General features: G+C 54.3%; 45 protein-coding genes and 1 tRNA gene (2 of these 46 cut by a window edge). 29 read left to right on the forward strand and 17 right to left on the reverse strand.

Translation table 11 applies throughout. The features are described 5' to 3' along the window. Both fdxH and fdnG read right to left on the reverse strand, forming a co-directional pair. Nucleotides 1-68, reverse strand: the 5' end (the start) of a protein-coding gene (fdxH, locus tag K6958_RS00555; protein WP_249892863.1) for a formate dehydrogenase subunit beta. It extends 832 nt beyond the left edge of the window; only the first 68 of its 900 coding nucleotides appear in the window; the start codon lies at nucleotides 66-68; its stop codon lies off the left edge, out of view. 12 nt (nucleotides 69-80) lie between these two features. Further along, nucleotides 81-3,131 carry a formate dehydrogenase-N subunit alpha gene (gene fdnG / locus K6958_RS00560; RefSeq protein ID WP_249892864.1) on the reverse strand — a complete coding sequence of 1,017 codons (3,051 nt, stop codon included), beginning with the start codon at nucleotides 3,129-3,131 and terminating at the stop codon, nucleotides 81-83. 417 nt (nucleotides 3,132-3,548) lie between these two features. On the opposite strand from fdnG, the gene fdhD reads away from it, so the two are divergent. The 4 genes from fdhD (at nucleotide 3,549) to K6958_RS00580 (ending at nucleotide 8,202) form a co-directional block, all read left to right on the forward strand. Then, nucleotides 3,549-4,352 (forward strand): formate dehydrogenase accessory sulfurtransferase FdhD, encoded by an 804-nt coding sequence (gene fdhD, locus K6958_RS00565; RefSeq protein ID WP_434085230.1) that lies wholly within the window; start codon nucleotides 3,549-3,551, stop codon nucleotides 4,350-4,352. 278 nt (nucleotides 4,353-4,630) lie between these two features. Continuing rightward, nucleotides 4,631-5,635 carry a hypothetical protein gene (locus K6958_RS00570; RefSeq protein WP_249892866.1) on the forward strand — a complete coding sequence of 335 codons (1,005 nt, stop codon included), beginning with the start codon at nucleotides 4,631-4,633 and terminating at the stop codon, nucleotides 5,633-5,635. 758 nt (nucleotides 5,636-6,393) lie between these two features. Then, nucleotides 6,394-7,011, forward strand: coding sequence for a superoxide dismutase [Mn] (gene sodA / locus K6958_RS00575; protein WP_085068927.1), 618 nt, complete (start codon nucleotides 6,394-6,396; stop codon nucleotides 7,009-7,011). A gap of 237 nt (nucleotides 7,012-7,248) precedes the next feature. After that, nucleotides 7,249-8,202, forward strand: coding sequence for a VirK/YbjX family protein (locus tag K6958_RS00580; protein ID WP_249892867.1), 954 nt, complete (start codon nucleotides 7,249-7,251; stop codon nucleotides 8,200-8,202). 18 nt (nucleotides 8,203-8,220) lie between these two features. On the opposite strand, the gene K6958_RS00585 is transcribed toward K6958_RS00580, so the two are convergent. From K6958_RS00585 to K6958_RS00605, 5 genes are all read right to left on the reverse strand, one after another. Beyond that, entirely contained in the window at nucleotides 8,221-8,583 is a 363-nt protein-coding gene (locus tag K6958_RS00585) for a YibL family ribosome-associated protein (protein WP_249892868.1), read from the reverse strand. A 61-nt stretch (nucleotides 8,584-8,644) separates the two neighbouring features. Beyond that, nucleotides 8,645-9,190 carry a mannitol operon repressor MtlR gene (gene mtlR / locus K6958_RS00590; RefSeq protein ID WP_434085182.1) on the reverse strand — a complete coding sequence of 182 codons (546 nt, stop codon included), beginning with the start codon at nucleotides 9,188-9,190 and terminating at the stop codon, nucleotides 8,645-8,647. 68 nt (nucleotides 9,191-9,258) lie between these two features. Further along, nucleotides 9,259-10,407 (reverse strand): mannitol-1-phosphate 5-dehydrogenase, encoded by a 1,149-nt coding sequence (gene mtlD / locus K6958_RS00595; protein ID WP_249892869.1) that lies wholly within the window; start codon nucleotides 10,405-10,407, stop codon nucleotides 9,259-9,261. Between the two features lie 68 nt (nucleotides 10,408-10,475). After that, entirely contained in the window at nucleotides 10,476-12,395 is a 1,920-nt protein-coding gene (locus K6958_RS00600; RefSeq protein WP_249892870.1) for a PTS mannitol transporter subunit IICBA, read from the reverse strand. Between the two features lie 479 nt (nucleotides 12,396-12,874). Continuing rightward, nucleotides 12,875-13,591 (reverse strand): DUF3053 domain-containing protein, encoded by a 717-nt coding sequence (locus K6958_RS00605; RefSeq protein ID WP_249892871.1) that lies wholly within the window; start codon nucleotides 13,589-13,591, stop codon nucleotides 12,875-12,877. A 416-nt stretch (nucleotides 13,592-14,007) separates the two neighbouring features. Here K6958_RS00605 and K6958_RS00610 point away from each other — a divergent pair, with 416 nt between their 5' ends. After that, entirely contained in the window at nucleotides 14,008-14,304 is a 297-nt protein-coding gene (locus K6958_RS00610; RefSeq protein ID WP_249892872.1) for an HTH-type transcriptional regulator, read from the forward strand. A 49-nt stretch (nucleotides 14,305-14,353) separates the two neighbouring features. Here K6958_RS00610 and K6958_RS00615 read toward each other — a convergent pair whose 3' ends face one another. The 3 genes from K6958_RS00615 to K6958_RS00625 all read right to left on the reverse strand — a co-directional run bounded on the left by K6958_RS00615 (nucleotide 14,354) and on the right by K6958_RS00625 (nucleotide 21,307). Next, complete coding sequence (locus K6958_RS00615) at nucleotides 14,354-17,584, reverse strand: hypothetical protein (protein WP_249892873.1); 3,231 nt, start codon at nucleotides 17,582-17,584, stop codon at nucleotides 14,354-14,356. A 300-nt stretch (nucleotides 17,585-17,884) separates the two neighbouring features. After that, nucleotides 17,885-20,443 carry a hypothetical protein gene (locus K6958_RS00620; protein WP_249892874.1) on the reverse strand — a complete coding sequence of 853 codons (2,559 nt, stop codon included), beginning with the start codon at nucleotides 20,441-20,443 and terminating at the stop codon, nucleotides 17,885-17,887. Between the two features lie 279 nt (nucleotides 20,444-20,722). Then, a complete protein-coding gene (locus tag K6958_RS00625; RefSeq protein WP_249892875.1) occupies nucleotides 20,723-21,307 on the reverse strand; it encodes an HD domain-containing protein in 585 nt (194 codons plus the stop codon). Between the two features lie 68 nt (nucleotides 21,308-21,375). Between K6958_RS00625 and K6958_RS00630 the strand changes: the two genes are divergently transcribed. From K6958_RS00630 to K6958_RS00685, 12 genes are all read left to right on the forward strand, one after another. After that, nucleotides 21,376-21,834 carry a MarR family winged helix-turn-helix transcriptional regulator gene (locus tag K6958_RS00630; protein WP_249892876.1) on the forward strand — a complete coding sequence of 153 codons (459 nt, stop codon included), beginning with the start codon at nucleotides 21,376-21,378 and terminating at the stop codon, nucleotides 21,832-21,834. A gap of 115 nt (nucleotides 21,835-21,949) precedes the next feature. Then, nucleotides 21,950-22,378, forward strand: coding sequence for an organic hydroperoxide resistance protein (locus K6958_RS00635; RefSeq protein WP_249892877.1), 429 nt, complete (start codon nucleotides 21,950-21,952; stop codon nucleotides 22,376-22,378). Nucleotides 22,379-22,667: 289 nt separating this feature from the next. After that, nucleotides 22,668-24,359: a kdo(2)-lipid A phosphoethanolamine 7''-transferase gene (eptB, locus tag K6958_RS00640; protein ID WP_249892878.1), complete on the forward strand. Its 1,692-nt coding sequence runs from the start codon at nucleotides 22,668-22,670 to the stop codon at nucleotides 24,357-24,359. 107 nt (nucleotides 24,360-24,466) lie between these two features. Continuing rightward, nucleotides 24,467-24,543 (forward strand) — tRNA-Pro (locus K6958_RS00645). 219 nt (nucleotides 24,544-24,762) lie between these two features. Continuing rightward, a complete protein-coding gene (locus tag K6958_RS00650) occupies nucleotides 24,763-25,425 on the forward strand; it encodes a DUF8812 domain-containing protein (RefSeq protein WP_249892879.1) in 663 nt (220 codons plus the stop codon). A 7-nt stretch (nucleotides 25,426-25,432) separates the two neighbouring features. Then, nucleotides 25,433-25,855 carry a lysozyme inhibitor LprI family protein gene (locus K6958_RS00655; protein ID WP_249892880.1) on the forward strand — a complete coding sequence of 141 codons (423 nt, stop codon included), beginning with the start codon at nucleotides 25,433-25,435 and terminating at the stop codon, nucleotides 25,853-25,855. Between the two features lie 645 nt (nucleotides 25,856-26,500). Next, complete coding sequence (dppA, locus tag K6958_RS00660; RefSeq protein ID WP_249892881.1) at nucleotides 26,501-28,111, forward strand: dipeptide ABC transporter periplasmic-binding protein DppA; 1,611 nt, start codon at nucleotides 26,501-26,503, stop codon at nucleotides 28,109-28,111. A gap of 233 nt (nucleotides 28,112-28,344) precedes the next feature. Further along, entirely contained in the window at nucleotides 28,345-29,364 is a 1,020-nt protein-coding gene (dppB, locus tag K6958_RS00665; RefSeq protein WP_249892882.1) for a dipeptide ABC transporter permease DppB, read from the forward strand. Nucleotides 29,365-29,373: 9 nt separating this feature from the next. Continuing rightward, nucleotides 29,374-30,276: a dipeptide ABC transporter permease DppC gene (dppC, locus tag K6958_RS00670; RefSeq protein ID WP_249892883.1), complete on the forward strand. Its 903-nt coding sequence runs from the start codon at nucleotides 29,374-29,376 to the stop codon at nucleotides 30,274-30,276. A 12-nt stretch (nucleotides 30,277-30,288) separates the two neighbouring features. After that, on the forward strand, nucleotides 30,289-31,275 hold the full coding sequence (gene dppD, locus K6958_RS00675) for a dipeptide ABC transporter ATP-binding protein (protein ID WP_249892884.1): 987 nt from the start codon (nucleotides 30,289-30,291) through the stop codon (nucleotides 31,273-31,275). Beyond that, nucleotides 31,265-32,269, forward strand: coding sequence for a dipeptide ABC transporter ATP-binding subunit DppF (gene dppF, locus K6958_RS00680; RefSeq protein WP_249892885.1), 1,005 nt, complete (start codon nucleotides 31,265-31,267; stop codon nucleotides 32,267-32,269). Before dppD ends, dppF begins: the two co-directional genes overlap by 11 nt. Before the next feature lie 438 nt (nucleotides 32,270-32,707). Then, complete coding sequence (locus K6958_RS00685) at nucleotides 32,708-33,751, forward strand: methyl-accepting chemotaxis protein (RefSeq protein ID WP_249892886.1); 1,044 nt, start codon at nucleotides 32,708-32,710, stop codon at nucleotides 33,749-33,751. 145 nt (nucleotides 33,752-33,896) lie between these two features. Here the strand turns inward: K6958_RS00685 and bcsG are convergent, their stop codons facing one another. Genes bcsG through bcsE form a run of 3 tightly spaced genes read right to left on the reverse strand, consistent with a single transcriptional unit; the run spans nucleotide 33,897 to nucleotide 37,293 of the window. After that, entirely contained in the window at nucleotides 33,897-35,558 is a 1,662-nt protein-coding gene (bcsG, locus tag K6958_RS00690; protein ID WP_249892887.1) for a cellulose biosynthesis protein BcsG, read from the reverse strand. Beyond that, entirely contained in the window at nucleotides 35,558-35,746 is a 189-nt protein-coding gene (gene bcsF, locus K6958_RS00695) for a cellulose biosynthesis protein BcsF (RefSeq protein ID WP_249892888.1), read from the reverse strand. Before bcsF ends, bcsG begins: the two co-directional genes overlap by 1 nt. Further along, the gene (gene bcsE, locus K6958_RS00700; protein WP_249892889.1) at nucleotides 35,743-37,293 is read right to left on the reverse strand and encodes a cellulose biosynthesis protein BcsE; all 1,551 of its coding nucleotides are present in this window, start codon (nucleotides 37,291-37,293) and stop codon (nucleotides 35,743-35,745) included. Before bcsE ends, bcsF begins: the two co-directional genes overlap by 4 nt. A 174-nt stretch (nucleotides 37,294-37,467) precedes the next feature. Here bcsE and bcsR point away from each other — a divergent pair, with 174 nt between their 5' ends. The 9 genes from bcsR to K6958_RS00745 all read left to right on the forward strand — a co-directional run bounded on the left by bcsR (nucleotide 37,468) and on the right by K6958_RS00745 (nucleotide 53,609). After that, nucleotides 37,468-37,671, forward strand: coding sequence for a cellulose biosynthesis protein BcsR (bcsR, locus tag K6958_RS00705; RefSeq protein ID WP_434085183.1), 204 nt, complete (start codon nucleotides 37,468-37,470; stop codon nucleotides 37,669-37,671). Further along, nucleotides 37,659-38,390: a cellulose biosynthesis protein BcsQ gene (gene bcsQ, locus K6958_RS00710; RefSeq protein WP_249892890.1), complete on the forward strand. Its 732-nt coding sequence runs from the start codon at nucleotides 37,659-37,661 to the stop codon at nucleotides 38,388-38,390. The genes bcsR and bcsQ overlap by 13 nt, the downstream gene beginning before the upstream one ends. Then, nucleotides 38,387-40,993: a UDP-forming cellulose synthase catalytic subunit gene (gene bcsA, locus K6958_RS00715; RefSeq protein WP_249892891.1), complete on the forward strand. Its 2,607-nt coding sequence runs from the start codon at nucleotides 38,387-38,389 to the stop codon at nucleotides 40,991-40,993. Before bcsQ ends, bcsA begins: the two co-directional genes overlap by 4 nt. A 19-nt stretch (nucleotides 40,994-41,012) precedes the next feature. Next, nucleotides 41,013-43,388 (forward strand): cellulose biosynthesis cyclic di-GMP-binding regulatory protein BcsB, encoded by a 2,376-nt coding sequence (bcsB, locus tag K6958_RS00720; protein ID WP_249892892.1) that lies wholly within the window; start codon nucleotides 41,013-41,015, stop codon nucleotides 43,386-43,388. 35 nt (nucleotides 43,389-43,423) lie between these two features. After that, nucleotides 43,424-44,503, forward strand: a complete 1,080-nt coding sequence (bcsZ, locus tag K6958_RS00725) for a cellulose synthase complex periplasmic endoglucanase BcsZ (protein ID WP_249894755.1) — start codon at nucleotides 43,424-43,426, stop codon at nucleotides 44,501-44,503. Then, nucleotides 44,485-47,979, forward strand: coding sequence for a cellulose synthase complex outer membrane protein BcsC (gene bcsC / locus K6958_RS00730; RefSeq protein ID WP_249892893.1), 3,495 nt, complete (start codon nucleotides 44,485-44,487; stop codon nucleotides 47,977-47,979). The genes bcsZ and bcsC overlap by 19 nt, the downstream gene beginning before the upstream one ends. A 131-nt stretch (nucleotides 47,980-48,110) precedes the next feature. Next, on the forward strand, nucleotides 48,111-50,120 hold the full coding sequence (gene hmsP, locus K6958_RS00735; protein WP_249892894.1) for a biofilm formation regulator HmsP: 2,010 nt from the start codon (nucleotides 48,111-48,113) through the stop codon (nucleotides 50,118-50,120). 283 nt (nucleotides 50,121-50,403) lie between these two features. Then, on the forward strand, nucleotides 50,404-51,690 hold the full coding sequence (locus tag K6958_RS00740) for a dicarboxylate/amino acid:cation symporter (protein ID WP_249892895.1): 1,287 nt from the start codon (nucleotides 50,404-50,406) through the stop codon (nucleotides 51,688-51,690). A 428-nt stretch (nucleotides 51,691-52,118) separates the two neighbouring features. Further along, nucleotides 52,119-53,609: a M16 family metallopeptidase gene (locus K6958_RS00745; protein ID WP_249892896.1), complete on the forward strand. Its 1,491-nt coding sequence runs from the start codon at nucleotides 52,119-52,121 to the stop codon at nucleotides 53,607-53,609. Between the two features lie 53 nt (nucleotides 53,610-53,662). Here K6958_RS00745 and K6958_RS00750 read toward each other — a convergent pair whose 3' ends face one another. After that, a complete protein-coding gene (locus tag K6958_RS00750; protein WP_249892897.1) occupies nucleotides 53,663-54,553 on the reverse strand; it encodes an alpha/beta hydrolase in 891 nt (296 codons plus the stop codon). A 399-nt stretch (nucleotides 54,554-54,952) separates the two neighbouring features. On the opposite strand from K6958_RS00750, the gene K6958_RS00755 reads away from it, so the two are divergent. Continuing rightward, entirely contained in the window at nucleotides 54,953-55,402 is a 450-nt protein-coding gene (locus K6958_RS00755; protein WP_249892898.1) for a DUF2778 domain-containing protein, read from the forward strand. Then, nucleotides 55,402-55,644 (forward strand): hypothetical protein, encoded by a 243-nt coding sequence (locus K6958_RS00760; RefSeq protein WP_249892899.1) that lies wholly within the window; start codon nucleotides 55,402-55,404, stop codon nucleotides 55,642-55,644. Before K6958_RS00755 ends, K6958_RS00760 begins: the two co-directional genes overlap by 1 nt. A gap of 94 nt (nucleotides 55,645-55,738) precedes the next feature. On the opposite strand, the gene K6958_RS00765 is transcribed toward K6958_RS00760, so the two are convergent. The 3 genes from K6958_RS00765 to K6958_RS00775 form a co-directional block, all read right to left on the reverse strand. Next, the gene (locus K6958_RS00765; protein ID WP_249892900.1) at nucleotides 55,739-56,380 is read right to left on the reverse strand and encodes a glutathione S-transferase family protein; all 642 of its coding nucleotides are present in this window, start codon (nucleotides 56,378-56,380) and stop codon (nucleotides 55,739-55,741) included. Between the two features lie 48 nt (nucleotides 56,381-56,428). Then, nucleotides 56,429-57,361, reverse strand: a complete 933-nt coding sequence (kdgK, locus tag K6958_RS00770; protein ID WP_249892901.1) for a 2-dehydro-3-deoxygluconokinase — start codon at nucleotides 57,359-57,361, stop codon at nucleotides 56,429-56,431. An 84-nt stretch (nucleotides 57,362-57,445) separates the two neighbouring features. After that, nucleotides 57,446-57,649 carry a hypothetical protein gene (locus tag K6958_RS00775; protein ID WP_249892902.1) on the reverse strand — a complete coding sequence of 68 codons (204 nt, stop codon included), beginning with the start codon at nucleotides 57,647-57,649 and terminating at the stop codon, nucleotides 57,446-57,448. On the opposite strand from K6958_RS00775, the gene pdeH reads away from it, so the two are divergent. Beyond that, a protein-coding gene (gene pdeH, locus K6958_RS00780) for a cyclic-guanylate-specific phosphodiesterase (protein ID WP_249892903.1) crosses the window boundary here: on the forward strand, nucleotides 57,626-57,671 show its beginning. The gene runs 734 nt beyond the window's last position; only the first 46 of its 780 coding nucleotides appear in the window; it begins with the start codon at nucleotides 57,626-57,628; the stop codon falls past the right edge of the window. The two genes, K6958_RS00775 and pdeH, sit on opposite strands and share 24 nt — an antisense overlap.

Genomic DNA, 57,671 nt, shown 5'->3' on the forward strand with positions numbered 1-57,671 from the left:
ACCTGCGGCGGCGGCGTTAAACCATTGGTCGCGGAGCGGCGAATAATGTCTTGCGATTGATAAGCCATAATCGTTCTCCGTTACACCTTTTCCACGTTAACCAGAAAGCCTTTGTATTCAGGCGTCTGTGAATTGGCATCGCCAACTGAAGGGGTTAGCGTATTGGCCAGGAAGCCTTTTTTGGTGGCGCCCTCAAAGCCCCAGTGGCAGGGAATGCCTACGGTATCAACCTGCTTATCGTTAATCGTCAGGCGGCGCAGACGTTTTGTGACCACCGCTTTGGCTTTGATATAGCCACGCTGTGAACTGATTTTGATCTCATCGCCTGCCTTAATACCTTTGTCAGCCGCCAGCTCAACGCCAATTTCGACAAACTGTTCAGGCTGAGCGATAGCGTTCAGCAGCGCATGCTTGGTCCAGTGACGGAATAACTCGGTAATCGAATAGGTGGTGGCCACATAAGGGAATTTATCGGCCTTGCCCAGCGTCGCGGCGTCATGCGGGAAAATTCGCACTACCGGACTATGGATCTGGGCTGGATGCAGCGGATTGGTGCCGGTGGGACTTTCCATTGGTTCATAGTGCTCAGGGAAAGGACCATCGGCCAGCTTATCCAGTGCAAACAGATGCCCCATGCCGTCCGGCAGCATAATAAAAGGCCCAACCTGCTTTTCCGGCGCCGCGGTTAGTGGATAGTCGGGCACGTCATAGCCCTGCCAACGCTGACCATTCCACTCAATCAGCTTACGTTCAGGGTCCCAGGCTTTACCTTGTGGATCGGCCGAGGCGCGGTTATACAGGATGCGACGGTTAGCGGGCCATGCCCATGCCCAACCGGATATTGCGCCCAGCCCGGAAGGATCGGCATTATCACGCCGCGCCATCTGGTTGCCTTCCGGCGTCCAGCTACCGGCATAGATCCAGCAGGCGCTGGCGGTAGTGCCGTCATTGCGCAGTTCGGCGAAGGAATTAAGCTGCTGCCCCTTTTTCAACAACAGCTTGCCGCGGTCATCATAGATATCGGCCAGCGCCTGGCCGTTGCTTTCGCGCGCCACCTCTTCCGGCTCTGGATTAGAAGGATCGGTATAGTTCCAGTTCATCGCCAGTAACGGTTCCGGCGCGGTGCCGCCTTCCTTACGGTAAAGCTCACGCAGGCGCAGGAAAATATTGCCGAGGATTTTGCCGTCGTGCAGCGCTTCAGCCGGCGGTTCGGCGGCCGCCCAGTGCCACTGTAGCCAACGGGAAGAGTTCGCTACCGAGCCGTTCTCCTCCGCAAAGCAGGATGAGGGCAGGCGAAACACTTCGGTCTGGATTTTGGCCGGATCGACATCGTTAAATTCACCGTGGTGCTGCCAAAAACTGGCCGTTTCGGTGCTGAGCGGATCGATCACCACCATATATTTCAGGTGGGAGAGAGCACGGAACGCTTTGTTTTTATTCGGAAAAGCCGCCAGCGGATTAAAGCCCTGGATGATGTAGCCGTTAATTTTTCCCTGTTCCATCATCTCTGCCTGCGCCATGCAGTCATAGCTTTTGTCCCACTTGGGCAGCCAGTCGTAGCCCCATTGGTTCTCCGCCGTGGCGTTATCGCCGTAAAAGCTTTTCATCAGACTGACAAAAAACTTATCGGTGTTCTGCCAGTAGTTGACCTGTCCGGGCAGCGGGGAAACGGGCGTCGCCTGCTGTAAATATTGCTCCAGCGTGGTTTGCTTTTCTGAAGGCAGCGGCAGGTAGCCCGGCAGGCTTTGCGCCAGCAGGCCGAGATCGGTATAGCCCTGTACGTTTGAGTGGCCACGCAGCGCGTTAATACCGCCGCCAGGCATGCCGATGTTGCCCAACAGCAGCTGAACAATCGCTGCGGTACGAATGATTTGCGCGCCGTTGGTATGATGCGTCCAGCCCAGTGCGTAAAGGAAGGTCGCGGTGCGGTTGGGAACACTGGTGTTGGCCAGCGTCTGGCAAATGGTCACGAACGCATCCTGCGATGTGCCGCACAGGCGGCTGACCATTTTCGGCGTATAGCGGCTGGCATGCTTTTTCAGCAGGTTTAGCACACAGCGCGGATGGGTTAGCGTATTGTCGCGTTTGGCCTCGCCGTTTTCGTCCAGTTCATAATGCCAGCTGGTTTTATCATACTGCCGCGTCGCGTCATCGTAGCCGCTGAACAGCCCCTCTTTGAAGCGGTAGCCCTCGCTGACGATCAGCGAAGCATTGGTATAGGCTTTTACATATTCGTGTTGAATATGGTCATGCTGCAGCAAATAGTTCACCACGCCCATCAGAAAGGCGACGTCGCTGCCGGCGCGTAGCGGGGCATAAATATCCGCCACCGCAGCCGAACGGTTAAAGCGCGGATCGACCACGATAACTTTGGCTTTATTATGGGTCTTGGCTTCAATAACCCATTTAAATCCTACCGGATGCGCTTCCGCCGGATTACCGCCCATAATCATAACGACATTGGCGTTTTTGATATCATTCCAGTTATTGGTCATCGCGCCGCGGCCAAAGCTGGGCGCCAGCGCCGCCACCGTAGGACCGTGACAAAGCCGCGCCTGGTTTTCCAGCGGGAGGATGCCTAACGCGCGCGCAAATTTATGATCAAGCAGGCCGGTTTCGTTACTGGCGGCGGAAGAGCAGAGCATGCCGGTGGTTGTCCAACGGTTTACCGTGGTGCCTTGCGCATTCTTTTGCTGGAAATGCGCATCGCGATCGGCTTTCATTAGCCGGGCGATACGATCGAATGCCTCTTCCCAGCTGATACGCTGCCATTTATCGCTACCGGGCGCACGGTATTCCGGATATTTCAGCCGCTTTTCACTGTGGATATAATCCAGAACGCCGGCCCCTTTCGGGCAAAGCGAGCCGCGGCTGACCGGATGATCGGGATCGCCTTCTATATGATAAATAGAGGATACGGCATTTTTGGCGCCGTCGCCCCGACTGTAAATCAGCATGCCGCAGCCGACGGAGCAATAAGTACAGTTATTTCGGGTTTCCTTTGCCCGAAGTAATTTATATTCTCTAATGTTTGCAAGGGCAGCAGAGGGCGTAAAGCCTAATAATGTTAGAGTAGTCCCTGCCATGCCACCCGCACAGATTTTAAAAAAACTGCGTCTGTTAATATGCATAGTATTATTTTTTGCTCAAAACATTGCCAGAAGGACAAAAAATAACACTCTTCGGAGTAATTTTTTTGACAACCATCAATAAGTAATTATTTTGTTATGATTTTTAACTGCTTAATTATAAAGAGGTATATGCATTAAATTGATTGATTTAAGGGTTCGATTAAATAAATGAATGCAAAGTTGAAATTTCTTAATTTTTTATTGATGGTGCCGGTTTGAATATTTCATTTACTACACGGCATTTCACCGGCCCGCATTTTATGTACAGCGATTTTTTTGCCATGTGCAGGCGGCAGGTTCAGAATTGCGTGACAAATCCCACACGCAGTGCGGCCTAAGGTTACCACTTAACTTGTGTGGCTGTTACAACCAGGTAGACGTAAATTGAAAGCTGAAGATCAACAAACTGCCGGAACGATAGCGCCTCGCGCCGGCATAAGCGAAGTACAGGTATGGCAGCGCGATGCGCTGACGGCGTCACGCAGCGACTGGCTGGCCGATGAGGTGCCGGTGGCGCTGGTATATAACGGTATTTCTCATGTGGTGATGATGAGTACGCCAAAAGACCTTGAGGCGTTTGCGCTCGGCTTTTCATTATCCGAAGGGATTATCGCCGCGCCGGAAGATATTTACGGCATGGACGTGGTGCCCGGCTGTAACGGGATCGAGGTGCAGATAGAGCTTTCCAGTCGCCGTTTTATGGCGTTGAAGGCACAGCGTCGGGCGATGGCCGGACGCACCGGCTGTGGCGTATGTGGCGTAGAGCAGCTTAATGAGATCGGTAAACCGATCCAGCCGCTGCCGTTTACACAGACATTTGATTTGCGCCTGTTGGATAATGCCCTGCGCCAGCTGAAAGATTATCAACCGGTCGGACAGCTGACCGGCTGTACCCATGCGGCGGCGTGGATAGTGGAGGCGGGCGAGCTGGTGGGCGGCTGTGAGGATGTGGGCCGTCACGTCGCACTGGATAAGCTGCTGGGCTATCGCAGCCGTCGGGGCTGGAAAAGCGGCGCAGCGCTGGTTTCCAGCCGCGCCAGTTATGAAATGGTGCAGAAGTCAGCCATGTGCGGCGTGGAAATTCTATTTGCCGTTTCCGCCGCCACCAAACTGGCGGTGGAAGTGGCGGAACGCAGTAATCTGACGCTGGTTGGTTTCAGTAAGCCAGGCCGTGCCACGGTCTATACGCATCCTCAACGGCTGACCTGGTCGCAGGATTAACATCACCCATTTATTGCCCCAAAGAAATTAAGATAAAGCTGCCTGTAATAGTCAGGGCGGCTTTATTTCCCATGCGCCGTTAATATAAAGGACCATTTAACGCGCTTGTTTTACGCGATAACTTAATTGCTGTTTTAGATTTATTATTGATAGCGCTAAAATCCCGGCTGAATATTTGAGTGAAATCGCATAAAAATTAAAATAGCGTTGATAGCGATGGTTTTCGCTGCGTATTATAACGATTACGGAACTTGCATAACATTCATGGAAAGAAAATTATGGCACGTTATACCGCTCCAGGATATTGCGTTGTAGAACAGGCTGGCTCGCTGGATTTTCAGGCCCGACAGCTATTTCGAGACACACGTACCCCTTCAGCTCATCTATTTATGAAACTTAACGCAGATACTCAGTGGCTAAAGCCCGGACAGATACTTATTGTTTCCGATGCCGAGGCGCCTTTAACCAGGCAGATGCTGCAGACCCTGCGTGAGGCAAAACAGGATACGAATGCGGCTTTCGTCGGTGTCAGTGCCGAGGAAGCGAGGTTCCTGCAAAAGCACTATGGCACCATCGCTGGCTTGACGCAGGCGGGAGAAAAGATTTTTGGCGCGGTCGGGGATACAGGTGAGAAATATTTCTCTGCTATTGAGCGGACGCTGAAAAAAATTGAAGCCAGCTATCAAAATCAGTTCCGCACCCAGGGCACACTTATCGGCCAGCAGTTTTTTATTGAACGTAACCGGCTACTGGAGGAACTAAAAGCACTGGTCAATAAACCCTTATTGAAATCGGTTGCCCATCACGCCATAAAATTTGAACCCTATGACGATATGCGGAAAGCATTGAAGCTTTCCAGCCGTTCGATTGTTCATGAGTGGTCTACGGTTGGTATGAGCGGCATTCCCGGTTATTCTACTTTTGTCGGCAATGCGGCTAAGGCTACCCGGTATTTAAGAGTCGGTGGTTATATCGGTGTCGGTTTTTCTTTTACCGGCGTGACCAATAATATTGTTAATGCCTGTACTACCGGAAGGGAGCAGGATTGTGGCAAGTTTGCTTTTAAGGAGTATGTGAAATTTGGCATTGGTACGAGTTTGAGCCTGGGAGGTGGGGCTGCGGGATCTACTCTGGGAATTGGCGCATGCGCAGCTATAGGGCTCGTTACAGCCGGAGCGGGTGGAGTAGTCTGTGCGGTTGTCGGCTCGTTAGCTGGGGGATACGTAGGGGGCCAATTTGGCGAGCTTGCTGGTGAAAAATTATTTGAAATAACAGGTAATTAAAATGGTCGTTTTTTTAGGATATCTTTCTCTGACATTATGCGTTATTGGCTGCATATTAATGTTATTCAGCTTTATTATCTATGCTATTAACCGAAAAAAATATTATAATTTGTTGGAGTTATACAGAAGCAGTGATTTAGATTTCCCTATGCCTTACTCATTTCAGTCAATGATGGGGTTTTTCGGTGCCTACCCAGTCTCGCAATTTTTTCTGAAATTAAAAAAACAAAGCAAGATCTATTTTTTGGAAGAAAATAGTAATGCCTATGCTTTTTTCAAAAAGCACCACAATGACGATTTAAAATGGCTGAGCTGGTTCTGTATATTATGGAAAACGGCGATGTTTCTTGTTGTCACGCCATGCCTTTTCGCTCTTCTTATAGCTTAAAAATGGTTTGGAAGTAGTAAACGCATAAGCCGCTACATGTGTACTTTAGTGCTTTCTGGCGGGTTGGTTCCCATCTGAGGCTATGGCTGCATTTCTTTATGGAAATTCTGATATTGTTGTTTAGTCAGGAGTTCACTACAGGCTACCCCACCCGCCAGATCAGGGCTTTAGTCGCCTTACCGCCCTTCCGATACGCTTTCCCCTCCCTCAGTAAGCCGCGCAGCAGTTAGCAGGATCTGTTATAACCTTATAAAGAGAGGGGCATTGATAATCCTTTTCCCGATCATTAATTTAACTATAATGATCCGACTGCTTACGCGGTGCTTACAACTAAAAAGTGCCGCTCCTACAATAAATGGAGATGATGAACATGAGTTATTCACTGCCATCCTTGCCTTACGCATACGACGCACTGGAACCGCATTTCGACAAGCAGACGATGGAAATCCATCACACTAAACATCACCAGACCTACGTTAACAACGCTAACGCGGCGCTGGAAGGCACCGAATTTGCTGATCTGCCGGTTGATGAGCTGATCACTAAACTGGATCAGGTTCCGGCAGAGAAAAAAACCGTACTGCGCAATAACGCGGGCGGCCACTACAACCACAGCCTGTTCTGGAAAGGTCTGAAAACTGGCACCACCCTGCAGGGTGAACTGAAAGCCGCGATCGAAAAAGATTTTGGCAGCGTTGAGAAATTCCAGGAAGAGTTTGAAAAAGCAGCAGCAACCCGCTTTGGCTCCGGCTGGGCGTGGCTGGTGAAAAAAGGCGACAAACTGGCGGTGGTTTCTACTGCTAACCAGGACAGCCCGCTGATGGGCGAAGCGATTTCCGGCGCTTCCGGCTACCCGATCCTGGGCCTGGACGTATGGGAACACGCTTACTACCTGAAATATCAGAACAAACGTCCTGACTACATCAAGGCGTTCTGGAACGTGGTTAACTGGGACGAAGCTGCAGCGCGTTTTGCTAACGCAAAATAAGACCGGTTGAAACCGAATTCAGCTCAGGCTGAAATCAGCTAATGAACCGGTGGGCAGCGGCCCACCGGTTTTTATTTTAAATAGGGTTTCATTGAACTGCCGTTTAATAGTTTTATGCTTTTACCGCGTTTAATAAATAAAATATGTTTACTGTAAATCTATTAGCGTAATATTAACCTCCTGTTTATCTTTGCCATCGTAATATCGCCAGATGATTCATTCATCCTGATAAATATTATGTCAACGATTACTGAAAGCCCGGCACCCGAGGTGTCGACGGGCTCGCTATTTTTTCAGTTAAGCAGCGGTAAATTTAAGCCAAATAAACTCTGGCAATGCCGACGTTTTCGGCTGAAGTTCCTGCTGCGCTCGCTGCTTTATCCGATAACCACCTTTTCTTATATGGAGAAGATGGCTGAGCTGCCGGCTATGCGTCAGGCTCTGCTTATTCAGGGGCTGCTGCCAGCGAAGATTCATCGCCCTTATCTCTGTTCCCGCTTTAGCGTTAAACAACGCGCGCAGGCGCTACTGGCGCATTACAGCACTGTGCAACAGCTGCCGCATACGCTCTATCAGCTGTTCCTGTCGCCGGTTGATCACAACGTAGCGCACCTGCAGGGTAAAAATAATGAGCGGTTTGATATTGTTTGCAGTAGCGGACGTTACGATCGTGAAGGCGAAATAACGCTGGTGCTGTTGTATAACGCAGTGACCCTGGCCTCGCTCTCTTTCTCTTTTATTAGGCAGGATGGCCAGCAGGCTATTTTAATTGGCGGTTTACAGGGACCGCGTAAAACGGTAAATGCCGATATGATCCGCGAAGCAACCAAAGCCAGCCACGGCCTGTTCCCTAAGCGTGTATTAATGGAAACGCTGTTTTATCTTGCTGCGCGCTGTCAGGTCAAACAGATCCAGGCGGTAGGCGACGATACGCACGTTTTTCGTAGTCTGCGCTATCGACACAGTAAAAGAGAGGTGTTTCACGCCAGCTACAGCGAATTCTGGCTGTCGTTAAGTGGGGAAGCGTTACCGAATGGCCTGTATCAGCTGCCGCTGGCGATGCCGCGTAAACCGCTGGAAGAGATCGTCAGCAAAAAACGCGCGGAATACCGTCGGCGTTATGAATTTATGGATATGCTGGAACAGCAGCTGGCGGAGGTGGTGGCGGGTAATGCATCAGGCCGGGCTTAATCTGCCCGGCCCTCAGGCTCAGAAAGCTTTAGGCGCGAAACCGGTCATCTCTTTCAGGCCCATCTCTTTACCCAGCGCGGTCATGGGGTGCACCACGACCAGGCCGCGCACGCTTTTTTTCAGCGCGCCCATATTCGCCTGCTCTTTTTTGGTGATAGCCCGGCTGAAAGGCAATTTTTGCAGCTTCTGTGCTTCTTTGCTTAGCTTCTGGTCACGCACGTCACGCAGACGTTCGATCTCTTTAACCAGCGCCTCTTTTTCTTTCAGCAGCGCGCCGAGTTTCTCCGCATCGCCCGATTCCAGTAACATCGGCTCTTTACGATTGAGCGCATCCAGCAGATCGCTGAGGCGCTTGATTTCGGCTTTTTCCTGCTCTTTCATGACGATTACCTGTACTGATGAATAACCGATAGGATACACGAAAAGCGTGCGGGGCGCGGGGCTACTTTTTAAAGGCCTGCTTCATACCAATGCGGGAAATCAGCTCGGTCAGCGAGAGCACCATCGTTGAGCGCAGCACCTGCTGATAACGCTGCTGCTGCATGGCGCGTAGCTGTTCATCATCATCAGAGAAATCGGGGCGGGGCGGCCAGGCGCTGACGCAGTGCAGCTCGCTGAACGGCCCCAGAATCTCGTCGTCGCTAAAACGGTATTCGCTGTGGTCATGGTTCAGCTCTTCACGCAGCGCCATCAACAGCTCGCAGTCTTCATATTCGTGGCGGCTAATCACGCCAAGGCCGTAAATCAGCTTTAGCCTTACTGACATTTCACCCAGCGGGCCGTTGCCCAATAGCAGCGGCTCAACGGCATACTTCACCGCATAATCATCCTTGCGAAACACCTGAAGCACCAGCAGGTTAACCGCTTCGGTCAACAGCTCGACGGCGGCAATCAGGAAGCTTCTTACCGAGCGTCCGGCGTTCAGGCGCTCCAGCACCCGATTTTCAAAAGCCTGCTTCTCTTCCATTGTTGCCTGTACATTTATCATTCTGCGCACGGGCACAGCCTGGCTATGCCCTTGTTGCTCGCCGTTAAACCGCATCGGCAGCGTGCGCATTATGGCATTGCAGCATAGGCCTTAACCACAGCGGCAACGACTTCGCTATGGGCATCAAGACCAGAAACCTGTGCCAGCGCGGCCTGCGGCCCCACTGAGTTCAACAGCACTTCCAGCTCCTGCGCCTGCGGATCCTGCGCGCTGCGATAATGCATGGCGGCAGCGATGCCTTTCACCAGGTTATCGTGCGGCAGCTGATACTCCAGCGTGCCCAGCGTCGGCTTGATCAGACGGTCTCCGGCGCTGAGCTTGCGCAGCGGCTGACGACCGACGCGCTCGACGTCATCTTTCAGGTAAGGGTTTTCAAAACGGCCCAGAATCTTTTCGATATAGGCAGCATGTTTGTCCGGGTCAAAGCTGTAACGCTTGATCAGCACCGCACCGCTCTCCTGCATGGCGCCTTTTACCACTGCGCGTACCGCCGGATCGAGGATGGCGTCGCGAATGGTTTGATGGCCGGCCAGCTGGCCCAGATAGGCGGTGATGGCGTGGCCGGTGTTCAGGGTAAAGAGTTTACGCTCCACGAACGCCATCAGGTTATCGGTAAGCTCCATGCCCGGGATCGTCGGTAGCTCGCCTTTGAACTGGGTTTTATCCACAATCCATTCGCTAAAGGTCTCAACGGTTACCTCCAGCGGATCGCTGCTGCCCGCTTCGCTCGGCGGCACGATACGGTCCACGGCGGAATCGACAAAGCCGACGTGCTCTTCCACCCAGGCGTGGAGAGGTTCCGGCAGGGCGGCCAGCACATGCTGTTTCAGCTGGCTGGTGCCGCGCACCATGTTTTCGCAGGCGATAATATTTAACGGGCGGGAATTAGCGCTATCACTGCGTTTGGCCAGGCCGCGCGCGATGCTGCCAGCGATGCGCTCCAGAATCTGCGGACCAACCGCCGTGGTAACGATATCAACCTCAGTAATCAGAGCGATCACCTCATCGCTGGTGCTGTTCACCGCGCTAACGCCGGTGACTGTTTCCACCTGCGCCTGTTCGCCGACGACATGCACCGGATACTGATGACGTGCATTCAGCGCGTCCAGTACCGCCTGATTTACATCGGCGAAGGTCAGTTCAATACCGGCGTCCGCCAGCAATTTGCCGATAAAACCACGACCAATATTACCGGCACCGAAATGTAATGCTTTCATCGTTGCTAAACCTTTAAAAAAGAATCAAGTAAGGGGCCGTTAACTGGCCCCTCAACGTAAGTGATAGATCAGGCGGGCTGACCGGTCAGCAGATCCAGCACTTCCTGCACGCTGGTGGTGTTGGCCAGACGTTCAATCACGCTTTCATCATCCAGCGCGTTGGTCAGGCTGGTAATCACCTGGATATGCTCGTTGTTACGGGCGGCGATACCGATCACCAGACGGGCGATATCATCTTCTTCTTCGCCAAAGCGTACGCCCTGCGGATACTGGCAGAACACCACGCCGGTTTTCAGCACGCGATCTTTCGCTTCCACCGTTCCGTGCGGCACCGCAATGGATTCGCCCAGATAGGTTGGCGTCAGTTTCTCACGTTCCAGCATCGCGTCGACATATTCTGGCTCAACATAACCGCCTTTCACCAACTGCTCGCCGGCAAAGCGGATCGCCTCTTCTTTGTTGGCAGCCTGCTGGCCAAGGAAAACATTGCTGGCGCCCAGCTTAAACAGATGCTCGTTGCTGCTGTCGTAGCTGTCGCTCAGGGCGGCGCTGACCTTTTCACGATGGCTGGCGCTGCGCTGCGCCTCTGCCAGGCGGGTGGTTAAATCGCTGTACAGACCGCTGTCGAGAAAGTTATTCAGCGAAATATGCTGCGCGTGCGGCGCCTGGCGCATAGCGCGTTCAGTCAGGTCGCGGTGAGTAATCACCAGGTCCACATCGCCCGGCAGGGCATTGATGGCGGTATTGGTGACGGAAATTTGCGTCAGCCCGGCATCCTGCACTTTCTTACGCAGCACGCCTGCGCCCATGGCGCTGGAGCCCATACCGGCGTCGCAGGCAACGATGATTTTACGTACGTGGCTCAGATCGCCGCTCATCGCCGCAGCGGCAGGCACGCCCGCCTGACCTTTAGACTGCGCTTTCATATCCTGCATACGACGTGTTGCCGCTTCGATATCCTCTTCGTCTTTTACTTTGCTGGTTTTCAGCAGAATCGCGGAGGCAACAAAAGAGACGGCAAAGGCAGCCAGAATGGCGGCGATGTTAGCGAAGTAGGCACCTTTTGGCGTCATCGCCAGCACGGCAAGGATGGAACCCGGGGAAGCCGGAGAAACCAGGCCGCCGTTCAGCAGCGTCAGAGTGAAGACGCCAGTCATACCGCCGAGGATTACTGCCAGCAGCAGGCGCGGCGCCATCAGCACATACGGGAAGTAGATTTCATGAATGCCGCCGAGGAAGTGAATAATGGCTGCGCCGCCCGCGGACTGTTTCGCATTGCCGCGGCCAAAGAACATATAGGCCACCAGCACGCCCATGCCCGGGCCTGGGTTCGCTTCGATCAGGAAGAAGATCGATTTCCCGGCCTCGCTGGCCTGCTGAATACCCAGCGGCGAGAAGATACCGTGGTTAATGGCATTATTCAGGAACAGGATTTTCGCCGGTTCAACAAAGATAGAGGTCAGCGGCAGCAGGTTGTTCTGCACCATGATATTCACGCCAGCGGCAAGAATATGCGAAAGACCTTCCACCAGCGGGCCAATGGCGAGGAACGCCAGGATAGCCAGCAGCATGCCGATGATGCCGGCGGAGAAGTTGTTAACCAACATCTCGAAGCCGCTTTTAATCTTACCGTCTACCGCGCGGTCAAAGGTTTTAATCGCCCAGCCGCCCAGCGGACCGGCAATCATGGAACCGAGGAACATCGGCATATCGGCGCCGACGATGACGCCCATGGTGGTAATGGCGCCGACAACGCCGCCGCGATCGCCACCCACCAGACGGCCACCGGTATAACCGATCAGCAACGGCAGCAGGTAGGCAATCATAGGGCCGACCAGTTTGGCTAACGTTTCGTTAGGCATCCAGCCGGTAGGGATAAATAGCGCGGTGATGATACCCCAGGCGATAAACGCACCGATATTGGGCATCACCATATTACTCAAAAAACGACCAAAGCTTTGAACCTTGACCTTGACTGATGAGGACATAAAAACACACCTCTTATTGTTACGCGCTGACAAATAAGAGAGCGCGTGATTTTGTGAAGACGCTTCGGCGGGGTGCCGTCGAATTACTGTATGCAGGCGGACTCTAGCACGCGTTTATGACGCTGCGTAGTAAGCTCCCTGAAGTGAGAGAGATCACGCTTTATGGTGAGGTAAAGGGTCTTTTTTTGTGAGTGTGATCACATAAAAGCGCTTATGGAAAAGTTTCATGCTGAAATTATGAGCATGCCTCTCCGGTTTTATGTGATATATATCACGCTTTGTTGTGGTGGGTTTGTTTCTGAAATGTGACGGATATCACAATAAACTTTTGTATGAAAATGCCGCAGATCACACTTTCATCTGGCCCGAAACCATGAGAAAGAAAAGCTGCATGCCATAACCAAAAGGCGGGCGGTAAAAAAGGAAGGCAACAGATAGCGGGAAAAGCGGGCGCCGTTGACAAGGCGCCCGCTGAAAGTTTATTGACGACCACCCTGCATGGCGCTTTGCGCCTGGGTCAGCGCCTGCGCTTTCGCTGAGACGTTGCTCATTAACGTGTTGTACTGGCTGGCCTGTTCCTGTGTCGGAAACTGTACGCCGTTATCATTAAAGGAAACGCGGGTGCCCTGCTGTTGCAGATAATCGCCCGCCTGCACGACATCCTGACTCAGCGACTGCAGCGCTGGCAGCAGCGGCAGCAGCGTAGCGGCGGGCTGAGTTACCACCTGGGTATAAGCCCGATCGTAAATCGGCTTCAGATCGTCCGGCTGTTTCAGCGCGGCTTTGCTGCTGTCGGCCTGATTTTTGGCATTTTGCAGCTGTTGCGCCAGCACGCTCAGCGTACCGCTTGCCTGGCGCAGCGCATCACGACGCGTCAGATAATCCTGCGGCACGCGCAGCGCGGAAAGCTCATCCACTACCGGGCGCAGACCTTGATCCACCGCCTTGTTTACCTGCTGTGAAAAACCGTAAATGATGGCGTAATCGCTGGCATAGTTACCAAAGCGCTGTTTTTGATCCTCACTCAACGCAGGCAAATGTTCGCCGCTGCGCATGACGGTATTCTGTAAAAAGTCACTAAAGGCCTTACGCTGCTCACCTTCTTTATCGCCGCAGCCGGTAAGCTGCAGGATGACCAGCATCGCTGCCAGCGGCAGCCACAGACGCGTCCAGACGCGGGAAACTCCGATCGCCATAGCGTTTACTCCTGTAAATTAACAAACTTGCTGTTTAATAAGACCGCATTGCGCCGCCTTTTTAAGGTGCCTAAAGCATAGATCAATGCGATTAGGCTGAATATGGGCATTAATGAATTAATCGCGAATAATCGTGAAGTTAGCCGCTTCTCTTTGGCGACAGACTATTTTTAAGCAGGATCCGCGCCAGATAAGGCGCCCGCTGGCGGCGAGATTAAAAGCTGGAAGCAAGATCAAAAAATATTCTAAAAACGGGCGGCAAAACGCCGCCAATCGTCTAATAATTAAATTCCCGATTTATGTTGCACAGTTCTGACCCTTTCATCCCTGCAACAAACCGGCATTCTGAGCCTGGGCTTCAGGCTCTTATCTCTGTTTTCCTTCACGTTGTTCAAAGTGAGTTTTAGGAGTTTGCTATGGAAGTAAAAGACCCCATGGTTGAGTTACTTAGCAGTCTTGAACAAATTGTATTAACGCAGAATGTCGTCAGTACCCCTTTAGCGCAGCAAGAAAAAACGGTTTCCGTACCAGAACCACAACGTCTGCGCGAAATGACCGGTATGAAAATTGATGAATTTGCCCGCGTGATGGGCGTGAGCGTCTCTTCGGTGAGAAGTTGGGAAGCGAGACGCACCCGCCCATCAGGCAGTGCCCAAAAGCTTATGCAGCTGTTGCACTCGAATCCTTATCTGGGTCGACAACTGCTGGACTGATTTGCACAGCATGAAAAAAACCCGCCATCTGGCGGGTTTTTTATGGCCATTAAACGGGCTGATGAAGCAGCAGATCCTCCAGATGAGGTGGATTTGGCGCGGCATACAGCGTGGTATCAAGCTGTGTCCGCTCTGCTGCTGTCCAGAGATCGCCAGTTGCCGCTGGCAGGGCAGGTGTCGACATCGTCAGCGCCGTGCTATCGGTACTCTCCGAGGGTACCAGCAGCGCGGCGAGCGCCTCTTGCCCACCGCTTAACCCCAGATCGGCCAGCTGGAACGGCGGCGTTTCATCGTCTGAAGAGGCCAGATAAACATCCTGCTCTGTAGGGGCGACATTGCCTTGGCTGTCGACGCTGGCAACCATCAATGTCGGACCGGTATCGAAGGTCAGTGAGGTTTCACTGGCAATGGACCATTCGCCGCTATCGGGATCGTTAAAATAGATGCCTGCCTGTAATAGATGCTCGCCGTCGGTAATGCCTGCCAACGTACCGGCAGGAATAGCGATTTTCCAGTGACCGCTGCTGTCGGTAGTGGTTTCCCAGCGTAAATTATCCAGGGTAACCACAACCTGCTGGCCGGTCCAAAAATAAAGGCTGGTGCCGCTGAGCACCTGCACGCTGTCCACTTCGCTCTGGTCGATAATGTTGTCGCCCAGCGGGTTTATCAGCATTTGCGGAGTATAGGCTCTGCTGCCTTCATCCTCGGTAAATTCCAGATTGCGGGCGTTCACCACATTGTGCTGCCCCGCCTCGCCCAGCGTAACGCGAACGATTTGCGAATCGTAACTGTTCAGTGCGCGCATATCTTCAGCGGGAATGGTCAGACTCCAGCGTGGATTCGCGGCATCGCCCGCCAGCGTGGTTTGATAATGTTTATTGTGAAACTCAATATCGACGCGCGTGCCTAAAGGCGCGACGCTGGCATCCAGTACGCCACCGCTAAGGGTCATACCGTTGTCATAAACCTCGAAAGAGGTGATCAGGTTTTGCCCGTCAACCGTATCCAGGGTGGCACCAAATAATGGCGCATCGGTATCGGTATTCAGCGTCAGGGTGCTGCTGTCGCTTAACTCGCCCCACTGTACCTTTAGTGGAACTTCGCCATCGGGCAGGGCGCGGATATCCTGATCCGGGATCCAGGCCATCCAGCTGCCGTTAGTGACCTGCGCGCGGTAGCTTTTGCCGTTCAGCGTTACGCTAATGTTGCTCCAGTCATTGCCGGTAAAGGTGCCGGTAACCAGATAGTCCGGCGCTAAGCTGTCTGTGCGGGTAATCTGATCGTCACCCCAGATCGGATCGAGCCGCACATAGGGGCCGTCAGGCGGCACCGCCGGATCGAGATTAATCAGTACCGTGTCGCCGGCGCTGTCACCATTGGCGTTATTGCGCACCGTGGCCTCAAAAATCGCGCTGCCCGTCGCTAAATCAGGCACCTTATCCGCCGGAATTGTTACCTGCCATTGCCCCTGATGCACTTCGCCAGTCCAGGCCCAGTCGCCAGCCTGTAGCCAGACTTCACTGCCGTCAGCCACGTTAGTGGCGCTGCCGCTCACCGTCAGGCCATTGAGCTGATCCAGCGTCAGGCGACCATAATCTTCCAGTGAATCGATGGTCAGCGAGGCCACGTTTTCGGTGCTATTGCCAGACTCAACGGTCACCCAGCGCTCGCTGGTTAACGGGAAGCTGTTGGGGTTGCTCCACTGGTCATCGCCCGGTACCGTAACTTCGACACGTACCCAACCCGCCGGTAAAGCGTTCAGCTGATCGGGAGAGAGTGAAAGGCGCCATTCGCCGTTTTGATCCACGCTGGCGAAAAAAGCGTAGCCGGGCAGCGCCTCGGGGAAACGTAACTCGACAGTTTGTCCGCCAGGCACGTTCAGGCTATCGCCGCTAATCACCAGCTCAGTCTGTTTTTCGCGGGCGTTAATGATGTTATCGCCGGAGATGGGATTAATGATTACTCTCGCCTCGCCGCCGATATCAAAACCGTTGTAATAGATGGTTTTGCTTAATTCAGTGGTTTCGCCCTGTTCATTGGTAATGCTTAGCACCAGCGGTATGTCGCCGCCTGACTGTGACAGCAGATCGTGAGGCGCAACGGGTAGTCGCCATTCGCCGTTTTCATCGACCCGCGCCTGATAGTGCAGCTCGCCAAAAGTGATATTCAGATAGCTGCCTGCTGCGACATTGGTGACGTTGCCGGAAAAGACTTCTGTTAACATCGCCCACTGTTCGAGGTTGCCGTCGTAAAAACTGTTGTAAGGCGCATCAAGCGTAATGTAGGGTGCGGTCAGCGATTCGCCAACAATGAATCCACGTACCGTCGTGGCGGTTTCATGCAGATCTTTAACCCAGGCGATCAGCGTGGCGGGGCCGTTATGCAGCGCGGAGAGCGCGCTGGCGGGGATCTCTGTCTGCCAGTGGTTGTTCTTTACCGTTGCGGCATAAATTTCGCTGCCCAGCTGCACCCAGACCTCTTTACCGCTCGCCACATTTTCCGTGGTGCCGCTAACGATCAGACTGCTTTGCTGCTCAACGGCGGTCAGCAAATCATCGCCGGAAATGCCGTTGACGCTGATTTCTGCTGCATAAGAGGTGCCTTTCTCTTTGGTGACGGTAAAGGTGCGTTCATCGCCGCTGTAGCTGTCGCCATAAATGCCTGGCGCGGTGACGGAAAGGGTATGCTCGCCGGGCGTCAGGCCTTTCAGCATTTCCGGCGTCAGCACGCTGCTCCATGCGCCGTTGGCATCAACCGGCACCTGCCAGCTTCTTCCTTCCAGCGTGATGGTGACCATATCGCCTTCCGCCACCCGCTCCGTCAGGCCGGAGATCACCTGGCCATGCATCTTTTCCCGGCCGATCACTTCATCGTTCCCGGCAATCGGGCTGATAGCGATACCTGCCTCGCGGCCATCAGACATATCCAAAACCGATACTTTACGGGTTTGCTCGGTGGACTTGCCGTGGTCGTTAGTGACGCTAACCACCAGATCGTGCGAAACATCGGGATCATAGTGAATCAGGCTGGTAATCGCTGACGGCGGCAGGGGAATGCTCCATTCGCCGTTCTTATCCACCAGCCCCTGATACGTTTTGCCGTTAAGGGTGGCCTGAACGTAGTTGCCGCTTTCCACATTGCGTGCGGTGCCGGACAGCGCCGCGATAGCGTAATAGGCAGAGGGCATGTTAGCAATAAAGCCGTCGTCAAACAGAGGATGGATAGTCAGCGCAGGGGTTTTAACCCCGCCTTGCCCGCAGCCGTAATGTTTTTTGCTCATGATTATGGTCTCGTATGTAGGGGAGAGGGAGGACGAGCGATATCAGATGTAATCAAGCGCAGATTGATAAGCACGGGGTTTTAACCGCCTGTTGCCGTTGTCATCGCCTGTTTTATTAACAAGTAAATCCGTTTATAAACTGAGCGATAAAGGGTTCATGGTTGTTTTTTTAGCCAGAATAAACCTGTCCCTTCAGTCACTGCTGGCGTTGCCAACGCAACGCAAATAACAGATTTTCCTTACCATAAGCAGCAGGTAATAAAGACGATAAAAAACCCTTCCGCAGCAGGGTTCTCTGTGTTATGCCAGTGGGGTTTGCTGCGCCAGCAGCTCGGCTAAATCCTGCTGCTGCGCCAGTGGATAATGGGTGGTATCGACCTCGCTACGATTGGGCATCGTCGTCCAGAGATCGTTGGACGCTGTCGGTAAGGCGAGGCTGCCGGGTGCATCTGCGGTTATGTGCGTGCTCTGCGTCTCCTCAGATTGCGGAAGCAAGGCGCTAATAGCGTTTTCGCCGCCGCTCAGGCCCAAATCGGCCAGAGACGTTAGCGTTGACTCATCCGAAGCAGGCAGAGAGAGATCCTGTTCCAGATGGAAAAGTTTTCCATGGCTGTCTACTCCGGTGACCGTTAACAAATGGTGATCCGTCAGCCCGGACCAGGCACCGGCGGGCAGCGCATTGATTTCATCGGCCGGCACCCAGGCAAGCCATTTTCCGTTCGCGAAGCTAGCCCGGTAAATTTGACCGTTCAGCTCCACGCTCAGATCGCCCCAGTCGCTGTCTTTACCGGTTACGGTGCCGGTAAGCGCATAGGGTTGCTCCGCATCTACCTCGGTAATGTGATCGGTCCCCATCACCGGATCGAGGGTGATTTGCGGCTCTTCCGGCACCACCACAGGTCGTTCGAAGACCACATGCACCGCCTTACTGGAGGTGTCGTCGGTTTCGTTATTGAGCAAAGAGACTTCAATCGTGGCGGAGCCTGCGCGTAATGCCGCAAGATGTGCGGGGGAAAGGGTGATTTCCCAATTGCCATAGAGCGTTTCCGTCGTCCAGCTCCATTGGCCTATCTGCACTGATACCTGTTGATCTGCAGAATACCGATCGATATGACCCTTGAGCGTCAGTCCATCTGGGAACTGATCCAGGGAGAAATGTTGTCCATCGTGGAAATTATCAGTATAGAGGGCAAGGGGCTTATCATAATCCATGTCACGATTAATGAGCAGCGTGTGACGGGTGCTTAATTCCCCGCCGTTGGGATTCTGCCACTGCGCGTCATTCTTTATGACTGCCTGAACATCCAACTCTGAGCTATAAAGCTTCTCACGTTGCTCAGCAGATAAGAGCACCGCCCATTCGCCATTCGCATCGATCTTACTCTGTAATACCAGAGAGCCATCCTGGTATTGCAGTGTGACCTCGACTGCCTGTCCCTCTGGTACATTCAGCGTTGCGCCCGAAATGACGATATCCGCGTTCTGCTCACGTGATGAGATGAAATCGTCGCCGGAGATTGGATTCATCACCAGCAGCGTCTGGTCTTCGGTGTCGAAGCCGTGATAGCTGATAGTATGCGTTAAGGTTACTGTCTCCCCCTGAGCATTGCTGACGCTGACGATCAGCGGCAGCGCCTCAGGCGGCTGCGACATCAGCTCGGCGGGCGAAATCAGCAGATGCCAGTGCCCGTTTTTGCCGACCGGGGTTTCCCAGCTTAGGGTGCCAAGCTGCACCCTGACAAGCGTTCCCTCCGGCACACGGGTGACGACGCCGGAAAGCGTTTCCGGCACCAGCGACCACTGGAGGCCTTCGGCGGAAAAGTTGTCGTAGGCACCGTGGAAAATAAGGTGTGGCACAGTTAACGTTTCACCAATACTAAATTGATGGACGGCGGTGGCGGTTTCGTGCAGATCTTTTACCGAGGCGACCAGTGTGGCGGAGCCGTTATGCAGCAGCGCCAGATCTTCCGCCGGAATTTTCGCCTGCCAGTGGTTATTTTTTACCGTCGCCGCATAGATATTTTCGCCCAGCTGTACCCAGACCTCTTTACCGCTCGCCACATTAGCGGTGGTGCCGCTGACGATCAGACCGCTTTTCTGCTCGTCTGGCATCAGCACGTCATCGCCGGAGACGCGGTTGATGGTGATCTCTGCTGCATACGCGGTGCCTTTCTCTTTCGTGACGTTAAAGTTGCGCCCTGTCCAGCGAGGCGTTTCGCCATTGGCATGAGGCAGCTCGACGGTAATGCTATGTTCACCGGGCGTCAGCGCCTTCATCTCATCTGGCGTCAGGATAATACTCCAGAAGCCGTTGCCATCTACCAACGCCTCGCGCGCTTTCCCGTCGAGAAAAACCGTGACCACCGCATCTTCCGGCACGCCATGCGTCAGGCCGGAAATAACCTGACCGTGCATTTTTTCCCGGCCGATAATCTCATCATTGCCAGCTATCGGATTAATGCCGATGCCCATTGGGCTTTTGTGGTAATGATTCGGTACCGATACGTTACGGGTCTGCCTGGCGACGTCGCCCTGACTGTTGGCCACGCTAACCGTCAGCGTGTGACTGATGGTGAGATCGTCGCTAATCAGGCTGGTAATGGCTGAGGGCGGCAGCGGAATGCTCCATTCGCCATTGCTGTCTACCCGGCCCTGCCAGGTCTGACCGTTCAGCTCGGCCTGCACATAGCGGCCGCTTTCCACATTTGTCGCCGTGCCGGAGAGGGTGGCGATGGAGTAATAATCAGCCCTTGAAGCGATAAAGCCGTTTATGTGGAACGGCATATTAATGCTAAGTATCGGTTTTTTAACGATTTCATCGCGGGAAGCATCGCTATTATTGGACAAAGTATCACGCATTGTTATCGTCTCGTTTGCAGAGGTAAGTAGAGAAGAGCGATAACATATATAAACAAGCGTGCTTTATCTGCCACTTGGTATCTAAAGGAAAAATTGAGAGTACGCGCAGTAAAAACGCCATTTTTTAAGTGAGGATAAAAAGGTGAAAGGTTTGTCGTAAGGATGTTATAGCCGAGTTTCGCTATTTATTACTGGCATGAGCGGCAGGCGTGATTATAAGATTTTCCTTAACTGTCAGCGGTGAAGATAACGAAGCGGCGGCCTGCGCCGCCGCCGCGTTTACAGCGCGTATTTTGCTGCCTGTTTCTCAAACCAGGCTTCCGGCACGTTATAAGGCCGTTGACGCAGCTGGATGATGCCCTGCGCGATAGTCATTTGCGCCTGTTGCCAGAGCGTGGGATCGCCCTGCTGGAGTAAGCCGATCTGCACCTGTTTTTCCACCAGATAGATGCGGGCGAAGTGCGGATCGTACTGCACAATGGCGCGCGTATTATCAATAATATCCGCCAGTTTTATGGTCTGGGCATCCGGCGCGGCGGCGGCGGTATGGCGAAAATGCGCCACTTTACGGGCCACTCGGTTTTTCGCCTGCGGCTGCTTTTTATCGGTTAGCATGTCGACCAGTTCGGCAATCTGAGGGCCAAACTGCCGCGCAATATCCTCAAGCGTGGTGCCGGTATCTTCCACCGTGTCATGCAGCCAGGCGGCGGCCAGCATATTTTCATTATCCGTCACGCTGCGTACCAGCTCTACCACCGCCGCAGGATGCACAATATAAGGCTCATCGGTATATTTGCGGCGCTGTCCGGCAGCGGCATGGACCTCGGTGGCATAGCGTCTGGCCTGTTCTTCCAGTGATTGCATCGTTACCTCCCCTGGTTTGATTTAAATATCGCTTGCAATTATGTAGCGTACTATTTATATTGTCACGCATGAGTACACATCAAGATGACAAAAAAGCTTCGGGTGCGCCACTGTCGCTGGATAGCCAGCTCTGTTTTGCGCTTTATTCCGCCAATTTGGCGATGCACAAGCTTTACCGGCAGCTGCTGACGCAGCTCGATATTACTTATCCACAATATTTGGTGATGCTGGTGTTGTGGGAACGGGATGATGTGACGGTTTCAGATATTGGCGAACGCCTGTTTCTGGATTCCGCCACGCTGACACCGCTGCTAAAACGGCTGGAGGCGGCAGGATTAGTTCTGCGTCAGCGTTCGCGCCAGGATGAGCGGCAGGTGGTGGTCACGCTAACCGAGGAGGGACGAGCGCTGCGGGAAAAAGCGTTAAGCATTCCTGAAGCGGTGGTTTGTGCTGCGGATTGCGATCTCTCTACGCTCCAGAGTATGAAAGCTCAGCTTGATCGGTTGCGTGATAGTCTTATCCGTTAAATGTTTACTCTTCAGCCACTGACAACGGTGGCTGAAGCGACTAAGATTTTTAATTCTGCGCTTATTAAGTAGTTCGCTATTTAATAGCGAATAAATCATCTGAAAGGGGTTATGTATGTCATTAGAAAAAGTCATCTATCGGGCAAAAGCAAAGGCAACGGGTGGGCGTGACGGCCGCGCTACCTCTTCTGACGGCGTGCTGGATGTAAAACTGGGCGTACCTAAAGAGATGGGCGGTGCCGGCGGCGAAGCGACTAACCCAGAGCAGCTGTTTGCGGCAGGTTACTCCGCCTGTTTCCTCGGGGCGATGAAGTTCGTAGCCGCGCGCGATAAAATCGCGATGCCAAAAGAGGCCTTTATCGAAGGCGAAGTCGGCATTGGTCCATTGCCGACCGGTTTCGGTATTGAAGCCACGCTGAATATTCATCTGCCGGATATGGATCAGGCAGAAGCGCAGAAGCTGGTAGACGCGGCGCATATCGTTTGCCCTTATTCTAACGCTACCCGCAATAACATTGACGTAACCCTGAATATCATCAACTAGTTACCACTTTGCGAACGCGCCTGTTTGCGCGTTCGCTCTTTTATTATCCCGTTTATTACTTTCACTAACGGTGCGCTTTCTCGTTACGATGGCGAAATTTCGCTGATCCTGTCGACTAATTGTGGTTAACTGGCAGCGCTTCACCGGAAAAGGTTCCTTTTTCCGCTCAGAATCCTCTTGTTCATCACACAGAATGAATATTGCGGTTACCGGTAAGAACTCTGGCGCAACGAAGCGGTCTGAAGAAGGCTCGTAAAGTTACTGTTACGCCGGGAATATAGAAGGTCGAATGAATTATATAAAATCACTCACGCAGCAAAAACTCTCTCTTTTGCTGTCACTTTACATTGGCATCTTGCTGAATCTCCCCATATTTTATCGTCGGTTTGATCCTTTTCTCAGCAAATCTACCTTTTCTGACTGGCTGTCGGCTGCGGCTGAAGTCATTGCTATCGTCCTGCTGACTTTCTTCCTGATGCGCTTGTTGTCGCTGGGCGGGAAACTGTTTTACCGCATTCTGGCCACCATGCTGGTGCTGATTTCGGTAGCCGCCGGCTACTATATGGCTTTCTTTAACGTGGTGATTGGCTACGGCATCGTCGCGTCGGTGATGACCACCGATACCGACCTCTCTAAAGAGGTAGTCGGCTACCAGTTTATTCTATGGATGGTGCTGGTCAGCGCGTTGCCGCTGTTGATGATCTGGCGTAACCGACTAAGCCAGACCTTGATTGAGCAACTGAAAACGCCGGGTCAGCGGCTCAAACCCGTCGTGATTATGCTGCTGGCGGTGGCGCTGGTCTGGCTGCCGATTCGCTATTTCGACAAGCTGCAAAAAGCCAACGAAGAGATAACCAATATCGATTTGCCCAGCTATGGCGGCGTAGTGGCGCACTCCTATTTACCTTCTAACTGGTTATCGGCGCTGGGGCTGTTTGCCTGGACGCGTATCGATGAAACCGTGGATGGGCAAGAGCTGTTCGATCCGGCGAAAAAGTTTACTTACGTCGCCCCGCCGGGCATCGATGATACCTATGTGGTGTTTGTGATTGGCGAGACTACCCGCTGGGATCATATGGGACTGCTGGGCTATGAGCGCGATACCACACCTAAGCTCTCTCATGAAAAAAATCTGGTGGCTTTTCGCGGTGAGTCCTGCGATACCGCGACCAAGCTCTCGCTGCGCTGTATGTTTGTACGTGAAGGCGGCACCATGGATAACCCTGGCCGCACGCTGAAAGAAGAGAATATCTTCGCCGTATTGAAATCGCTGGGCTTCAGCTCAGAACTGTTCGCCATGCAAAGCGAGGTGTGGTTCTACGATAATACCCATGCTGATAATTTCGCGTTCCGTGAGCAGATTGGCTCAGAGCCGCGTAACCAGGGCAAGGCGGTAGACGATATGCTGCTGATTCCGGAACTGAAGGCTTCTCTCGATCGGCATCCGAACGGCAAGCATCTGGTGGTGCTGCATACCAAAGGTTCGCACTATCTCTATTCCCAGCGCTATCCGCGTAGCTATGCGCGCTATACGCCGGAGTGTATGGGGGTAGATGATGAATGCAGCAAAGCCCAGCTGATTAACGCGTTTGATAACTCCGTGCTTTATACCGACACGGTGTTGGACAGCGTGTATGACCAGCTGCGCGATAAGAAAGCGATAGTGTTTTACGCGTCCGATCACGGCGAATCGATCAGCGACAATATGCACCTGCACGGCACTCCGCGTGAAATGGCGCCGCCGGAGCAGTTCCGCGTACCGATGATCGTTTGGGCATCCGATAAATATCTGGCGGACGCGCATAACAAGCAGGCCTTTGAACGTTTGCAGGCGCAGCAGCGCATCGGCAAAACGCATCGCCACGTTGAGTTCTTCGATACCATTCTTGGCTGCCTGGGGTATACCTCGCCGGATGGCGGTATCAAGGCGGTTAACAACTGGTGTCAGGCGCCTGCGACTGGCGCGGCTGGCAAAAGTTAACGCGCAGGGCGCATCCCACCTGAGTGAATGCTTTTCATACAGTTAGTGCCCACTGGATGAAAAAGTCATTGACGCCCGACGGCGACCTCAGTAAGATGCGCCCCCATCGGCGAGTAGCGCAGCCTGGTAGCGCAACACGTTCGGGACGTGTGGGTCGGAGGTTCAAATCCTCTCTCGCCGACCAAATTCCCAGCCCCAGTCAGCAATGACTGGGGTTTTTGCGTTTCAGGGCAGTGTTCTTTATAAGACCTGGCTCAAAACCACTGCTTTTTCTCTCCCGTCACGTTTCTGATTGATTCTCTCTGCGATAACGCCTTTTTGCCTTATGGAAAAGGATTTCAATGAGCAGAAAATATCATGATCCGATGGTGCTGCATCCCGATCGCCTGTTTCCCTTTACTTTATGGATGCATTAAAAGCGATGTCGCCCGATAACCAGCCGCATCATGCAGGCAGTTTGCTGCGGGTGAGTCAGGGCCAGTTTACCTTTGATAATGAAGGGCTGGACTACAGCACCGCGACGGTCCCTTTCCGGGCGACGCCAACTCTCTGGTTTTCACGTGTGCTGCATTGGCATGGAGGAAATTCCGGCGTCACGTTAGGACGGGGGTTTGATATGAAACTGCGTAGCACAGGGGAAATCCACAGTATGTTGCGACAGGCTGGTCTGGAAGAGCATAAGGCGGTGATCTGTTCCCGCGCTGCGGGCCTGAGCGGCAGGGCGGCGCAGCAGTTTGTCACGGTGTTTGGCCCCATGGTTGGCGAGATTACTCATCAGCAGCAGATTCAACTGTTTGAAATGGCGTGGCATACAAAAATCCATTATGCCCGTGGGGTTTATCTCAGGCATTCAGCAGACATCGCGCAGCGCTTACCCTGGGAACAGATAGATGGGAAAATCAAAGACATTTTTATCGATACCCTTTATCAAGGGAATAGAAATGCTGGAATTATGGCTAAAATCATTGCTCAGGGAAGTAATCGAGAAAAAATAATTCAACATCTTAAAGATAATTATTATCAAATGAACGCAAGAAACCGGGCCAGAGTAGAATATCTAAAATGAAAAAATTATGCTTTTTAATTTGCCAGGTTTTTTTATATCCAGTGCTTACTGTTCAAGTATGTTAGATGGCAACGCGTTAAAACCCTGCTTTCGACTGCATGAAGAAAGCCTTGAATGCATTATAGAGATAACGGAAAAATCAGATGAGGTTTTAAACCAGGTTTACAATCAAAAACTTCAGGAAATAAAATCAGCAGATGAAATACGCTGGTGGTTGGGCAGCAGAGAACAAAAATTGCGGATGGCGGATAACTTTGTCAACAGTCAGCGGCTATGGCTGGAGTATAGAAAGAGTTATTGTTTTACAATTGCTGCTCCTGAAGAAAATACGCATGCTTATGATGAGGCGCAGGCGCGCTGCCAGATTAATATGAATCAGCGTCGAATCGATGAAATTAACATGCTTTATCACCCGGAACTGGATAACTGATAGTTGTATGCCATTCTCCCGGCTATTACCTAAAGTTATGACACGCGCTCAGGCCATAACTTCATCTTTTGCCCTTCAGGCGCTGCTGGTGCCAGAAAAGCGGCATTAATCCCGTTTTTATCCTTTCGCTCACCGCCACCTCTGACTTGCGGGCTTAATTCGCCTCACGCATAACTTATGACCGAATGTTGCATATTGACGTTTTCTTATACCGAAACCGCAGCATTTTTAGCTGGCTCTTTGCCTGAACAGCTTGCTAATCGTTCAGTTATGCAGCGTTCAACGATAAATTTTAATCGTTTTTTTGCGGTTAAAACTGCTGCTATGCGCGTTTTATACCCGATGTTTATAGGGGTAAATGAGATAGCGATGAATTTTTCAACTGGTTTTGTTATCGGATGGTTTTTTTTATGTTTGCTTGCTGTTTCTCACACTCTGTGTAAATACCTCATATCTGTATTGACGTTCTTTCATTCTGTTGACAAATTGATGTTTCATCGGAGTAAGGGAAGCAGATTCTTCTGATAGATTTTGCGCTGTCAGAACCACCCGCCACCACTTATCTCCCAAGCCCGCACCGGCTGCACAAAAAAAATACAGGCTGGGCATACGCGCACAACACACATCACATATTGGAGCATAAGCATGAGTATTTCCTTGGCTAAATCAGGGGTGCTAAAGGTCGGCCTGAGCCTGATGGCGATGACCGTTGCCGTTAGCGTTCAGGCAAAGACTCTGGTTTATTGTTCAGAAGGATCGCCAGAAGGTTTTAACCCACAGCTTTTTACTTCCGGCACCACCTATGACGCCAGCTCTCGCCAGGTTTATAACCGTCTGGTGGAGTTCACTATCGGCACAACCGAACTGCATCCGGCGCTGGCTGAAAAATGGGACGTCAGCGAAGATGGCAAAATCTATACTTTCCACCTGCGCAAGGGCGTGAAGTGGCACACCACCAAAGATTTCAAACCCACTCGCGACTTTAACGCGGATGACGTGGTATTCACCTTTGAGCGTCAGCTCGATAAAAACAACAAATACCATGGCGTCTCCGGCGGCAACTACGAATATTTCGAAGGCATGGATATGCCCAACCTGATCAGCAAAGTTGAAAAGGTGGATGACTATACCGTGCGCTTTACGCTGACCCGTCAGGAAGCGCCATTCCTGGCTGACTTAGGCATGGATTTCGCCTCTATTCTCTCTGCGGAATATGCCGACAAAATGATGCAGACGGGCACGCCGGAAAAAGTTGACCTCAATCCGGTCGGCACCGGCCCGTTCCAGCTGCTGCAATATCAAAAAGATTCACGCATTCTGTATAAAGCCAACGCTGAATACTGGGGCACCAAGCCGAAAGTGGATCGTTTAGTGTTCTCTATCACGCCGGATGCCTCGGTGCGCTACGCCAAAATGCAAAAAGGCGAGTGTCAGGTAATGCCTTATCCGAACCCGGCAGATATCGCCCGCATGAAGCAAGACAAAAATATCAACCTGATGGAGCAGCCAGGTCTGAATGTCGGCTATCTCTCGTATAACGTCGAGAAAAAACCGCTGGATAACCTGAAAGTGCGTCAGGCACTGACCATGGCGGTGAACAAAAAGGCGATTATCGACGCCGTTTATCAGGGGGCTGGTCAGTCGGCGAAAAACCTGATCCCACCGACCATGTGGGGCTATAACGATGCGGTGCAGGATTATCCCTACGATCCGGCGAAAGCCAAAGAGCTGTTGAAAGAAGCGGGCATGGCCGATGGCTTCGCAATTGACCTGTGGGCGATGCCGGTACAGCGTCCTTATAACCCGAACGCGCGCCGTATGGCGGAGATGATCCAGTCTGACTGGGCGAAAATCGGCGTGAAAGCCAAAATCGTGACCTATGAGTGGGGCGAATACCTGAAGCGCGCCAAAGATGGCGAGCACCAGACGGTGATGATGGGCTGGACTGGCGACAACGGGGATCCGGATAACTTCTTCGCCACGCTGTTCAGCTGTGCGGCGGCTAAAGATGGCTCTAACTACTCGCGCTGGTGCGATAAGTCGTTTGAAGATTTGATTCAGCCGGCTCGTGCTACCGACGATCATGAAAAACGCATTCAGCTTTACAAGCAGGCTCAGGTAGTGATGCACGATCAGGCGCCAGCGCTGATTATTGCTCACTCCACGGTCTATGAGCCGGTAAGTAAAAAAGTGTCTAACTACGTGGTGGACCCACTGGGCGGTCACTACTTCGTTAACGTCGATATCGCTGAATAATCTACCGGGCCAGCAACGTCTGGCCTGATAAATCACGTCGCTGCCGCTGCCTGTGCATTTACAGATAGCGGCAGCGACGGCGATGTCTGTGGGTTGAAGCGTTTTCATCCCCTTTCCCGGACGAAAAAAATGGCTAAGGCGCAATCTTTTGCGTCGCGGCTGGCTTCACGCCAGCGCAGGATGTGAGCAAAAACCCGCCCTGAGTGGTGGGATAAAAATAGAGAAACCGGATTATGCTGCAGTTCATATTCCGACGTTTGGGTCTGGTGATCCCAACGTTTATCGGTATTACCTTGTTAACGTTCGCCTTTGTTCATCTGATCCCCGGCGATCCAGTGCTGATCATGGCAGGCGAGCGCGGGATCTCCCCCGAACGTCACGCACAGCTTATGGCCCAGCTGGGGCTGGATCAGCCGCTGTGGAAACAATATATCACCTACATTAACGGCGTACTGCACGGCGACCTGGGCATCTCTTTGAAAAGCCGCACGCCGGTATGGGATGAATTCGTGCCGCGCTTTAAGGCCACGCTGGAATTGGGCATTTGCGCCATGCTGTTTGCTGTCGCGGTGGGGATCCCGGTTGGCGTGCTGGCAGCGGTAAAACGCGGCTCGATTTTCGACCATACCGCCGTGGGCATCTCGCTGACCGGCTACTCAATGCCAATTTTCTGGTGGGGCATCATGCTGATCATGCTGGTTTCGGTACAGCTCGATCTGACGCCGGTATCGGGACGATTAGGCGATGCGGTGTTTCTGGATGATACCCAGCCGCTGACCGGCTTTGTTCTGCTCGATACGTTGATTTGGGGCGAACCGGGCGATTTTCATGATGCGGTGATGCATATGATCCTACCCGCTATTGTGCTGGGCACCATTCCGCTGGCAGTAATAGTGCGCATGACCCGTTCTTCGATGCTGGAAGTACTGGGCGAAGACTACATCCGCACCGCGCGTGCCAAAGGGCTAACGCGGACGCGGGTCATTGTCGTTCATGCGCTGCGCAACGCGATGCTGCCGGTGGTCACCGTTATCGGGTTGCAAATCGGCACGCTGCTGGCTGGCGCCATCCTTACCGAAACCATTTTCTCCTGGCCTGGCCTGGGACGCTGGTTGATCGAGGCCTTACAGCGCCGCGATTACCCGGTGGTGCAGGGCGGCGTACTGATGGTCGCCACGCTGATCATCCTGGTTAACCTGCTGGTTGATCTGCTTTATGGCGTGGTAAATCCACGCATTCGACACAAAAAATAAGGGGGCGCTATGTCTGTTATTAATCCGGGCGGCGTAAGCGCTGCACCCAAGCCGATGACCCCGTTTCAGGAGTTCTGGCACTACTTTAAACGCAACAAGGGCGCCGTGATCGGCCTGGTCTATATCGTTGTTATGGTCACGCTGGCGATTTTTGCCGGGCTGCTGGCGCCGCATGGCCCGGCGGAGCAGTTCCGCGATGCGCTGCTGCGTCCGCCGGTATGGCAGGATGGCGGCAGTTGGCAATATATTCTCGGCACCGATGACGTGGGCCGCGATGTACTGTCGCGTTTGATGTACGGCGCACGGCTATCGCTGCTGGTTGGCTGTCTGGTAGTGCTGTTGTCGTTAATCCTTGGGGTAATTCTTGGTCTGTTGGCTGGCTATGTGGGCGGCGCACTGGACGCCACCATCATGCGTCTGGTCGATATTATGCTGGCGTTGCCCAGCCTGCTGTTGGCGCTGGTATTGGTGGCTATTTTCGGTCCATCGATTGTTAATGCTTCGCTGGCGCTGACCTTTGTTGCGCTGCCGCACTATATACGTCTGACCCGCGCGGCGGTGCTGGTGGAGGTCAACCGCGATTACGTGACCGCTTCCCGCGTGGCGGGAGCCGGCGCGATTCGCCAGATGTTTGTCAACATTCTGCCAAACTGCCTGGCTCCGCTAATTGTGCAGGCGTCGCTGGGCTTCTCCAACGCGATTCTGGACATGGCCGCGCTGGGCTTTCTCGGTATGGGTGCGCAGCCGCCGACGCCGGAGTGGGGCACTATGCTCTCCGACGTTCTGCAGTATGCGCAAAGTGCCTGGTGGGTCGTTACCTTTCCTGGACTGGTGATCCTGCTGACGGTACTGGCATTTAACCTGATGGGCGATGGCTTGCGTGATGCGCTCGACCCGAAACTCAAGCAGTAAAGAGGCACCGAGATGGCGTTATTAAATATAGAAAAACTGTCGGTGCATTTCGGCGAAGAGAAAGCACCGTTCCGTGCGGTTGACCGCATCAGTTATCAGGTAGAACAAGGGCAGGTCGTCGGCATTGTGGGCGAATCCGGCTCGGGTAAATCGGTCAGTTCGCTGGCAATTATGGGACTGATTGATTATCCCGGCCGCGTGATGGCGGACAAGCTGGAATTCAATCAGCGCGATCTGCAGCATATCTCTGAAAAAGAGCGCCGTCAGCTGGTTGGTTCGGAAGTGGCCATGATTTTCCAGGACCCGATGACCAGCCTGAACCCGTGCTATACGGTTGGCTATCAGATTATGGAAGCGATCAAGGTTCACCAGGGTGGCAACCGTCGCACCCGGCGACAACGCGCTATCGATCTGTTAAACCAGGTCGGAATTCCCGATCCTGAATCGCGACTGGATGTCTATCCGCATCAGCTGTCCGGCGGGATGAGTCAGCGCGTGATGATCGCAATGGCTATCGCCTGTCGTCCGCGTCTGCTGATTGCCGATGAGCCGACGACCGCGCTCGACGTGACTATTCAGGCGCAGATTATCGAGCTGCTGCTTGAGCTGCAAAAACAGGAGAACATGGCGCTGATCCTGATTACACACGATCTGGCGCTGGTGGCGGAAGCCGCGCAGCACATTATCGTAATGTATGCCGGACAGGTAGTGGAAACGGGTAAGGCGAGCGATATTTTCAAAGCGCCGCGCCATCCCTATACCCAGGCGCTGCTGCGCGCGCTGCCGGAATTTGCGGCAGATAAAGCGCGTCTGGCCTCGCTGCCGGGCGTGGTGCCGGGGAAATACGATCGCCCCAGCGGCTGCCTGCTGAATCCGCGCTGCCCTTATGCCACCGACCATTGCCGTGTGGAAGAACCTGAACTTCGTGATATTCCGGGGCGTCAGTCCAAGTGTCACTATCCGCTGGATGATGCCGGGAGACCAACCTATGCGTCCTGAAACTCAAGAACAGCAATATCTGCTGCAGGCTATTGACCTGAAAAAGCACTATCCGGTGAAGAAGGGATTATTCGGCGAGCCACGGCTGGTGAAAGCGCTGGACGGCGTCTCCTTTAACCTGGAGCGCGGGAAAACGCTGGCGGTGGTGGGTGAGTCGGGCTGTGGTAAATCTACCCTTGGCCGCCTGCTAACAATGATTGAAACGCCGACCGAAGGTCAGCTGTTCTGGCACGGTCAGGATCTGCTGAAGCACGATCCGCAGGCACAGAAGCTGCGTCGGCAGAAAATCCAGATCGTGTTCCAAAACCCGTACGGCTCACTCAATCCGCGTAAAAAAGTCAGCCAGATTCTGGAAGAGCCGCTGATGATCAACACCTCGCTCAGCAAAGCGGAGCGTCGGGAAAAAACGCTGGAGATGATGGCGAAGGTCGGCCTGAAGACCGAGCATTACGATCGCTATCCGCATATGTTTTCCGGCGGCCAGCGTCAGCGTATCGCCATTGCGCGCGGCCTGATGCTGGATCCCGATGTGCTGATCGCCGACGAACCGGTCTCGGCGCTGGATGTCTCGGTGCGCGCTCAGGTGCTGAACCTGATGATGGATTTGCAGCAGGATATGGGGCTCTCCTACGTCTTTATCTCGCATGATTTGTCGGTGGTGGAGCATATTGCCGATGAAGTGATGGTGATGTATCTGGGTCGCTGCGTGGAGAAGGGATCGAAAGAGGCGATATTCGCTAATCCGCGCCATCCGTATACGCAGGCGCTACTTTCCGCTACGCCGCGTCTGAATCCGGATGACCGCCGCGAGCGTATTAAGCTGACCGGCGAGCTGCCCAGCCCGCTCAGCCCGCCGCCCGGCTGCGCCTTTAACGCGCGCTGCCGTCGTCGCTTCGGCACCTGCGTTCAGCTACAGCCGCAGTTAAAGCAGTACGGCGATCAGCAAATTGCCTGTTTCGCTGTCGATCAGGATGAGCAGCAGAAGGTAAGTTAAGCCTTAGGCGGAGCGGGCAAGCTGGTATCCGTTCCGCCGCAGCTTTATGACGTGGCCTGAGCTCTACATGCATCTTTAAGCCTGGCAATAGACGATTACCGGGCTTTTTTAGCGATAACATGCTGTGAGATTATACGGAGGCTCAATATTGCGACGATTTATTTATATTACATCGCGCATGGTGCTTCTTTTATTCTTATTATAATTTGATATTCTAATGTTAATATTTATTTCGCTAACCATTACAAGAAACCTCTCAAAATAACTTCTTTATTTTTAATGACGCTTCTATACAAAACAAAAAATATACTTGCTTACCCAGCGTATCATAGTGATGAAAACGTTATTGTTGCCGGACTTAAGCTTTCATAAAAGCTCAAGGGGCTCGGTGTATAAACGTAATGTCTAAAAATTAATGGATGAATAAGCAGGTTTAACATGGAATATGCTTCGGGGTTATTTAGAACAAGGAAGAAATCGGTAGGCGAGAATGAAGTGGTGTTGCAAGAAATTATAGCAACACATCAAAATTCGCTTTATGAGCGCATCATTTGTCAGAACCTCCTTTCAGGTATCAACAACGTTGAAATTATTCGCAACTCGTTGCTTACCTCCAGCGAGCAACTGAAAAAAGAACAGCAAATCATTGAAAAACTCAATGAAAAAAACCTGTCTGCTCGAAACTGCATTTTTGCGCTGCTTGAAAAAATGAACGAGTTTGAAAAGCACGCTGAAAATGGCAATGAGGTCAGTCGGGTACTACAGGCGTCGGTAGAAGACATCAGAGAGTGCGTAAGCGATATTAACCGGCTGGCCAATCAAACCGATCTGTTAGCAATTAATTCAGCGATAGAGGCAGCCAGGGTCGGTTCCATGGGACGTGGCTTTACCGTGCTTTCAAAGGAAGTGAAATGCCTTGCGGAAGAGGTAAAAAATCAGTCTGCTAAGATAGAAAAAATCACTAACAATATTAAAATATCAGCCGATGAGGCCTCAGACAACTGCACCGCAGTTATTAAGGCTCACGCGGTTGTTAAAAAAGATGTTAATGAAGCTTGCGAAGCATTAGAAGAGGTGATTAAACGCTCATCACGCATGCAATCCGTTATCCGTTTTATTTCCCAACAGCAATTTCTAAATACGGTCAAACTCGATCATATTGTCTGGAAGCAGCAGGTTTACTCTTTATTGTTCCATAAGGATAAAAAAGGAAAGGTGAATACCCATCATGAGTGTCGCCTGGGAAAATGGTATTACGAAGGGGAAGGCCACGCGCTGTTTGCCGGAAACGAGAAGTTTCGTCAGCTTGAGCGGCCTCACGCCGACGTGCATAACAATGGACGCGCGGCGCTGACGGCCTATCGCCAGGAAGATATTAAAGCGCTGGCCGGCTTTCTGGAAAAAATGGAAGACGCCAGCTCTCAGGTTATTTTAATTATCGATTTCCTGATCGATAACATTACGCCAGACCATATTGTCTGAGCCTGGCGGCCAATAAAAAAGTCCGTATCCTTTACCCTGCTCTGACGGCTTATCAGCCAGCCAGAGAGGCACAACGATACGGACTTGTTACGTCCCGACGTTAAAGCATGGCGGATGCCGATGCTACGCGTCCGCCAAAGCGCATTTATTGCGGATAAGGCACCCAGTCGCCGCCATTCAGGCGAATCCACGGCTTGCCCTGATACATCATCACTACCGCGTTATCATTTTCTGACACCACCGGCGTCTGCGGCAGGTTTTCCGCCAGCACCGACATATTTACATTCGGCGCGTTAAATACTTGCCCGTCCACCACGCGGGAGACCAATTCAGAAATGGCCTGCAGGCTGGTCGGCGTATCCACGGTTAACGGCTGACCCTGATGCGGTGCTTTCATGCCGACAAAACGAATCCCTACCGGAACATGAGTAATGCTCGGGCTGGGAATATCACGCAGGCCAGACATTTGCATCTTATCGCCTACCACGGCGGCGCCATGCTCCGGCACCACCATTACCAGTACCTGACGCCCCGATTTCTCCAGGTTGGTCAGGAAAGCATCCAGCTGATCGAATAATACCTGCGCGCGCGGCTTGTAAGGCGCGGTGCGGGTACTGCCAAGCTCGCGCGTGCCGTCATGCAGTGGAATCAGATTGTAGAAGGTGGCGGTGCGCGCCTCGTTGCTCTTTGTCCGATCGTCCAGCCAGCGCTGCATCAGCTGCGCATCGTTATAGACCGGCGAGCCGTCAAAAGAGGTCAGCTCCGCCGCTATGCCGGCCTGCGACATCAACGGCGCCTGCAGATCGCCATCTTCACGCAGCTCTTTCAGGTAATTACCAAATACGCCGCTATGGTCCATCATTAGCTGTTCTTTAAAGCCCAGCTTCGCCAGATTATCAAACAGATAGCACTGCTGTTCGGCGGGCTTATAGAGGTCGCTATGGGAGGTCTGGCCGCAGCTGGCGCGCAGCAGGCGAATACCGGCCGGGCCGCTGTAGCCGGTTGCCGAGTTATAGTTGCTGAGCAAAATATCAAAATGCTTCCACAGCGGATGGTCACGCAGCTGAACCGCATCAATATCTGACCAGGCGAGCGAGCAGATATTGATAATCAGCACGTCGAACGGCTGTGAGTCAGGTGATAGCGTCGCCGGGAACTGCGTAACGCGCTGCTTTTCCGTCTGATAAAAGCGGTTGAGATAAGCTGTCAGATTGACGCTGGTCGGCGGCGCGCTTTCATCCAGCGCGTTTTTATCCGCCGCGGCATTATTGGCCGGCGTGTTGTTATTCAGCACGACTTCCGGCGTAGCGGATTTGGTCGGTAGCAGCGAAACCGACGGCCCGGCGAGATTGATCACGTTTATCCAGATCAGCAGCAACGAGACCAACACCGTGATACGCACCCACTGCGAGATAAACAGATACAGCACCAGCATGACAAAAGCGGCGCCGACCATCTGCCAGTTAATAAACCGGTTAACTAAATCAAGCAGGTAAGCGCCGGAGAAGCCCGCCAGCTGCCCGCCCTGACTCATAATGCTTTCCGGGCCGGGCAGCCAGGTATCATGCCAAAACAGCGCAAAGCCGATCGGCAGAGAGATCCAGCTGCGCAGGCGATGCAGCCGCAGCGAGGGTAGCGGAAACAGCAGCCAGGCAAGAAACACCAGGTTCGCCAGCGCATGAAAATTAAGATAGCCGAACCACAGCAGCGCGAACTTAATCAGAAAATAGAAATTCCAGCCGCCGAGCCCGCGCCAGCTACGCCAGAAAGCGGCCGAGTCAGGCCGCGCCTTTTTACCATCTGTCATTATTTATCTTTATCCGTTTTGTTGGACCGGCGTTGCCAGGTACCTTCATATTTTAACGAGCGTGGCGGCAACAGCCGTTGCGTAACGCCGCGCCAGCGGGCAGGAAGCCAACGGGTATAGAGCGGTTTCGTCAGCAGGGCGAGCAGAACCAGCAGAATTAAAATCTGCACGCCATCAATCAATGTCATTTGCGCGCTGTCCCCTGTTGAGTAAGGCTGAGCACCACCGGCTGCGGCATCTGACGCTCGGCGGGTTGCGGCGGCATTACATCTGGTTGTGCAATGTTGATTGCTGGCGGCATATCTTTCCACGCCTCCGGCACCAGCGCTTTCATCTGTCTGATTTCCGACAGGATCTGTAAATCCTCAAACCAGACCAGACGGTTGGAAAACAGTTCATCGTGCGGCAGACGGAAAATAAATTTCAGCGCAGTATCAAGATCGTTATAGCGGCATGAGGAGAGAAACAGGTAAAGCCGATCGCCGCGCACCGTGACCAGATCGCCATAACGACGCGGTTTACATAAGGTAAGCGCCTGCTCTGGTTTGATTTCCGGCACCGGGCGCAACGCCACCAGCAGCCCTTTGCCATTTTCCGGCAGCAGCGTATTGCTAACCAGCTGCGTCACCGCCTGGCAAAAGTTATCCAGCGGCAGAAAGCCTTTCTCTTGCAACGGCTGCAGCGACTGTAACAGCGCATCCAAATTGGCAGGGACATGGCGGTTATAGCGCTGTCCCTGAACGCTTTCCAGTATGGTCAAAAAGCGCGACATCGGCGCGCCAAAGGGCACAATAGCATTAACGCCACAGGCTAACAGCAGGCGCTCATCGCTGTAGCGCAGGCTGGTCTGCATTTCACGCACCATAATCTTCAGTCCGGCCCCGCGCATACGGCGCAGGCTGTGAACATGCTGAGCCAGCGCGCGGATCTCTTCATTATGATTCAGGCAGAAAATCACCGTAGCGGAATCAGCCTGCTGCGCACGTGAAGCAACCATCTCATTACTGTCGAATAGTTGCCAGTGGCTGGAAAGCGGCGGCGCGCCCTCCAGAACATGGCGTTCCGCAATGCAGACCGCTTCATCATTCAGCGTCAGCGGCGTGTTCTGATCAACTTCACGTAGAGCGGCAAAGCCTGCGTCACGGGCGGTTAAGCGTAGCGCCCGATCTGCCATCAGGCGTTGATCGTGACACCACCAGCTAACACGATAATTCCAGCTGTCCTGCTGATATTCCAGGTGCGCGAGACCGTTTAATTGCCGGAAAGTACCCAGTAAGATCTGACGTAAATTATTTACACCGGAACCGGAAGTAATAATTAACAGGCAGCAATTACACGCTGATAAAGTACGGTTAATTTTTTTTATCCAGACGGTTAATTCCGCAGGTGATAGTTTTTCTATGAACGGAAAATTATTGAAGAATAATATCAACTGCGGCTTCGCTGAAAGCGTGCGGGCTAAATCTTCTGGCAAATCCAGCAGCGCCCGACGTTTTTCCGGCAAGGAATAAAAAGGAATACGCTCTGGCCCATGAGGCAATGCGGGTTCCAGTAACGATTGCGGCCTTTCACCGGCGCTAATCAACGTCAGCGCCTGCTGTGCGTCAATAACCTGACGCGCCAGCCTGCGGGCATCCTCAGGCCGGTTAACGGTAAGCCAGTAGCAGCCCGGCGGCTGCATTTCAATTAATTTATTTTGAACCTGCTCAATGCCGAGCGTAAAAGAGAGTGCCATAGAAGTTTCGCAAATTGGTTCAACCGAAGCTATTTTATTATAGACAGTGATTTATTTCGCCTGGATAATTTAAACAAATATAATAAAACGCCAGGCCCCAGGCTTAGCCTGTCTCCTTACTGTCGGTAAGGAAAAACGAATGCTATTCAATGTCTTTTTTTAATGGCAAGGTAAATGAAACAACCGCAAGAAATTTCTGCTATGCCGGATAATACCGGGCTGCATGATGACATTAGTACGCTTGGCGAAGCCTTTTCTTTTTCTGCTTTTCGCTATGTCGATATTGCACGTGAAGAACGTTTGGCGGCTATTCTGGCGCGCTGGCCGTTACTGAATGAGCTATCCGCAGAACAAAAGGAAAAAGCATGCCGGTCTTAGCGCTACAGGGCGTGCGGGGAGGGGCGGGCACCACTTCCGTGACGGCGGCGCTGGCCTGGGCTTTACAGCAGCTGGGCGAGCCGACGATAGTGATGGACTGGTCGCCCAGCAATCAGCTGCGCCAGCATTTTAATACGCCGCAGAGCGAGGCTCGCGGCTGGATGCGCGCCATGCTGGACGGCGGCGATGCGCAGCATGTGGCGTTACGCTACCCGGACGGCCCCGATTTTATTCCGTTTGGCCAGCTAACCAGCGCCGAGCGCACCCGTTTTTATGCCGATCCGGCGACGTTCGCTGAGGCCTGGCTGCCTTATCTCGCCGCGCTAAAAACCCACTACCGTTGGGTTTTACTCGATTTACCAGGCGGCGAACAGCCGTGGCTGCAGTCGGTGTACGCGCAGACCGATCGGCTGATTCAGCTGCTGGTGGCTGATGCTAACTGCCATCTGCGGCTGCATCAGCCCGTTGCCGACCTACAGCCGCTCTATCTGCTTAACCTGTTTAACGCCAACAGCAAAGTACAGCAGGATCTGCATCAGTTATGGATTAGCACGCTGCGCAATCTTATTCCGCTGATGATCCATCGTGATGAGGCGCTGTTTGAAGCGCTGCTGAACAAGCAGCCGCTGGGTGAGTATCGGCCGCTGGCGCTGGCCAGTGAAGAGATCATTACGCTGGCGAACTGGCTAATCATGCATATCCGCGAGGAGGGCGTATGAATCCGCTACGCTGGATCATCGCGGCACCCGCCTGGCAGGCGCTAAGCGCCCGCTACGACGGCTATCTCCAGGCTGGCACCTCACGGTTGGCGGCCGGTATTCACTGCTTCTGGCTGGTGCTGGGCTGGGCGCTGCTGCGTTTTGAAACCGCAGGCTGGCAGCGGATTATTGCCCAACGCCGGACGCTCTGGCCGCATATTTCGCCGGAGCGCCCGCGTCCGCTGGATATCATCCGCTTTTTCTCACAGAGCCTGTGGCTGCTGCTCTTTCTGCCACAGGATGGTAACGCCGTAAGCCAACGCAAAAGGCTGAACGCCTTTCGCCACCTGTTCAGCTGGCGTCAACGCTTTCATCTGTGGCTGGATAGCCTGCCGCAGCGTATTCAGCATGGCGATCGACTGGAGCAGCGGGTCAGCCGCATGCCGCCGGTGCTGCGCAAAGGGGTATTTATTCTCTGCAGCGTCGCCGCCGCGCTGCTGGCGCTGCTCTGTATCTCTCAGCCGCTTGATCTTTTCACCCAGTTTATCTTTGTTTTAATGCTGTGGGGGCTGGCGATGATTGTACGGCGCGTGCCGGGACGTCTGGCCACCATGATGCTGATTGTCCTGTCGCTGACCGTCTCCTGCCGCTATCTCTGGTGGCGTTATACCTCCACGTTAAACTGGGACGACCCGCTCAGCCTGACGTTCGGCCTGCTGTTGATCGGCGCGGAAACCTACGCCTGGGTGGTGCTGGTGCTGGGCTATTTCCAGACATTGTGGCCGCTGCATCGCCAGCCGGTCTCGCTGCCGGAGGATACTCGTTTGTGGCCCTCGGTTGACCTGCTGGTGCCGACTTATAACGAGCCGATGAGCGTGGTAAAACCCACTATTTACGCGGCGCTGGGCATCGACTGGCCAAAGGATAAGCTCAATATCTATATTCTTGATGACGGTAACCGCCAGGAGTTTCGGGATTTCGCGGCCAGCGTCGGCGTCAGATATGTGGCGCGTCCCACCCATGAGCATGCCAAAGCGGGCAATATCAATAACGCGCTGCGCACCGAATGTCAGAGCGAGTTTGTCACGATTTTTGACTGTGACCATGTGCCGACGCGCTCTTTCCTGCAGATGACACTGGGCTGGTTTATCAAAGATAAAAAGCTGGCGATGCTGCAAACGCCGCACCACTTCTTCTCGCCCGATCCGTTTGAGCGCAACCTTGGCCGCTTCCGCCGAACGCCGAATGAGGGCACGCTATTTTATGGCCTGGTGCAGGACGGCAACGATACCTGGGACGCCACCTTTTTCTGCGGCTCCTGTGCGGTGCTGCGCCGCAGCGCGCTGGATGAAATCGGCGGCATCGCGGTAGAAACCGTGACGGAAGATGCGCATACCTCGTTGCGTCTGCATCGACGCGGCCATACTTCCGCCTATATCCGCATCCCGCAGGCGGCCGGTCTGGCGACCGAAAGCCTCTCTGCGCATATTGGCCAGCGTATTCGCTGGGCACGCGGCATGGTGCAAATTTTCCGTCTCGATAACCCGTTGATGGGGCGCGGCCTGAAGCTGGTGCAGCGGCTATGCTACGCCAACGCCATGCTGCACTTTCTGTCCGGCATTCCGCGCCTGATCTTTCTGCTGGCGCCGCTCGCGTTCCTGCTGGCCCACGCCTATATCATTTTCGCGCCGGCGCTGGCGATCGCCATTTACGTACTGCCGCATATGCTGCATACCAGCCTGACCAACTCGCGTATTCAGGGCCGCTACCGCCACTCTTTCTGGAGTGAGGTCTATGAAACCGTGCTGGCCTGGTATATCGCCCGGCCTACCACCGTGGCGTTGTTTAATCCGCATAAGGGCAAGTTTAACGTAACGGCGAAGGGCGGCCTGGTAGAGGAACAGCATCTCGACTGGGTGATCACCAAGCCTTATATGGCGCTGGTACTACTTAACCTGGCAGGCGTGGTTATGGCGGGCTGGCGTATCGCTTATGGCCCGCAGAATGAAGTGCTGACGGTATTGGTAAGCCTGCTGTGGGTATTCTACAACATGATCATTCTTGGCGGCGCGGTGGCCGTTTCGGTTGAGGCGCGTCAGATCCGTGAAGCGCACCGCGTGGAGATGGCGATGCCCGCCGCGATTGCCCGTAAAGATGGTCATATGCTGCCCTGTACCCTGCGTGATTATTCAGACGGGGGCGTGGGCGTTGAGCTGCGCGAAGCGGATGCGCTTAAAGATGGCGAAGAGATCCATTTGCTGCTGCGCCGCGGCCAGCAGGAGTTCAGCTTTCCGGCAAAAGTGCAGCGCGTATTTGGTCGCCGGGCCGGTATCCGCCTCAATAACCTTTCTACCGCCGAGCATATTGAATTTATTCAGTGTACCTTCGCCCGCGCCGATACCTGGGCGCTGTGGCAGGACGGCTTCCCGGAAGATAAGCCGATCCAGAGCCTGACTGACATTATGATCCTCGGCTTTAAGGGCTACATTCGCCTGGCTGAGTATGGGCCGGCGCGGGTACGCCGGCTGTTCCTGACGCTGACCGCTTTCCTTTCCTGGCTGGCGTCGTTTTTTCCCAAAGGCGTAGGAAGCGCAACGGCAGGCGCTGCCGGTGTAAAACAATGACTCAACTGATGATGCGACAATGACGAGAAAAATAAGCTGGTTTACCGCAATGCTGATGGGGCTGTTACCGTTAGCGCATGCCGCACCCGAACCTAACTCTGCCGGTCAGGCGATGGGGATTGCCCAGCCGGCTCAGGCTGCCGGCGCTGCTGCGCCGGTTGATACATCGGCTCAGGCACAGGCTGTTGATAGTCCGTCCATGGGCGCTCAACCTGTCGCCACGGTTAATGCCTCGCCAGGCGCCGCTGCGCCGCTGCGTAATAGTGAGTTAGTATTCACTAATGTTGCGCCGCCGCCGGGTAGCTTTAAGCTCCAGGGTACCCGCCCGGATGGGCAAATCGAGTTTGGCGTACGCAGCGATGAGCTGGTCACGCAGGCGGTGCTGCATCTCACTTATCGTCCATCACCGGCGCTGCTGCCGACGCTATCCCATTTTAAGGTCTACCTGAATGAGGAGCTGGTCGGCCTGGTCACCATCACGCCAGAGCAACTGGGCAAAGAGAATCAGGCGACGGTAAATATCGATCCGCGTTTTATCAGCGATTTTAACCGCGTGCGCTTCGAGCTGGTTGGTCATTACACCAACACCTGTGAAAACCCCGCTAACAGCGCCATTTGGCTGGATATCGGTAAAGAAAGTCGACTTGATTTAACGCTGCAAAAACTGCCGCTGAAAAACGACCTGTCCGATTTCCCGGAACCCTTCTTCGACAGCCGCGATAATCGTCCGCTACAGCTGCCGATGATCTTCGCCAGCGCGCCAAACCTCGGTGAACAACACGCGGCGGCGCTACTCGCGTCCTGGTTTGGCGTACAGGCGCAGTGGCGCGGCCAGTCATTTCCGGTGCTCTATAATCAGCTGCCGCAGCAGCAGCACGCGGTGGTGTTCGCCACCAACGATCGACGTCCTGACTTCCTGAAAGATTATCCAGCGGTGGAAAAACCCACCGTAGAGATCATCAGCCAGCCTGATAATCCCTATCAGAAGATGCTGCTGGTGCTGGGGCGCAATGATGAAGATCTGCTGACGGCGGTCAAAGGCATTGCCCAGGGCGATGTCCTGCTGCGCGGCCAGTCCGCTACCGTTGAGCAGGTGAAACAGCTGGCGGCACGTCAGCCTTATGATGCGCCAAACTGGGTGCGTACCGATCGCCCGACTAAATTCTCCGAGCTACAGCAGTATGAAAACCAGCTGCAGGCGGGCGGTGTTCAGCCTTCTCCGATTAGCCTGACGCTCAACCTGCCGCCGGATCTGTTCCTGGTGCGCGCGCGCGGCATCAAAATGGATCTGACCTATCGCTACACCTCACCGCAGCAAAATGACGGTTCACGGCTGGCGGTTAACCTGAATAACCAGTTTATGCAGGATTATCCACTACAGGTAAAGGACGATAACGGTAAGCAGCTGTTGCATATTCCGCTGATTCAGGGATTACAGGATACCGGCGCCTCACTGACTATTCCGGCGCTGCGTCTTGGCGTGGTTAATCAGCTGCGCTTCGATTTTGATTACCCCATCACCGTGATCGGCGGCAGCAGCGATGAGCGCTGCGCAACCATATCGCCGGTGGCGCATCACGTAGTAGTGGACGGCAATTCCACCATCGATCTCTCCGGCTACCGTCACTATATCGAAATGCCTTCGCTGCGCGCCTTCGCCAATGCCGGTTTCCCGTTCAGCCGCATGGCCGATCTGGCGCAGACGCTGGTGCTGGTCAACCCTAAACCCCAGGCCGATCAGGTTAGCGCGCTGCTGAACGCGATAGGCAATATCGGGGCGCAAACCGGCTTTCCGGCGCTTAACGTGCAGATCAGCGACGACTGGTCAAAAGCCAGGTCGGCTGATGCGGATCTGTTGATGATCGGTACTGTTCCGCCTGATTTACGCGAAGATAGCCGCATTAATCTGCTGGTGGAACGCGCGAAAAGCTGGGTGGATAAGCCGGTGCGTCAGTCGGTACTGGATAATGTCGATACGCCAGCTGGCGATCGCACGGCCGGCAGCCGCACCACCATTATCTCCGATGGGCCGATGGCGGCGATTATCGGCTTCCAGTCGCCGTTTAATGCGCAGCGCAGCGTGGTCGCGCTGTTGGCGGACAGCCCGCGCGCTTATCAGCTATTAAATAATGCTCTGCTCGACAGCGGTAAACGCGCCGCGATCTATGGCTCCGCATCGATTATCCGTGAGTCCGGCGTTAACAGCCTGCGCGTGGGCGATCGCTACTTTGTCGGTCATCTGCCGTGGTGGGAGCGTCTGTGGCATGCGTTGGCGTCCCATCCGGTACTGATGGCGCTGTTTGCCGTGGTGGTGGTGCTGTTGGTGGCCCTGATGGTATGGCGGCTGATGCGGTTGGTAACGCGTCGCCGTCTTGGTAATGAGGATGACGAGTGATCGCCTTGATACTACGTGGCGCGCTGCTGGCGCTGATGCTGCTGGCTGCAGGGCGCGCCAGCGCTGATTGTACTGCCTGGCCAGAGTGGGAACAGTTTAAACAGGACTACATCAGCGATCAGGGGCGGGTGATCGATCCCTGGGAAGGAAAAAACATCACCACCTCCGAAGGGCAAAGCTACGCGCTCTTTTTCGCGCTGGTGGCGAACGATCGCCCCACCTTCGACCGGCTGCTGAGCTGGACGGAGAACAACCTGGCGGCGGGCGATCTGACGCAGCGTTTACCCGCCTGGCTGTGGGGGCAGGAGAGTAAAAGCGGTAAATGGCAGGTACTGGACGAGAATCCGGCCTCCGATGCCGATCTGTGGATCGGCTGGACGCTGCTGCAGGCGAGCCAGCTCTGGCACAGCCGCAGCTATCAGGTTACCGGTACGCTGCTGTTAAATCGGGTGGCGAAAGAGGAAGTGGCCGATCTGAAAGGCTTCGGGCTGATGCTAATGCCGGGTAAAGCCGGTTTTATCCAGCCCGACAGCTGGATGATTAACCCCAGCTATCTGCCGTTGCAGCTGTTAACCCGCCTTAGCGCGCTGAAAGGGCCGTGGCCGGAGATTAACCGCAACGCGCTGCGTCTGCTGCAGGAGACCGCGCCAAAAGGCTTCGCGCCGGACTGGTATGTCTGGCAGAGCGGCAGCGGCTGGCGTCCTGATAAAGCCAAAGGACCGATAGGCGGCTACGATGCCATTCGCGTTTATTTATGGGCGGGCATGCTGAGCGACGACGACCCACGTAAAGCAACGCTGCTGGCGCATCTGGCGCCGATGGCGCGTCTGACGGAAGCGTCAGGCAATCCGCCGGAGCGCGTGAATGTGCTGACCGGCGAAATGACTAATCACGGCAACGTGGGCTTTTCGGCGGCGCTGCTGCCGTTTCTCCAGGGTTCATATGCGCTGACGGCACAGCAGCAGCGGGTGCAACAACAGCCGCCCGGCAGCGATGCCTACTACAGCAGCGTACTCAATCTGTTTGGCAGCGGCTGGAGTGATAACCGCTACCGTTTTACGGCGCAGGGCGACCTGTTACCGGCATGGGATTCACAATGCGTAACGTCAGATTAAGCTGTCTGAGCCTGTTGCTGCCGGGCGTGATCGGCATCAGTACTCTGCCCGCGCTGGCCGCCGAGGCGCCGCGCGAAGTGTCGCCGGTGGAGTGGCTGCTGGAGCAGGTGCGCACCGGCGAGGCGACCAACAAATATGATCTGGTTACGCAGGCGCTGTATCGCCTGGATAAGATCGATCCTGATAATCCGGAAGTGATTGCCGCGCGCCTCAGGCTGGCGTTGCATCAGGGCGATCAGGCTAAAGCACAGCAGTATATGGCGCAGTTAACGCAGGTCGCGCCCGATTCGCGGGCGGCGAAAGAAGCGCAGTCCAGCATGTTGCTGGTTAGCCCTGAAGGCCGACAACAGCTGCAGCAGGCGCGTTTGCTGGCGACTTCCGGCCATTTGCCGGAGGCGCGCGCGGCCTGGGATAAACTGTTTAACGGCACCTTCCCCGACGTGAGCCTGGCGCTGGAATACTGGAGCCTGGTGTCGCGCATCGACGGTCAGCTGCCGGTGGCGCTGGAGAATCTGCAGGCGCTGGATCGGCGCTATCCGGGTAATGTCGGTGTGCGTATGCAACTGGCGCGGCTACAGTACCAAAACGATAATCGAGCCGGGGCGACTGACGAGCTGAAAACGCTGGCGGCCAATCCGGCCGGGCGCGATCGGGCAGCGGAGCTGTGGCTGAGCAATATTCAGGCGCAGCCGGTCACGGCAGAGAGCGTGGCGCAACTGCAACAGTACCTGGATACCTTCACCAGTGGCGATGCGCGCAGTAATGGCGAGCAGGAGCTGGCGCGTCGGCAAAAAATGCTGGCCGATCCCGCCTTCCAGCAGCGTTCGCGTGCGCTGGCGCTGGTGGATAAGGGCGCCGGCGCCGAGGCGATTCCGACGTTGCAGGCGGCGCTGAAACTTAATCCAAACGATGCCGATCTGCTGGGCGCAATGGGCCAGGCACAGGCGCGGGCCAATAATCGCGCCGCTGCCGCCCGCTATTTTGAGCAGGCGATACAGGCGGGCCAGCAAAGCACCAGCGTGGGCATGTGGCAGAGCCTGCTGCAAACCAACCGCTACTGGCTGACGATTGAAAACGGCGACAAGGCGCTGGCGCAAGGCGATATTGCCGGGGCCGAGCGCCAATACCAGCAGGCGCGTTCGCTGGATAACAGCGATAGTTATGCGCTTATTGGCTTAGGCGACGTGGCGCTGGCGCGGAAAAATGAGGCGGAGGCGGAGCGGCTATTTCGTCAGGCCTGGCAAATGGACCGTACCAACAGCACGGCGGTACGGCGGCTGGCGGGGCTGTATCAGCAGCAGTCGCCGCAAAAAGCGATCGCCTTTATCAACGGGCTAAGCGGCGAGCAGCAGCGCGCGCTCGGCAGCACGCTAAATAGCCTGCGTAGCGACGTGCTGCGCGCCGAGGCGGACACGCTGGCTCAGCAGGGCAGCTGGACGCAGGCGGCGGAAAAATATCGTCAGGCGCAGCAGAATGCGCCGGATGATGTCTGGCTGAACTATCGGTTGGCCAACGCGCTGCTTAATGCCGGCGAGCCACGTCAGGCCGACAGCCTGATGATCGCCATGGCGCAGCGTCTGCCAGCCGATCCAGCCCAGGTCTATGCTCACAGTCTTTATCTTTCCAACAGCGATCGGGACGAAGAGGCGCTGATGCAGCTTAACGGCCTGCCGCAGGCGCGCTGGGATCAGAATATGCGCGAGCTGGCCGATCGCCTGCAGCAGAATAAGGTATATGCCCAGGCTGACGCGCAGCGGCTGGCGGGCAACAATAGCGCGGCGGTCGCGCTGCTTAACGCGCTGCCCGCTTCGCCGCGCCGGGATATTACCCTTGCCGACTGGGCACTGGCGGATGGCTATCCGCAACAGGCATTGATGAGTTACCAGCAGGTGCTGGAACAGGATAAGAACAATCAGGACGCCGCGCTGGGGCAGATTGAGGCGCTGGTGGCGCTGAATCGCAAAGCCGAAGCGCGTAACGCGCTGAATGCGCTGCCTGCCGGCGCGGCGCAGGCGAGCATTAACGTTGGCCGTCGTTTGGCTAATGCCTGGCAAAGCGTGGACGATACTGCGCGTGCGCGCCAGCTCTGGCAACAGCTGAAACCGCGCGCGCAACAGGAAGCGCCTTCGCAAAGCAGCGCGCTGGTATTCCGTGATGCGGCCCGGCTGGAGGCGCAGCAGCAGCAGCCAGCGCTGGCTTTCCTTGATTATCGTCAGGCGATGGTCGCCAGCGGCATTACCCCGACGGCGCCGCAGGATAACGCCGCCTTTACCCGGCTGATGCGTAATAACCCGGGCGACGGCTGGCTGAAGCGCGGCATTCGCAGCGATGCCGCCGATCTTTATCAGCGTCAGGACACCACGCTGAAGCTGGAGCAAGACTATTCGCGCAATAAAGGTACCGGCGGTATTTCCGATCTCACCGCGCATACCACCATGCTCCAGCTTGAGACGCCGCTGGCGGCCGGTAAAAGCTTTGTGCGCGTCGATCGCGTTGAGGTGTCAGCAGGCACCTTTGCGACTGAAAATGGCCGTCATACCGAAGTGTTCGGTACCTGTGCCGATAATGGCACCGCAGGCTGTAGCAGCAACCTGAAACAGCATGCGGAAGGGGTCGCGGTAGGTGCCGGCTGGCAAAACGATCGCTGGTCGGCAGATATCGGCACCTCGCCGATGGGGTTTGAAGTGGTTAACTGGGTGGGCGGCGTAAGCTGGAACACCGATGTGAAAGATGTCGGCCTGACGTTTACCGCTTCGCGGCGGCCTATTTCCAGCTCGCTGCTGGCCTATGCCGGCGCGCGCGATCCCAGCCCGCAGGGCGGCAAGCGTTGGGGCGGCGTCGTCGCAACCGGCGGCGCGATCGGCCTGAGCTACGATCGGGGCGGATCGCACGGGGTATGGGCCGATCTTAGCGCGCATCAAATTAGCGGTAAAAACGTGGCGGATAACAGCCGCGAGCGTCTGATGGCGGGCTATTATTATAAGCTGATAAACGAAGATAACCGGCGCGCGACTATCGGCCTGAACAGTATGCTGTGGCACTACCAAAAGGATCTCAGCGATTACGCGTTTGGGCAGGGCGGCTATTATAGCCCGCAGCAATATTTTTCGCTGGCAGTGCCGATAAACTGGCGGCAGCGTACTGAGAACTGGTCATTTGACGTTGGCGGCTCGGTTTCCTGGTCGCGCTCAAAAACCAGCGCACAGCGGCGCTACCCGGTCTGGCCTGGTTTTGAAACGACGGCAAATGAAACCGCCGCAGGCAGTTCCGGCACCGGCTTCGGCTATACGCTGCGGGCGGCAGTGGAGCGGCGTCTGACGTCGCACTGGACATTAGGGGTGGCGGTAGATATTCAGCAGGCGAAAGATTATACGCCCAGCCACGGCCTGATATACGCCCGTTATTCAATGAGCGGCTGGGAAGGCGACCTCGATTTGCCGCCGGAGCCGCTGGCGCCTTACGCTGACTTTAAGTAGCGTCCTGCCTGGAAAAACCCTAAAACGGTTTCCTGCCGTCACCATCATTGCTAAAAAAACAGCAACCATGAGATATACTCCTGGTTGCTTTTATCGTTATTGCCCGCTTTCCAGGGGCCTGGAGAATAGCTTTGCGCGTTAGTCGGTCACTTACGATCAAGCAGATGGCAACGGTTTCTGGCGTTGCGGTAGTGACTATCTGTATTTTTATCATTATCCAGCTTTTCCACTTTGTGCAGCAGCGCAGGACGGACTACGCCCAGCAGATGGAAAACATCGCGCATACGGTGCGCCAGCCGCTCTCCGAGGCGGTGCTGCGTGCTGATATCCCGCAGGCTGAACATATCCTGCAATCCTTAAAGCCCGCCGGAATCCTTTCACGCGCAGAGGTGGTGCTGCCTAACGCTTTTCAGGCGCTGCATACCGATTTTGAAAACGAAAAAGCGGTGCCGCGCCTGATTGCCCGGCTGTTTGAACTGCCGGTGCAGATTACCGTGCCGCTCTATTCGGTGGAGAGCACCGTCTCGCCGAAGCCGCTGGCCTACCTGGTACTGCAGGCCGATTCCTGGCGCGTTTATCAATTTATCCTCAGCACCATCGCCACTATGCTGACTACCTACTTGCTGCTGGCGCTGATCCTCTCGATTGCCATTAGCTGGTGCATTAACCGGCTGGTGATCCATCCGCTGCGCGACGTGGCACATGCGCTGCAGGATCTGCCGCCACAGGATATTCTGACCCATAAGCTGCCGCTGCCGCCGCTGCATAATGACGATGAGATCGGCATGCTTATCCGCAGCTATAACCGCAATCTGCAGGTGCTAGAGTCGGTGCATGATGAGATGAGCCGTTTGACCACTCATTATGTCTTAACCGATCTGCCCAATCGCACGCTGTTTCTGGCGCTGCTGGAGCAGCATCTAAAGGCAGCCGCTTATAGCGGGCCTTTTACCGTGATGGTGGTGCGCATAGAGACGTTGCTGGAAGCCAACGGCGTGCTGACGGAAGAGCAGCGCGATACGCTGACCTTAACGCTGCTGGAAAAAATTCGCGGCGTGATTGAAGAACGCACCGTAGTGGGCCAGCTTGGCGTCAGTGATTTCGCGCTGCTGGTGAAAAAGGCGAACAACCCGTTCCGCGCTTATCGGCTGGCGCGTAATTTGATGAACCGCCTTAATCAACCGGTCAGCCTGCATGAGGTGCAGCTACGCCCGACGCTCAGCATTGGCATCGCCCAGCGCGACGCCGACCACCTGAGCGCGCCAGAGCTGCTGGGTCGGGCGGTTTCCGCCATGATGTCTGCCCGCCATCAGGGCAAAAACCAGGTGCTATTTTTCGATCCGCTGCTAACCAAACGGGCGCAGCGGCGGCTGACGCAGGAACACGATATTCTACAGGGGCTGGAGCAGGAGCAGTTCGCGCTGTTTTTACAGCCGCAGATTAATATGGCCACCGGCGAGCTGGTCGGCGCCGAGGCGCTGTTGCGTATGCGCCAGCTCGACGGCAGCTATAGCCTGCCGGAAGAGCTGATCGCTAATGCCGAAGAGATTGGCGTAATCGGGGCGCTGGGGCGCTGGGCGCTGGAAGAGGCGTGCCGCGTGCTGGCGGCTTGGCAGAAGCGCGGCATCCGCTTGCCCCTGAGCGTTAATATCTCAGCGATACAGCTGCGCGAGCCGGGCACCGTCTGGCATCTGCAGGAGCTGCTGGAGCGGCACCGCATTCAACACGGCAGTCTGGTGCTGGAATTAACGGAAACCGCGCAAATCGGCGATCCCGCGCAGGCTAAAAGCCTGCTGAGCGCGTTGCAGGAGGTCGGCGTGGCGGTGGCGCTGGATGATTTCGGCACCGGCTATGCCAACCTGAGCTATCTGCACCAGTTCCGATCGTTGCCGATCAGCAAGCTAAAAATGGATCGCAGTTTTGTTTCCGCGCTGCCCGATGATGACACGATTGTCAGGATCGTGGCGGCTATCTCTGAGATCACCGCGCTGGATGTAGTGGCCGAAGGTATTGAAACGGTTGCTCAGCGTGACTGGCTGCTGGCGCGCGGCATCACCATTGGTCAGGGGTATCTATTTGACGGGCCGCTTTCGTTGAATGATTTTGAGAAATGGCTGGCGACGCTGACTCTACAGCATTGAATACTGAGGGTCGCAACGCGGCCCTCAGTTTTATAGCGAGCTGCCAATTTTGCATTCTCACCGGGAAGCAGGTAATCCTTCCCGGACCCAGCATTTAATTCTGAATATCTGGTTATAGAAATTGCTGCTGAAGCGTTTCAGTTCATAAATATTGATTATGACCCGTTCGGGTGGTGACAGAAGATATCAATCTTGTTAACGCGGTGTTATTTTTTTCGCGCTATATCTTGATGATAAAAACAGCAAATGCCTCGTTTTTCACGCCGTCAACGGATACGCTTTTATGAAAACTTCTCTGTTTAAAAGCCTGTATTTCCAGGTACTCACCGCGATAGCCATCGGTATCCTGCTTGGGCACTTTTACCCCGAGCTGGGCGCGCAAATGAAACCGCTGGGTGATGCTTTTGTAAAACTGATCAAAATGATTATCGCGCCAGTGATTTTTTGTACCGTCGTCACCGGTATTGCCGGGATGGAAAGTATGAAAGCGGTGGGCCGCACCGGCGCGGTGGCACTACTCTATTTTGAAATCGTCAGTACCATCGCGTTGATTATCGGTCTGGTGGTGGTGAATGTCATCCAGCCGGGCGCAGGCATGAATGTCGATCCCGCCACGCTGGATGCCAAAGCGGTAGCGGTTTACGCCCAACAGGCAGAGCAGCAGGGCGTGGTGGCCTTCCTGCTGGATGTCATTCCCGGCAGCGTGATCGGCGCTTTTGCCAGCGGCAATATTTTGCAGGTGCTGTTATTCGCCATTCTGTTTGGCTTTGCGCTGCACCGTCTGGGCGATAAGGGCACGTTGATTTTTAACGTAATCGAAAGCTTCTCAAAGGTTATTTTCGGCATCATCAATATGATTATGCGCCTTGCGCCGATTGGCGCATTCGGCGCGATGGCCTTCACCATCGGTAAATATGGCGTCGGCTCGCTGGTGCAGCTGGGCCAGCTGATTATCTGCTTCTACATCACCTGTATTCTGTTCGTGGTGCTGGTACTGGGCACCATCGCCCGCGTCACCGGTTTTAACATTTTTAAATTCATCGCTTATATCAAAGAAGAGCTGCTGATTGTGCTCGGCACCTCCTCCTCGGAATCTGCGCTGCCGCGCATGCTGGATAAGATGGAAAAGCTGGGCTGTAAAAAATCGGTGGTCGGGCTGGTTATTCCTACCGGCTACTCCTTTAACCTCGACGGCACCTCCATTTACCTGACGATGGCGGCGGTATTTATCGCCCAGGCCACTAACAGCCATATGGATATCTTCCATCAGATTACCCTGCTGGTGGTGCTGCTGCTTTCTTCGAAAGGAGCGGCGGGCGTCACCGGCAGCGGCTTTATCGTGCTGGCCGCCACGCTCTCTGCAGTAGGCCATTTGCCGGTCGCCGGGCTGGCGCTGATTCTGGGTATCGACCGCTTTATGTCTGAAGCGCGTGCGTTAACCAATCTCGTCGGTAACGGCGTGGCGACCATCGTAGTGGCGAAATGGGTTGATCAGCTCGATGAAAAACAGCTGCGTGATGAACTCTCGCCGGCGAAAAAAGCGAAAAAAATACCGGGAGCCTCGGTGTAAGTAACAGCCTGAAACGCGCCATTGCCCGGCGTGAACCATCAAGGGACGCCGCCTGCCAGTCAGGCCGCGTCCCTTTTTATTGCCCTGTTGCCGCCGTGATGGCTGCGGTTGTATAGCTTATGAGCATCTGTGGGCGCGCCGGAGCCATGAACCTATAAATATTCATAAAAAACCTTTATCTGTGCCCGCAGCAGCTTGCCCTTGCAGCGGGCATTTGCATAATAAAGCCCACACAGACTGTGTAAGCTATTACACCGGGTATGACCGGGCACGGTTAACGTTTATTTTATTTCTCGTTGTTGTGTGACAACCTCGTTTTTGCGTGGTCTAACTGCCGGTGCGCCCGCTGTGCGTTATCAACAGGAAGATAGCGTCAGACTATCGTGCGTCATCAATGAGATTAAGTTGGTAATTGAGTAGGGGTTCACATGCAGGGCACCAGAAAGCGTCTTATGGTGGGTGGGTTGTTGCTGGCGGCCGTCAGCGGCACATTGCAGGCTGAAACACTACAACCCGATCCCGCCTGGCAGCAGGGCAAACTAGATAACGGCTTTAAGTGGCAACTTCTCAGCACGCCGCAGCGCCCTAACGATCGCGTGGAAATCCGTCTGATGGTGAATACCGGATCGCTGATGGAAAATGCCCAGCAAACCGGCTTCAGCCATCTGCTGCCTCGCCTGGCGATGGTGCATAGCACCGCTCTCGATCCGGCGCAGCAGCGTTCGCTCTGGCAGCAGGGCATGGATCCCGATCGACCCTTGCCGCCAGCGGTCACATCCTATGAATTCACACTGTATAATCTTAGCCTGCCTAATAACCGCCCGGAACTGTTAAAGGATGCGTTGAGCTGGCTCTCCGCCACGGCGGGCAAAATGTCGATTAACCAGCAGGTGGTCAGCACCGCGCTTAATGCGGACGATCCTATTGCCAGCTGGCCGCTGAACCCGCGTGACGTTTGGTGGCGTTATCGCCTGAAAGGCTCCACGCTGCTGGGCCATGATCCTGCCGAGCAGCCTAAATCGCCGGTTGATTTCAATCAGCTCGATAGCTTCTATAAGCAATGGTACACGCCTGATGCGATGACGCTCTTTGTGGTCGGCAATGTAGACAGCCGGGCCCTTAGCGAGCAAATCAACAAAACTTTCTCGCCGCTGACCGGCAAACGCGATATGCCCGCGCCGGTGCCGACGCTCTCGCCGCTGCCGCCACAGCCGGTTGCGTTGGTCAATCCCAGCCTGAAGCAGGATCGCCTGTCGCTGATCTGGGATATGCCCTGGCAGCCCATCCGCGATTCACAAAACCTTATCCGCTACTGGCAGAGCGATCTGGCGCGCGAAGCGCTGTTCTGGCACGTTCAACGCGTACTGAGCGACAGCAAAGCGCAGGGCGTACAGGTTGGCTTTGATTGTCGCGTGCTCTATCAACGGGCGCAGTGCGCTATCAGCATGGATTCCAGCGCGGAAACGCTGGAGAAAAATATGAACCTGATTGCGCATGAGCTGGCTAATGTGCGCGATAACGGCCTGCCGCAGTCGGAGTTTGATGCGCTGATGGCGCAGAAAACCAGCGAGCTGAATAAACTGTTCGCTACCTATGCGCGTACCGACACCGATGTGTTAATGAGCCAGCGCTTGCGTTCGCAGCAAAACGCCGTGGTGGATATCGCGCCGGAGCAGTATCAAAAATATCGACAGGATTTCCTGAATACCCTGACGCTGAACGCGTTGAATCAGGAGCTACGCCAGCAGCTGTCGCAGGAACTGACGATGTCGCTGATGCAGCCGCAGGACGAGCCGGAAGCTAATATCAACGCGCTGCATGAGAGCTGGCAGAAAATCATGGCCCCGCCGGCGCCGGTTGTCGCTACGCAGGAAGAGGGGAAAGCGGAAGTTTCAGATATTCCGGCGCCGCAGTCATAAACCAGGCTGCCGGTGCGGGTAAACCTCACCGGCCGTTTTTTTTACTGTTCTGTTCAGGCAGTGGGTACAGTGGCTTTCTTCGCCCGCAGCCATTCGGTTACCAGCATCGGCCAGCTGGCTAACGGCGAATCGGCCAGATTGCGCATGCCGAAACCGTGGCCACCGCGCTCATAAAAATGCAATTCTACCGGCACTTTCTGTTCCCGCAGGGCGCTGAAAAATGCCATGCTGTGGGTGGCCGGTACGCTTTCATCATCCACGGCGTGGATCAGCAGCACCGGCGGCGTTTCACGCGTCACACGGGTCTCCAGCGAATAAGCTTCCAGGGTTTTCTCATCCGGCCATGCGCCCAACAGTCGCTGGCGCGATTCGGCGTGCGCCAGACCTTCACGCATTGAGATCACCGGATAGACCAGCACCAGCGCATCCGGACGCGCAGAGAGTTTGTCGGCGTTATCCTGCGGGGGATACAGTTTTTCGCTAAAGCGCGTACCGACGCTGGCGGCAACGTAGCCGCCGGCGGAAAAGCCAAGCATCACAATGCGTTTGCCGTTCAGGCCGCGCGTGGCGCGATCGCGCAAAACGCGTACCGCACGCTGGGCATCGGCCAGCGGCGCATCCGCCCCTTCGTGATGTCCATCTCCCGGCAGACGATAGGTCATTACCGCCAGTGTATACCCCATGGCGGTAAAGAAGGTCGCCAGCGAACTACCCTCGCTATCGATCATAATGCGGGCAAAGCTGCCGCCCGGCGCCACCAGCAGCGTGGTGCCGTTTGATTCTTCCGGGTACCAGACGGCCAGTTCAGGACAACGCACGCCTGAAGCCGCCCGGTTGTAGGGTTCGAATTCTTTGGCTAAATCGATGATCTGCGGTTTAGCGGTCGACTGACTGGCTCCAGGCGCGTCGCCGTGTGGCCAGAGATTGAAAATTTCTGCTTTCATAACCTGTCCTGATTAGCGTGATGTTTAAGTGCCGGAGCCATAATCGCAGCGGATAAAATTCAGGCGGGGCCTGTTAATCATTGGCGTTGTCGGGCATTCGCGTCCAGCATTTACTGTGCGCCAACCCGCAGAATCAGAATTAGCCTGGCGCGGAAAAGTTGAATTTAACTTATGGAAAAATAGTGAGGTTTATTAATAATTTTTGTCTAAAGAATAATGTAGCGAGAAGATTATTGGTTTTTTCTGGGGGAATATAGCAAGGTTATTAGTGAACATAAGATCTCTAAAATTAGATGGCGTTATCATTATACGGGATAGTAAACGTGGTTTAATCAAAAAGCTTTGATTAATAACAAGGAGTAGTTATGGCATATAGAATGCATTTTCACGCTCAATGGTATGCCTTTATCAATATTAGAATGTAAAGGTGTGGGGAAATTCCCTGCTTTCTCTGGCCAGAAATTTGGTCTAAATAATCCTACAATGACAGGATGGGAGAATATTGGTCCGATTCCAAAAGGGCGATACTATATTATCAATCGTCAGTCAGGCGGGCAAATGGGATTTTTATACGATATGGCTTTGCGCTATGGCTACGGAACTGACCGTAATGAATGGTTTGCATTATACCGGGATGACGGGCAAATAGATGATTTTACTTTTGAGAATGGCATCTGGCGCGGACGGTTCCGGTTACATCCGGTCGGACCAAGAGGCTTAAGTGAAGGATATATAACAGTTAATCATATTCCAGATTTTCATTATTTGCGTGCTAGTCTTTTGCAAACTACTACATTTAGTATCCCAGGAACGAGTATGAAAGCTTTTGGCACAGTGCGGGTAAATTAATGAAAATTAATAAATGGATAGTGTGGATCTTGAGTTTTATCATTTTACTGCTGATGCTTAATCTTATTGTGCCAAAGTTTATTTCGGTTGATCTTCAGTATCGGATAGCAGATATAGCTGGCGTAGCTGGCGCAGAGCAGATTGGTAATATGCTGGTAAATATAACCTTTATTATCTCACTGATTCTTGCCGTTATTATTTTTGCGGTCGCAGTGACGCTAACGCGTAGCAGAAAACGTTAAGCTGCCTGGAAAAAGCCCCATAGCTGGCAGGGGCTGTTAACCGGCGCTCCAGCGCAACGAAGCGTTGAAGATGCCAGGTAACGCTTATCTGGGGTTACCAGTTACGCAGTTCGGCATAGGGCACCATCACATGCTCCTGATAAGCCGGACGCTGCGTTAAGCGCTGGTAATATTTTTCCAGCGCGGGTAAAGCGGGGCGCGCAATCTCCAGCGTGTAATAACGATATAGCAGCGTGCCGAACATAATATCCGCTACCGTCAGCCGATCGCCCGCCAGATAGTCGTGCTGCGTCAGTTGATGGTCAGCAATCTTTAGCAGATTCGTCAGATTATCCAGCGCGGCGGCAATCGCCTGCTCATCGCGATCTTCCGGCGCCCCCATAAACACCGGCCAGAAAATCGGGCGGATAAAACTCACGTACACGCTCGATTTTGCCCATTCCGCCCAGACATCAATCGCCGCTCGCGCCAGCGCCGATTGCGGCCAGAAGGCATCATCACCATAGCGGCCGGCAAGGTAGCGGACAATGGCGGCAGACTCAAACAGCGGCGGACTGCTATCATCGCAGAGTACCGGCACCAGACCGTTGGGGTTCATCGCCAAAAATTCCGGCGTATGATTACCGCCATATTTATGTCCGATGTCGATACGCTGGTAAGGCAGCCCCAGCTCGCCGATACACCACATCACAACCTGTACATTTGATGAAGTCTTACGTCCCCAAACTTTAAGCATTGCTTACTCTCCTGAGCGATAGCGGAAAGTACAGCATAGGCGCAGCGGTTAGCGCGGCATAGCGTTAAGCGGAATAATTGCGCCACGATGCTGGATAACGGTGCTGGCGGTCAGGTGTCCGCGCTGCGCCGCCTCCTGAGCATTGCCGCCGCACAGCCGCACCGCCAGATAACCGGCGCTAAACGAGTCGCCAGCTGCGGTGGTATCGATGATCTTTTCTTTCTCCAGGCGGATGGCCGGCACCTCCAACAGCGGCTCATCATTCAGCGCCACCAGGCACGCCTCGGCGCCACGCTTAATCACGATTTCGCTCACGCCGGCGGCGCGGGTACGGGCGATCACCTGTTCCACAGGCGCTTCGTCCCACAGCGCGCTTTCATCATCCAGCGTCAGGAAGGCGATATCGGTACAGTTCAGTATCGCCTGATACGCCTGCTGCGCCGCGTTACGGCTCGCCCAAAGGCGGGGACGATAATTGTTATCAAAGATGACTTTGCCGCCGTTAGCGCGACAGGCGGAGAGCAGCGTCATCAGCCGCTGACGATCTTCCGCCGACAGAATCGCCAGGCTGATGCCGCTGAGGTAGAGATAATCGAACTGCGCCAGCTGCTGGCAAATCGCCTCCGCCTGCGGGCTTTGCAGCCAGAATCGTGCGGCGGCTTCATTACGCCAGTAACTAAAGGTGCGCTCGCCGTGCGCGTCGGTTTCAATTACATACAGGCCGGGCAGGCGATTTTCCAGACGTTGTACCAGCTCGGTTTTAACCCCTTCCTGCTGCCACGCGGCCAGCATCTCGCTGCTGAAGTTATCGTTGCCCAGCGCGGTGACGTACTCTACCGTCAGCTGGTCAGCCTGCGTTTGACGCGCGATATAAACGGCTGTATTCAGCGTATCACCGCCAAAGCCGCGTTTTAGCGCCTCTCCCTGTGATGAAAGTTCAATCATGCACTCGCCGATTACCGCAATTTTTTTCCCTGCCATCCTAATCACCCCCGTAATGAAAGGCTTTAGTCTCCACCGAGCGCGGCGGCGAGTCAATATTTTAAAACAGCGTTTTAATTTAACTTAAGTGTTTAATTTGTTGAGATAAGCGGCGATAAAACGATAAATCCCCCCGTTATTGTCACGATTGAAAAGGTTACCTGCTGATAAAGTAGCTGGCTTCAACGCTGCGTTAGTCCTGGACATGTTACCAGCACGTCGCGATTGACTGAGGAACAGGGCCTGACCACCAGGATTACAATCATGATGATGAATAAAATCAGTCATCGGCTTCCCTCCTCAATTGTCA

The organism is Mixta hanseatica (assembly GCF_023517775.1).
Lineage (GTDB): Bacteria > Pseudomonadota > Gammaproteobacteria > Enterobacterales > Enterobacteriaceae > Mixta > Mixta hanseatica.

What these genes read in the sequence shown, in the direction of transcription:
- fdnG (WP_249892864.1), bottom strand. Translation starts at nt 3,131, where the DNA reads ATGCATATTAACAGACGCAGTTTTTTTAAAATCTGTGCGGGTGGCATG.
- K6958_RS00570 (WP_249892866.1), top strand. Translation starts at nt 4,631, where the DNA reads ATGGCACGTTATACCGCTCCAGGATATTGCGTTGTAGAACAGGCTGGC.
- sodA (WP_085068927.1), top strand. Translation starts at nt 6,394, where the DNA reads ATGAGTTATTCACTGCCATCCTTGCCTTACGCATACGACGCACTGGAA.
- K6958_RS00580 (WP_249892867.1), top strand. Translation starts at nt 7,249, where the DNA reads ATGTCAACGATTACTGAAAGCCCGGCACCCGAGGTGTCGACGGGCTCG.
- K6958_RS00585 (WP_249892868.1), bottom strand. Translation starts at nt 8,583, where the DNA reads ATGAAAGAGCAGGAAAAAGCCGAAATCAAGCGCCTCAGCGATCTGCTG.
- mtlR (WP_434085182.1), bottom strand. Translation starts at nt 9,190, where the DNA reads ATGATAAATGTACAGGCAACAATGGAAGAGAAGCAGGCTTTTGAAAAT.
- mtlD (WP_249892869.1), bottom strand. Translation starts at nt 10,407, where the DNA reads ATGAAAGCATTACATTTCGGTGCCGGTAATATTGGTCGTGGTTTTATC.
- K6958_RS00600 (WP_249892870.1), bottom strand. Translation starts at nt 12,395, where the DNA reads ATGTCCTCATCAGTCAAGGTCAAGGTTCAAAGCTTTGGTCGTTTTTTG.
- K6958_RS00605 (WP_249892871.1), bottom strand. Translation starts at nt 13,591, where the DNA reads ATGGCGATCGGAGTTTCCCGCGTCTGGACGCGTCTGTGGCTGCCGCTG.
- K6958_RS00610 (WP_249892872.1), top strand. Translation starts at nt 14,008, where the DNA reads ATGGAAGTAAAAGACCCCATGGTTGAGTTACTTAGCAGTCTTGAACAA.
- K6958_RS00615 (WP_249892873.1), bottom strand. Translation starts at nt 17,584, where the DNA reads ATGAGCAAAAAACATTACGGCTGCGGGCAAGGCGGGGTTAAAACCCCT.
- K6958_RS00620 (WP_249892874.1), bottom strand. Translation starts at nt 20,443, where the DNA reads ATGCGTGATACTTTGTCCAATAATAGCGATGCTTCCCGCGATGAAATC.
- K6958_RS00625 (WP_249892875.1), bottom strand. Translation starts at nt 21,307, where the DNA reads ATGCAATCACTGGAAGAACAGGCCAGACGCTATGCCACCGAGGTCCAT.
- K6958_RS00630 (WP_249892876.1), top strand. Translation starts at nt 21,376, where the DNA reads ATGAGTACACATCAAGATGACAAAAAAGCTTCGGGTGCGCCACTGTCG.
- K6958_RS00635 (WP_249892877.1), top strand. Translation starts at nt 21,950, where the DNA reads ATGTCATTAGAAAAAGTCATCTATCGGGCAAAAGCAAAGGCAACGGGT.
- eptB (WP_249892878.1), top strand. Translation starts at nt 22,668, where the DNA reads ATGAATTATATAAAATCACTCACGCAGCAAAAACTCTCTCTTTTGCTG.
- K6958_RS00650 (WP_249892879.1), top strand. Translation starts at nt 24,763, where the DNA reads ATGGATGCATTAAAAGCGATGTCGCCCGATAACCAGCCGCATCATGCA.
- K6958_RS00655 (WP_249892880.1), top strand. Translation starts at nt 25,433, where the DNA reads ATGCTTTTTAATTTGCCAGGTTTTTTTATATCCAGTGCTTACTGTTCA.
- dppA (WP_249892881.1), top strand. Translation starts at nt 26,501, where the DNA reads ATGAGTATTTCCTTGGCTAAATCAGGGGTGCTAAAGGTCGGCCTGAGC.
- dppB (WP_249892882.1), top strand. Translation starts at nt 28,345, where the DNA reads ATGCTGCAGTTCATATTCCGACGTTTGGGTCTGGTGATCCCAACGTTT.
- dppC (WP_249892883.1), top strand. Translation starts at nt 29,374, where the DNA reads ATGTCTGTTATTAATCCGGGCGGCGTAAGCGCTGCACCCAAGCCGATG.
- dppD (WP_249892884.1), top strand. Translation starts at nt 30,289, where the DNA reads ATGGCGTTATTAAATATAGAAAAACTGTCGGTGCATTTCGGCGAAGAG.
- dppF (WP_249892885.1), top strand. Translation starts at nt 31,265, where the DNA reads ATGCGTCCTGAAACTCAAGAACAGCAATATCTGCTGCAGGCTATTGAC.
- K6958_RS00685 (WP_249892886.1), top strand. Translation starts at nt 32,708, where the DNA reads ATGGAATATGCTTCGGGGTTATTTAGAACAAGGAAGAAATCGGTAGGC.
- bcsG (WP_249892887.1), bottom strand. Translation starts at nt 35,558, where the DNA reads ATGACAGATGGTAAAAAGGCGCGGCCTGACTCGGCCGCTTTCTGGCGT.
- bcsF (WP_249892888.1), bottom strand. Translation starts at nt 35,746, where the DNA reads ATGACATTGATTGATGGCGTGCAGATTTTAATTCTGCTGGTTCTGCTC.
- bcsE (WP_249892889.1), bottom strand. Translation starts at nt 37,293, where the DNA reads ATGGCACTCTCTTTTACGCTCGGCATTGAGCAGGTTCAAAATAAATTA.
- bcsR (WP_434085183.1), top strand. Translation starts at nt 37,468, where the DNA reads ATGAAACAACCGCAAGAAATTTCTGCTATGCCGGATAATACCGGGCTG.
- bcsQ (WP_249892890.1), top strand. Translation starts at nt 37,659, where the DNA reads ATGCCGGTCTTAGCGCTACAGGGCGTGCGGGGAGGGGCGGGCACCACT.
- bcsA (WP_249892891.1), top strand. Translation starts at nt 38,387, where the DNA reads ATGAATCCGCTACGCTGGATCATCGCGGCACCCGCCTGGCAGGCGCTA.
- bcsB (WP_249892892.1), top strand. Translation starts at nt 41,013, where the DNA reads ATGACGAGAAAAATAAGCTGGTTTACCGCAATGCTGATGGGGCTGTTA.
- bcsZ (WP_249894755.1), top strand. Translation starts at nt 43,424, where the DNA reads ATGCTGCTGGCTGCAGGGCGCGCCAGCGCTGATTGTACTGCCTGGCCA.
- bcsC (WP_249892893.1), top strand. Translation starts at nt 44,485, where the DNA reads ATGCGTAACGTCAGATTAAGCTGTCTGAGCCTGTTGCTGCCGGGCGTG.
- K6958_RS00740 (WP_249892895.1), top strand. Translation starts at nt 50,404, where the DNA reads ATGAAAACTTCTCTGTTTAAAAGCCTGTATTTCCAGGTACTCACCGCG.
- K6958_RS00745 (WP_249892896.1), top strand. Translation starts at nt 52,119, where the DNA reads ATGCAGGGCACCAGAAAGCGTCTTATGGTGGGTGGGTTGTTGCTGGCG.
- K6958_RS00750 (WP_249892897.1), bottom strand. Translation starts at nt 54,553, where the DNA reads ATGAAAGCAGAAATTTTCAATCTCTGGCCACACGGCGACGCGCCTGGA.
- K6958_RS00755 (WP_249892898.1), top strand. Translation starts at nt 54,953, where the DNA reads ATGCCTTTATCAATATTAGAATGTAAAGGTGTGGGGAAATTCCCTGCT.
- K6958_RS00760 (WP_249892899.1), top strand. Translation starts at nt 55,402, where the DNA reads ATGAAAATTAATAAATGGATAGTGTGGATCTTGAGTTTTATCATTTTA.
- K6958_RS00765 (WP_249892900.1), bottom strand. Translation starts at nt 56,380, where the DNA reads ATGCTTAAAGTTTGGGGACGTAAGACTTCATCAAATGTACAGGTTGTG.
- kdgK (WP_249892901.1), bottom strand. Translation starts at nt 57,361, where the DNA reads ATGGCAGGGAAAAAAATTGCGGTAATCGGCGAGTGCATGATTGAACTT.
- K6958_RS00775 (WP_249892902.1), bottom strand. Translation starts at nt 57,649, where the DNA reads ATGACTGATTTTATTCATCATCATGATTGTAATCCTGGTGGTCAGGCC.